This is a genomic window from Streptomyces sp. NPDC032745, from assembly GCF_055579465.1.
Genome location: NZ_JBVING010000016.1, coordinates 162221 through 217700 on the forward strand (window position 1 = coordinate 162221; position 55480 = coordinate 217700).

Here is a 55480-nt window from a genome sequence, read left to right on the forward strand (position 1 = left end):
AGGTACAGCGTCACGCCGAACTTGGAGACCTTGACCACGTTGTCGGCGACGCCGAAGGCGCCGGCGGCCGGGCTCGCCACGATGGTCGAATCCAGTCGGGACGGCCCGGTCAGCCGCTGCGTGAGGTCCATGGCGACGACGAGCACCCGGTTCAGCAGCCCGATGCCGCGGGTCTGCCGGAGGCGTCTCCAGGACGTGACCCGGAAGGTGAACAGCCCCTGCCAGTCGCCGGCCCCCACGTCGAAGTAGTAGACGTGACTGGGGGCGTCTGAGCGGGACGGGGAACCGTCCACATGGTTCGTCACGTTGTGTAGCGTACCGGCTGATATGTGCACGGAGTGTGAGCGGAGGGTGTGTGTCTCCCGGCTCGCCGTCCTAGAAGGCGGAGTGGGCGAACCAGTGGGTGAGCAGGTCCGGGTCGCCGAGCAGGTGGAAGGCGTCGCTCCGGCGGTCCAGGCGGCCGTAGAGGAGCATGAGCAGGTCCGCAGCCGGACCCTGCACCGTGGCGTCCGCCGTATGGGGCTCGGCGTGGTCCGCCACGAGCGCGAAGCCGTCGGGGCGCAAGCCGATCAGCCAGTCGCCTTCGCCGTCCGTGCAGCTGAAGCGAATGGTCCGGTCAGGGGCGCGCAGTTGGCTGGTCAGCGGCGCGAAGGAGGATGCGAACGGCAGGTTGGTGAGGAACTCGTCGATGCCGTCGACGGCCAGTACGCGCTCGACGTGCGGGGAGATGCCGAGTGCGAGCTCCGCGTCGACTCGGTGGACGAGGGTCTCGAAGAGCATGCGCCGGACCCAGAACCGGGCATGCTGGTCGACTCCCCAGGCCCACATCGGGGCATCCAGCTCGGTGGCGGCGAACACCTCTGCAGCCTCCGCGGCGCTCGCGGCCAGCCAGTCCGGGAGGCCCTCGGGGTCCGCCGGCAGGCGCAGGTCCACCTCACGGCTGGTCGGCGGCTGCTGGATGCGTCGGCGAAGCAGCTCGGTGAACCAGCGGTGCACGCTGCCGACGTGCTGGGTGAGGTCGGCGAGAGCCCAGCCGGGGCAGGTCGGCACCGGGGTGGAGAGGTCGGCCGCCTTGACCGTGGCGACGAATCGGGCGGTCTCGGCTGCGACGGCCGCTCCGTGCTGGGCGGGGTTCATGTCTGTGGCCTTCCTCTGATGATGCTGCCCCGGGTGGCGGGGATGCTTAAGGAAATATATGATTGACATCCTTAAGTAATGGCGACGGTAATTCGCAGGCGCCGAGGATGTCAACTTGCCGTGAGTGGAGGTCCGCGAAGATCGACACGGATAATGGCACCGCCCCGGGCTGCCCCCACGCGAACAGCCCGCACCGATCCGAGAGACGAAGAATCGATGACGCTGAAAGAAGGCCAGCGGGTGAAGCTGGCCGCGGACACCAGGCTGACGGATTGGGTTGCGATGACGGGGGAGTCCTCGGCGTCGCCGGAGGCCGTCGCCGGGTCCGTGTATCTGGCAGCAGGCACCGAGGGCACCGTCGAGCGGGTGGTCGAACATCAGCATCAGAGCCACGGGGCGCGCGAGTACGAGCGGCTCAAATCGCTTCTCGACGCCTTCGGCCGTGAGATGCCCACGGAGAGCAGGCGGCAGCTCGAAGAGCAGGTCGGCTCCCTGGAACCCGATTGGATCGCTTACGAGGAGCAGAGGCACCGCGTGACCGTCCGCGTCCGCCTCGACCTCGGGTTCATCCTCGACGACACCCGCGAAGACGTCTTCACGCCCGCCTGACCGACCCCGCCCGCATCCGCACCGCCGTCGGCCTCGAGCCCGTGTCGTGACGGCCTGCGGACAGGTCAGGCCATCCGGTCGCCGAGAGCCGTCACGGCGGCGACCATACGGTCCCAGAACAGGCCGCTTTCCAGGGTGATCGCAACCTGCGCGTTCAGCGGCCGGTCCATGTACCGGTGCAGATCCACGACGGTGGCGCCCCGTGTGTACCGGCCCTGCAGCTCGACGACGACGTTCGCATCCACGCAGTGCACGATGCCCGGGTCGATCACCCGGGCGACCGCGACCGGATCGTGCAGCGGCGGGTCCTGGAACCCCCACAGCGTGCGATAGGCCGACGCGAAGAAGGTCAGCAGCTCGGCGCACACATAGCCCAGGTCGGTGCCCAGACCCTCGAAGCGGGCGACGATCCCGGGCGTCGCGAGCGCTTGGTGCGTGACGTTCAGGCCGCACATGGTGAGCGGAACGCCGCTGCGGAAGACGATGTCCGCGGCTTCCGGATCCGCTTGGATGTTGAACTCGGCGGCCGGGGTCCGGTTGCCCCGTTCCGTGGAGCCGCCCATGAGGACGATCTCCCTGATGCGGGGGGCGGCATCGGGATGGCGGGTCAGCAGCAGGGCGATGTTGGTCAACGGCGCCGTCGGGACGAGGGTGACCGGCTCCGGGTGTCGGGTCAGGATCCGGTGCATGAGGTCCACCGCGTGCTCGGCGACCACGTCCACGGTGGGTTCGGGGAATCGTGGCCCGTCGAGACCGGAGGCGCCGTGCACGTCGTCCGCCACTTTCAGCGCCTGGACCAGCGGCCGGGCGCAGCCGGCAGCGATGGGCACATCGGTGATGCCCGCGACCGTGCAGACCCGTCGTGCGTTGAGTGTGGTCTTCGCGAGCGTCTGATTGCCCGCGACCGTGGTGATGGCCAGCAGGTCGACTGCGGGGTCACCCGCCGCAAGCATGATCGCGAGGGCGTCGTCGTGCCCGGGATCGCAGTCGATGATGATCGGTACGGGCACGCACTCTCCTGCCGGGCGGCGCTGACGCGGCCCATTGTGCCGCTCCGGCACCCCCGTGGCCAGGAGGCTTTCGGACCGGCTGCGGGGAATTCCCGGCCGGCGCATCAGGTGACCCGCTCCCCGTGCCGTCCCCACGAGGCGAATTCGCGGCGGGGCGGCGGTGGTGCATGATCGGGGGATGTCTGATCGCATCATTGCCGCCTGCGACGGCGCGGCCAAGGGGAACCCCGGACCGGCCGGCTGGGCGTGGGTCGTCGCCGACACACAGGGCCGACCGGAGCGCTGGGAGGCCGGCCCGCTGGGCCGGGCCACCAACAACGTGGGTGAGCTCACCGCCCTTCAGCGGCTGCTGGAGTCCCTGGCCCCGGGGACCGCCGTCGAGGTCCGTATGGACTCCCAGTACGCCATGAAGGCGGTCACCCAATGGCTCCCGGCCTGGAAGCGCAACGGGTGGAAGACCGCGGCGGGCAAACCCGTGGCCAACCGGGAGCTCGTCGAGCAGATCGACGCGCTGCTGGCAGAGCGGGACGTGGAATTCCGCTATGTTCCGGCCCACCGCGAGGACGGCGACCACTTGAATGCGATCGCCGACCAGGCCGCCAGTGACGCCGCCGTCACCCAGCAGGCGGCCGGCACGGCACTCGGCAGCGCATCGATGCCCGTGCCCGCTCCCGCCCGCGCTTCCGCGTCGCGCTCAAAGCCCGCAGCCGCAGCCGGAGCCGGAGCCAAGAAGTCCACCCGCAGCCGGGGCTCCATCAAGGCGAAGTTCCCCGGCAGCTGCCCCTGCGGAACGTCGTACGCGGTCGGCGACATGATCACCAAGCTCGACAGCCGCTGGGGGCACCCGGGCTGCGCCAGTGCCGTACAAGCGTAAAAAATTGCCCAAAACGCGCCTCCGCGTGTGCTAAGCAGGCAGCCGCCCCCGTGTCTGTACTGCAGGAATGCAAAGCAGAAACGGCGGGTGCGCAAAGCCATCGGCGGGTCGATCGGGAGTGTGGATATCTCCCAGGAGCGGACATACCGCTCACTTCGTCGCCCGTGACGGAAGTCATCGCCATTGCTTGGCGCGAGCAAGTTTGCACATAGTTGCCGACGCTATGTCCCTGTCGGCCGTCTCCGGAGTTGCTCCGGTACGGCAGGCGGGGAGGCGCGTCGATCAACGAGTGAAACGGACTTGGCATGGCTCTCCCGCGCGCCCTTCCCGGCCCCTCGACTGCCGCCGGCCCCGGCGCGGGGCGGCGCAGATGAGGACCGCGCCCGAGCGGCTGCGCGCCGGCCTGGCCGCCGGGGCGGCCGCCGTCACCCTGCTGTGGGCCGTGCAGGTGCATCCGTCCGCCCGCCCCGACGAACTCATCGGAGCGGCCGCACACCTCACCGGGCTCCTCGCGGGCTACGGGATCCTCGTCATGCTCTTCCTGATGGCTCGCGTGCCGGCGGTCGAACACGGAGTGGGCGCCGACCGCCTCGCCCGCTGGCACGCCTTCGGCGGCCGGTGGGTTCTGCTCCTGTGCGGCGCCCACGGGCTGTTCGCCCTCGTCGTGTACGCCCTGCGCACCGGGACCGACCTGCTGACCGCCACCGGGGCCCTGTTCCGGTACCCGGCCGTCACCGCCGCGTTCGCGGGAGCCGCCCTGCTGGCCGCCGTGGGGCTGTGCTCTGCCCGGGCCGTCCGCCGCCGGGTCCCGCACGAGGCATGGCGCGGCATCCACCTCCTCACCTACCTCGCCGCCGCGCTCGGGTTCGTCCACCAGCTCGCCGGCCCCGACGTCGCCGTCACCGCCCTCACCGCCTGGTTCTGGGCCCTGCTGCACACCGTCGTCGGTGTACTGCTCGCCTGGTACCGCGGGATCGTCCCGGTCCGTCAGGCCCTGCGGCACGGGCTGCGCGTCGCGGCCGTCGAACGGGAAGGCCCGGGCGTGGTCTCCGTCACGGTCCAAGGCGGCCGGCTCCGCGAACTGCGGGCCGAGCCGGGTCAGTTCTTCCGCTGGCGATTCCTGACCGGTGGCCTGTGGCACACCGCCCTGCCGTTCTCGCTCTCCGCGCCCGCCCGCGACGACCGCCTCCGCATCACCGTGAAGGCACTCGGCGGGCACTCGCGGCGCGTGCGCGGGCTCCGGCCCGGCACCAGGGTCCTCGCGACCGGCCCGTTCGGTGCCCTCACCGAACGGCGGCGCACCCGCCCCAGGGTATTGCTGATCGCCGGTGGCATCGGGATCACTCCGATGCGCGCCCTCTTCGAGTCCCTGCCCGCGGGCCCCGGCGACCTGACCCTGCTCTACCGGGCGGGCGACGCCGGCCAACTGGTCCTGCGTGACGAGCTGGAGGCCATCGCCGCCGACCGCCAGGCCGCACTGCACTACCTGGTGGGACGCTCCGACGCCGCGTACGACCCGCTCGCTCCCCAGGCCCTGCGTGCGCTCGTCCCCGACCTGTCCGACCGTGACGTCTACCTCTGCGGACCGCCCGGCATGGCAGACGCCACCACTGCGGCACTGATCAGGGCGGGCGTCCCCGCCGCGCGCATCCACACGGAGTGCTTCACCTACTGAGCCCACTGCACCCGCCGAACCCACCGAGGACCCCGATCTGCGATGAACCGGTACCCCGCACCCCAGGAACCCCTCCATCAGGGCGACACCGCCCCGCGCCCCGGGTCGCACCCGCGGGCCCGCCGGGCGGCCGCCCGGCACCGCAAGCGCTCGCGCTCGGGATGGCTCGTCGCTGGGCTCACCCTGGCCAGCGTGCTGACCGCCACGGTCATCACGGCGACCGTCGACCCGGCCGCGCCGGCCCCGGGCGGGAGCCCGAACCTGCAGTTCGAGCACTGACCGGCTGCTCGAGCCTGACCGGCTGCCCGATCACCGGCACTCAGGGGCTCCCGTTGAGCTCCGCCACGATCGAGGCGGGTGTGTGACCGCTGCCGTCCGACAGCCGGTGGAAGTCGACGGAGACGTAGTTCGGGTTGCGGCCCCCGGTCGCGGGCCGGCACTGCTCGGCGATGCGGTTGCGCAGCTTGGTGCCGTTGTCCAGGGCCGCCGTGAGGACGGTGGGCACGTTGCGGTGGTGGCTCATCGTGAACAGGCGCCGGAACCCCGGCTCCTGGCGGTCCAGGGGCACATCGGGCCAGCGGGTGACGCATGCGAGGTCGCTGCCCATGTCCCCGAGGCTCCAGTAGTTGCTCACCGTCCAGGACTTGTCGTACATGACGCCCAGGTGCTCGCGGTCGGACCGGTCGGAGAAGATCAGCAGGCGCTTGCCGGCGGTGACGAGGTCGGCCACCTTCGGCCATCCGTTCTGCCGTACGCCCCAGTCGTCGGGCCGGAACAGCAGCTCGGGCAGTCCCCTGACCCGGCCGAGGGACTGCCCCAGCTGTTCGGCGCCGACGTAGTCCTCGAGGAAGACGGTCACGACCTCCTGGGGATGGGAGGCGAGGAAGTCCACGACGGTCTGCATCGTGCCCTGGAAGGACTGCCGCGGCAGGGCGTACGTGGCCCCGGCGAAGGTCTTGCAGTCGCCGTGGCACAGGTAGACGTCGCTGGGGTAGCAGTCGCTCCCGAAGCTGATGACGCACAGCCAGGTGCTGCGCTCGTACCAGTGCGTGTCCAGGCTCAGGCCGCGGACGCCGTTGTCGAGCTGGGCGCGCACCGACTCGGCCTGGTTCACCGAACTCCAGCGGGCGTCGTCGTAGTTGGTGAAGGCGTTGTGGGTGGTCAGGAAGGCGGCCTCGTCGAGGCGGCGGTCGCCCCAGCGGGCGGCCGCCGCCTCGGCCGCACGCGTACCGGGGGAGACCGAGACGGCGGAGGTGGTTCCGGCCGGGGCCGAGGCGGACGCTGCGGTCGCCGCGCCCAGGAGGGCCAGCAGGAGGAGGCAGACGAAGGTGCGCCGGCCGGTCCTTCTCACGAGCGCGGCGGGGGCGGCCCGCGGGCCGGGCGCCGGTGCGTTGCGAAGGCGCCCACGGGACCACATTCGGAGCGTGTCCATGTCAACCATGCGCAGGAGGGTAGCGCGCGGGCCGTCGATCCGCTGCCCCGCGGACGGCCTCGGCTCCACCGGGCTGCCCGACCCGCGGGGCTGCTCCTCCGGTGGCAGATCCGGGCCGACTGCTAGAATGATCGCGTTGGCCTTCGGTGCCGCGCCCGACGGGTGTGTGTCCGGAGGCTTTTTTCATGCCTTCCGACCTTTCCGAGTCCGCTGCCCCTCCGACCACCGGCTACCTCGCTCTCCTCCGCAACAGAGAGTTCGCCGGCCTGTATGCAAGCTTCATCCTGACCGTCGCGGCGAACACCCTGTCCGGCTTCGCGCTCGGCACGCTGGTCCACCACCGCACCGGATCCCCGTTCCTGACGGCCGTGAGCATGTACGGCGCCACGTTCGCGACGGTGCTCGGCGCCCTGACGCTCATGTCGGCCGCCGACGGGAGCCGACCTCGCCGGACCCTCGTCATGCTCCAGTGCGCCGCGCTGATGGGCGTTGCCGCCCAGGCGGTGCCAGGGCTGCCGCTGGCCGCCCGGTTCGGCCTTCTCCTGGTCCTGGGGTTCTTCCAATCCCTGGGGACCGGAACGCGGATGGGACTGCTCTGCGAAGTCGTGCCGACCTCCACGTATGCGCTGGCACGTTCGCTGATGAACATCACCTCCGGCGGCATGGCCGTCCTCGGCTACGCCATCGGGGCCGTACTGCTCCACCACCTCAGCCCGCAGCAGGTCTTCGTCATCGCCGCCGTCCTGACCGGACTCGGCCTGGGCGTCGTGGCCACGACCGTCAGGGAACGCTCGATCCGGCTGACCCGCCGACCCGGACTGCGCCAGACCTGGACGACGAACATCGCCCTCTTCTCGGACACGGGCCGGCGAGCACTCCTGCTGAACCTGTGGGTCCCGAACGGCCTGATCGTCGGCTGCGAGGCCCTGTTCATCTCGTACGCACCGGATCACGCGGGTGTGTTCCTGGCCGCCGGAGCAGCCGGCATGCTCCTCGGAGACCTGGCCGTCGGGCGAGTGCTGACCGCCGACCGGCGAAGCCGCCACGCGTACGCGCTGAGACTGCTGCTCGCCGCTCCGTACCTGCTGTTCGCCGTCCACCCGCCCGTGCCGGTGTTGATCGCCGCGGTGTTCGTCTCCAGTGCAGGGTTCGCCGCCACCCTGCCGCTCCAGGAGCAGCTCCTCGCCTTGACCCCGGACGCGGTCCGCGGCCAGGTCCAGGGCGTCGAGTCCGCCGGCCGGATGACGTGGCAGGGCATCGGAGCCGCCATCGCCGGCGGGCTCGCCCAGCACCTCACCCCCGGTACGGTGATCGCTGCTCTGGCTGCGGTCTCCGTTGCCGTCACCGTCTCCTCCCGGCCCTTCCCGGCCCGCGCCCGAGCCGTCCACGCCGACCTGGCAGAGCGATCGGCTCCGCCGTCCCGTTAGGGCTGCGCCTTCCCGGGTACGCGCGCAGGGACCGGCGCGCACCGCCCGGTCGAGGCCGATCGGGAAGGAACAACGGCATGCGGCACGCACTGGACATCATCGCCGAACTGACCGTCGACCACCGCGAGGTGGACGGGCTGTTCGACAGGATCGAGCACACGACTCCGGCCGGCGAGCGGCAGAAGGCGGCCGAACTGCTGACCATCGAACTGGTCCGGCACCAGGTGGCGGAGGAGGAACACCTCTACCCGGCGGTCCGGGAGCATTTCCCGGACGGCGACCTCATCGCGGACAAGGAACTGGCCGACCATGCCCGCGTCGAGAAGCTCCTGAAGGACCTCGAGGAACTGGATGCGGCGGGACCGGAGTTCGACCGGGTGCTCGCCGCGTTGAAGGCGGAGGTCGTCGCCCATGTGCACGACGAGGAGGACAACCTGTTTCCCCGGCTCCGCCAGGCATGCTCCCCGGAAGCCCTGCACAGGCTGGGCGACAACGTGCGGCGGGCCAAGAGGTTCGCGCCGACCCGGCCCCACCCCGGCGTCCTCGCCTCCAGGCAGCGCAACCGGCTGCTGTCCGCCGGCACCGGACTGGTCGACCGGGCACGGGACTTCGCCACGGGGCGCGGCGAGTAGCTCCCGGACCGCAACCGCCGGCTGCCGTCGGCCGCGCCCGGTCTGCCCAGGGCGCGGCCGACGGCACCCGGCCAGCCGTTGAGGTCCAGGGACGGAGACTTCTGGGTCTTCAGATCCCGGCGACCTTGGCGCTCGCCGACAGCTCGTAGACCAGGGTGACCGTGCGGCGGCCGCCGGGTGGGAGTGCGAGGTCCCACCGGACGATGCCTTCGGCGTCGACCACGTCGGGCGCCGGCGAGCAGGCTTCCTTGCGCAGGCGTACCTCCACCGCCGAGACCTCGGAAACCGGGATCCGCTCCCGGAGGGCGACCACCCGTTCGCCCTGTTCCCCGGGGGCGGAGAACCGCGACAGGTACAGCCGAACCGTGCGCGTGACCACGGTCCGCTGCGTGATTCCGGCGGTGGCGCGGGTCTCCTCGGCCAGCCGGACCACCCTGTGGTCGTCGCAGCTGCCGAAGGCGAGCTCGACCGGGGCGCCGGGAGCGGTGAAGTCCAGTGTGCCGCGGCCGCTGAACCCGCTGCTGCGGACCAGGTCCACCGGACCGGCGAGCAGCGCATGGCCGGACGAGTTGGCGAACCGCGCCACCTGGGTCACCAGCGGGGACAGCTCGGGTGAGCAGGCGTACTCGCTGCTCGCGGCCGCGGTGAAGACGGACACCGGCACCCGGTGCGCGCGGCCGTCCCCGGGGACGGAGACCGGTGCGGGGACGCTCAGCACCCGCGCCTCGCCGCCGTCGTCCACCCCCGGCAGGCCGAGCACCGGCGCCGGGCCGAGATCCCCGATCTCCTCCTCGCGCAGTTCGACGTCGACCGTGCGGCGCTCCGCGGCAGAGCGGTCCTTGAGCGCCAGCCGGTCCTCGCCCAGCCGCGGTGGATCGGTGGCCGACGCCGACCGGGCCGTCGACAACGTCAGCCGTACGTCCGACCAGTCCTCGCCGGTGCGCTGCCAGACCATCGCGTCGGTCTCCAGCGTCAGGGCGTCCCCTTCGAGGACGGCCCGGTAGGCGGGCCGCCACAGCGCACACGGAGTGAGGTGGCTCAGGCGCAGACCGACCGGCCCGGCGGCCGCGGTCTCCACGGTCAGCTCGACATGGCCGACCAGCTCGGCGGGCTCCTCCTCGGAGAGGGCCATGGCCCGCTGTACCGCCCCGAGTTCGGCAGCGAGCGTGGCCAGCCGAGCCTCCGCGGCCCGGAGTTGCTCGCCGTACGTGTCGCGCTCGGCGTCCACCCGGTCCAGTTCGCCGGCCCAGCGCGGTCCTTCGCTCTCCCCGGAGCCGGCGCCTTCGCCGATCTCCCGCAGGAGATCGGCGGCGAGGCGGCCGAGCACGTCGAGGCGGGCATGCAGCCGATCGCGGCGCTGCTCCAGGACGAGCCGCTCCTCCTCGAGGGTGTGCACGCTCTGGCTCAGGGCGGAGTCGTCGGTGGACGGCAGCGGCCCGCGCGGTGTCCAGGTGCGGACGATCCGTACGTCGAGCACGGTCGCGGGGTGATCGGCGGTCAGCTCGGCGTGGAGGGTGCGGTCGACTGCCAGCGCACTCACCGGCCCGAGACGGAGCCGCTGGACTCCGGCTCGAAGGTCGAGCACGATGGACCGCTCGATGTGCGCGCGGTCCTCCAGGCAGGTGACGGCTGTGACGGGAAGGGCGATCGGCTTCGGGGCCGTGGACATGGTGTGTCAGCTCCTGCGGTTGCCGTCGACCAAGGCCTTGCCGGCCGGTATGCGGATCTCGTAGCCGCCGTCGAGGGCGGCGGTGGCGCCGGCGGGCAGGTCCACCCGCCAGACGCGGGTGCCCGGGGCGTGGTGCTCCGGCCCCGTGCCGGCCTCGGGTGCCGTCCAGTCGGCCCGTTCCTCGATGCGGACGTCCGGTTCGGTGGTGACGGGCACCCGCTCGCGGACCTCGACGGTGACGGGCCGCGCGAGCCGGTTGGCCAGCTCCACGTGGACGCGGTGGTCGAGCACGGTGGTGTTGCTGCGCAGGCCCGACGTCGACTCGTGCAGGTTCGTACGACGGGTGACCCGGATGCCCTCGGCGGGCCCGAGCCCCACCCGGCGGACACCACCGGGGGCGAGCGTGAACAGTGTGGCGGTCAGAAGGAATTCCCCGTCGACGGTGACCTCCACCGGGCCGGCCAGCAGGGCCCGGTCGGTGGCGTTGGAGAGCAGCAACGTCGCGTACACGATCGGCTCGACGGACGGTACGCAGAGGTATTCGGTATGCAGACCGACCGGGATCTCACCGACGGTGACGGTGTGCCAGGCGCCGTCCGACGGGATGTCGGCGCGGGCGGCGGCATCGAAACGGTGGTCGAAGGAACCCGCCGATGTGCGGGGACGCACGGCGTGCCCGGGCAGCGGCAGCCCGGCCACCGCTTCGGCGCGGCGGCGGTACTCGGACGCCTCCGGATCGAAGGGAGCGCCGGGGAACAGCCTGCCCCGGCGACGGCCCTGATCGTCGGGGCCGCACAGGACGAGGGCGGCGTAGTCGAGTTCGGCACCGCTCGGCCGCGGCGGACCGGCCGGCGGCGGCGGAGGCTGCGGCGGCGCCCCTCCGGGAGCCGCGGGAGCCGCGGGAGCCATGGCGGCGGGGGCCGCGCCGAAGCCGCCGCCACCACCCGGCCTGCCGGCCGCTCGGGACCGGCCCGGCTGCGCGGGGGCGGGCATGGAGGCGCCGAAGACCGCCGGAGTGGCGCCGTCCACACCGCCAGGGACCGGGAGCACGCCGGGCGCCGCACCGTAGCCCTGCGGCGGCTTCGGCTTCGGCACCGACGGCGCTGGGGGTGGTGGCGGTAGGGGACCGGATGCGGAACCCACCCGGACAGCCGCGGGTGCCGCGCGCGGGGCCGGCGGGGCCGGGCGGGGGCCGGCTGCCTCGTACCCGGCGAACAGGTCGGCGAGCCCCGCCGGAGGCTCGCGCCAGCCGGAAGGCGCCGGGGCGGGCTGACGGCGTCCGATCCGGACCGAGCGGAGCCTCGGCAGGTCGGTGCGGCGCTGCAGGTCGGCGGTGGCCAGGGCGATGCGCACACCGGTCCAGTCCTCGCCGGTGCGCTGGGCGACCGAGGCGCGCAGCACCAGACGTCCGGTGCCGTCACCCTGACGGTGGGCGAGACGGTAGGCGGGCACCCAGACGGCGCCGGGCACGGCGTATTCGAGCTCCAGCTCCAGCTCCAGCTCCGCGTCCGGCTCCGACTCCGCGGCGCCGGTGGCGTCGAGGGTCAGGACCGCCGAGACCGTGGTCTCCACGTGCGCTGCCGGTGCGTCGGTGGAGGCGCGGGCGAGCCTGTCCGCGGCGACGGCGAGCTCGTGCTCGGCGCGGCGCAGTGCCTCCTCCAGCTCGACGAGGCGGGCGTGCAGCCGTGTCAGCCGCTCCTCGACGAAGTCGGCGAGCCCCAGCCACGCGTCGACGGGGGTGCGGCGGTGCGGGTCATCGCGCCTGCGGGGCGGCGGCACCGGATGCAGCCCCCTGACCTCCTCGATCAGGCCCAGTTGCCGGTCCCGGCGGCCCTGCGCGGCCGCGCGGTCGTCGCGCAACCGCACGACCTCGCGCCGCAACGTGTCAGGTGCACCGGTGCCGAGCGGCCCGGCCTCGACCTCCACCCGGGCCTCGGTGACGCGTACCCCGGGGGCGCCCAGGACACGGACGCGCAGTGAACCCGGGTCCAGCGAGCGGGGCAGTCCCGTCACCCTCAGCCGGCCGTTCGCGGGCACGCTGCCCCGGACCAGTCGGTGGCATACCGCGCCCTGCGCGTACACCACGACCGAATCGAGGGTCGACGTCCACGTGTGTGGTGTCTCAGCCGTCATGTACTCCGCCCCCTTGCTGCGCCCGTGTTGAGCGAAGCCTACGCCCGCACGGTCCGCCCATCGTGTCGAGGCCCGATGGGCGGGTGCGTGGCAGCCGGGTGTGGTGGACCGCACCCAGACGAGTTCCACGGGCAGTCCCGGGCCACGGGCTGTGGTGGCGTGGGTGCTGTTGTGTCTCCGCCTCGATGGCATGAGCCGTCGGCCTTCGAACGGTGCGCGGATGCCGGGCGGCAACGGCACCGGCACGCCATCGGGTTGGAGAGGGTCCAGCCAACTCCGGCAGCCCCTCACCGTCGTTGTGTCCACCGTGCACGCACGCACCACGCTCCCCGCACGAGCGATCACCCGAACTGACCTGCGGGAACCGGACGCTCGTCAAGCGCGCCGGGGGATGGGAACCTGCCTCTCCTGACGCCCTGCTCTACCGCGCCTCGTCCCCAACAGGCGAGTATCCGGTATCGCTCAAACCCACACACCTCACAGGTGACCTGGGTAGAGTCCGCAGGCAACACCATCTATCGAGGAGCCCCCATGACCGCACAGGAGCCCACTCTCAAGTCCCAGTACGTCGAAAAGGTCACCGCCGACCTGGCACTGAACACCGCCGAGCAGGAGCGGATCCGCAAGGAGATCGCCTCCCTGCAGGAGAACCTGACCGGTCTGGAGCAGGACCACGAACTCCTCATCGGGATGAGGGCGGCCATCGGCGACACCACGACTGCGGTGCCCGCCCCGCGCACCGGCAGGAAGACCGCGGCGTCGTCGAGGAAGCCGGCGGCGACGAAGGCCGCAACCACCGCCGACGCGAAGAAGGCCACCACCAAGAGCGCCACCGCCAAGAGCGCCACCGCCAGGAAGGCCACCACCACCAAGAAGGCAACGGCCGTGAAGGCTGCGGCGAAGAAGCCCGCGGCGGAGAAGGCGGCTGTGTCCAAGGAGAAGCAGGTCCCGCTGACGGAGCTGATCCACCAGCACCTGAGCGGCCAGACGGAGCCGAAGACGGCCCGCGAGATCGCCCAGGCCCTGACCACCGCGCACCCGGACCGCAACCTCAGCGACAACCTCGTGCGCACCACCACCGAGCGTCTGGTGGCCCGCAGCCTGGCGGAGCGCGCCAAGCAGGGCTCCACCGTCTACTACACGGCGATCCAGCACAACACCCCGGCCGTCGATGCCCCGGCAGCCGTACCGGCCCAGACCGAGAACGAGCCGGTGACGACCACCGCCTGACCGGTCCCTACGTGGCCCGTCCTGCACACCGCCACCACCAGGGCGACAGCATGCGTCAGTGTTGCGCCTGGCCGTTCGTGTCCACCCGGTGGCGACCCCGTATGCCGTGGCGCCGGCCGCCACCGTGAGGTGACGACCGGCGCGGGGTCTGTGGTGTGTCCGGCGTCGCCGCCCTGGGGCGGCTGCGGCCGGTCAAGCCACCGTCTTGCCGTCCTGTCGGCGCACCAGCTCGGTGATCCAGACGGGTGCGAACGGAGACGTGCAGCCCGGGGAGGTCGGGTAGTCCTTGAGCACCTCCAGGCGCTCGCCGATGTCGATCGCCCGGGCGCGGTGCTCGGCGTGGTCGATCCCGATCTGAGCCAGGCAGTGGTTCATCGCCCACTGCAGGCGATCCGGGGCGTCCTTCATCTCCTCCTCGATGACGTCGAGCAGTCCCGCGAGATCGAGGCCCTCGGGCTTCTTCGCCACGCGTTCGGTGGTCAGCGCCCAGCCGGCACTCGCGACGACCGGATCCGGATCGGCGAACCAGGCCACGCGCAGCTCTTCGGAGTGCGGGTTCTTCTTCACCACGTAGTTCACGAGCCAGTCGTGCACCTTGGGTGTGCGCGCCTGGCGCAACATGACGTCCAGCTCGTCGCGCTCGAACGCCTTCGGGCGGCAGATCAGGATCGCCAGCAGTCTTGCCGCGGTGTCATCCGTCGCCCAGAGCCGGCACGCGAGTTCCTGCTGCGTCTTCAGCCGCTTCGCGAGCGCGCGCAGCTTGCCGAGGTTCACACCGTGATCGTCACCGTGTTTCTCGTTCACCTCGCGTGCCCTCGGGTCCTCGAGCGCGGCCAGCTCGGCCATCACCTCGGCCACCGTCGTCTCGGCCACCCCAGCGCCTCCTGTCCATCACGTGCGGGATTCAGCCTACGACGCAAGTCGGGCTCCCGTCGTACGGGCCGGTTCGGTCTGATCCGCATACGCCACGTGGGGGAAGGTAATGGAGCGAGGCTCTCGCAGCCGTACGACGGGGTTCCTCGATGCGGTGCGGGTGGCCGTCATTGCGGCCAACGTCTGTGCCGAATACGTCAGTTCGAGCCTCTATGGCATTGATCGAACCCGTAGCGTGCGTGGCTGACGCCGCCCGGGCCCCGAAGGTGCCGCCCTGTCCGGGGGCCATTCCACGACAGGAGACCCATGCGTAGCGCACTGCTCAAGCACGGGGTGCGAGCGACGGCCGCAGCCGCGCTCGTCCTCGCCACCTCCCTCGGCGGTCCGGCCGTTGCCGACACTGCAGACCACGGCGACGCCCAGGACCAGGCCGGTCTCGGCCTGCGTGCGCCGAGGCCGGTCGACGTGCGGATCACGGCGTCGGGTATCGAGGCGCCGGAGTCCGCACAGGCGGGCCTGGTCTCCTTCCGCGTCAGGACCGACGACCCGAACGGGCACTTCCTGCAGGCCTTCCGGCCGCACCCCGGTGTGACGGTGGACCAGGTACTGGCCGACCTCGCCAAGGCCGTCAGCCACCAGCCCGTTCCCACAGTCGAGGGCATATCCGCGGTGCGCGACGAGGCGGAGCTGTTCGGCGGGGCACAGGTCACCCCGTCGGTCTCGGAGACCTTCACCGCTCCGATCACCGCAGGCGAGCTCGTCCTGCTGGACTTCGGCGCCTTCCTCGCAGATCCGGCCCACCCGGTCACTCGCACGCTTCAGCTCCAGGGTCACAAGAAGTCCGGGGACCCGACGGACTTCGCCGACGGCCTGGTGATCGAACGGGACACCGCGGACGGCCCCCGCTTCGACGTCCACGGGCTGGACCGGGCCGCGGACCGCATCCTGGTGCACAACGCCTCGAGCGAACTGCACGAGATGGCGGTGCAGCCGGTCGCACCCGGCACCACGGACGCCCAGATCCAGGCCGTCTTCGACCGCACCGCGCCGGGTCCGCTGCCCTACACCGGGCGGCCCGTCGGCGTCGGCGTCCTCTCACCGGGCCGCTCCGCGCTGCTGGAGACCCGGAACCTGCCCCCGGGCACGTACGTACTCCTCTGCTTCGTCCCGGACGACAAGACCGGCCTCCCGCATGCGATCAAGGGCATGCACAAAGTCGTGGTCCTGACCTGACGCCCGACGCCCGCCCACCCCGCCGGCCCGCCGCCACCCGGACGGCGGCGCTGGCGAGGAAGGCTGCGCCCACGCCCCCTTGCGAGGGGCCGGCTACCGGTCCTGGGAGAGCCGCACGAGCTCGGCGAAGGAGCCCTCCAGCCGCACCAGTTCCTCGTACGTCCCCTGTTCCGCGATCCTGCCGGCGTCGAGCACGATGATGCGGTCGGCGAGACGGCAGTTTTCCATCCGGTGCGTGACGATCACCGTGATCCGGTCGTCCTTCATGTCCCGGAGCCCGGAGAAGACCATGTGCTCCCCGCGCGGGTCCATCGCCGAGGTGGGCTCGTCCATGACGAGGAGTGCCGGCCGCCGGTGGAAGGCCCTGCCGCACGCGAGGCGCTGCCACTGGCCGCCCGAGGGCTCGTGGCCACCCCACAGGGACCGCGCCAGCAGTGTGTCCAGGCCGTGGGGGAACTCCTGGACGGCCTCCTTCATGCCGACGGCGGCCAGGGCTTCCCAGACCGCGTCTTCACCGCGGGCGTCGGGCTGGCCGAGGGTGATGTTCTCGCGGGTCGAGAAGGGCCAGTTCCCGTACGACTGGGTGACGAGCCCGACGTGGGTCCACGCCGAACGCTGGTCGGCATCCGAGGTCGGCACACCGTCCCAGGACACGCTGCCGGCCGTCGGGGTCGTCAGCCCCGTCAGGAGCCGGATGAACGTGGACTTGCCGGCGCCGTTCTCCCCGATGAGGGCGACGACCTCGCCGCGGTTCAGGGTGAGGTCTACCGGCCCGAGCGCCGGGGTGTCCTTGCCCGGATACGTGTACGAGGCCCCCTCCATCCGGATCTTCTGCGGGGCGTCCAGCACCTGGGCCCCGCGCGGTACGGACTGCTCGGCCGAGTGCGTGATGAAGGCGGCGTAGTCTCCGAGGTAGAGGGCGTGCTGGAACATCGCCGCGCCGTACACGACGAGTTGGGACAGTGCCGCGGTGGACGTCCGCATGGCGACGATGGCGGTGCCGGCCGCGCCAACGGCCATGTAGCCGCCGATCACCAGGGCGCCGAGGGACACCCAGGTCAGGACGATGAACAGACCGGACACGGTGGCCGCGGTCAGGTACACGGCCAGGTAGCGCGGCGCGGAGCCGACCATTTTGGAGTCGATGCGCGCACAGACGGCCGCGTACCAGTGGTGCGCGTACGTCCGCATGCTGTTGCCGCGGAGCTCGTCGGCAAGCTTGGGGGTCGTGAGGTGCCAGCGCATCATGTTGCGGATGTTGCGGGAGGCGACCGTCTCGTTGTGGAGTCGGTAGTCGAGGCGTGCGGCGAAGACCGAGCCGAGGCCCCGGGGGATCACCGACAGCAGCAGGAGCGGCAGGAGCAGCGGGTGCACCAGGGACAGCACCGACGCCACGGCGAGCATGTCGATCAGCCCACCGGTGAAGCCGAGCGCGTCCTGCAGCAGCATGGAGGAGCGGGCCGATCCCGTTTCCGCCGCCTCGGAGCGCTCGGTGAAGTCGGGGGCGTCGTAGGCGGCCAGCTCGACGTCCATGTGCGCGTCGACCATGGCCAGGTCGGCGATCGTGGACATGCCGGGGTTCAGACGCCGGGCGGCGCTCCCGGAGGCGATGGAAGCCAGCGCCCCCACGGCGGTCATGGCCGCTGCGGCGACCAGGGGCCACGTGGCGGCTGCGATGCGCTGCTCGGCGGCACCGCCGGCGAGCAGAGGACCCATCGCCCTCGAGACCGCGGCGAGGGAGGCGGCCGTGCACACCCCGCCGAGCAGCTGGGCGCACACGAGCCAGAGGAACGCGGTGCGGTTGACCGCCCAGGCCAGCTTTGCGGTCTGCGCGAGGGCGGAGGGCACGCGGCGGGCCATCTGGGCGAGCGACAGCCGTTCCATCGTCTCGTTGTGCTGGCCCCGGTTGAACGTGAACTCCGGCGGTGCGGGCAGCGCGGTGTCCTCCGGCTTCCCGGCCTTCTGCTGCGTCATTCTGCGGCTCCTCCAACTCGGCTGTGAGGGAACCCGGTTCACCCGGAGCAAGGCATGGCGGCGCCGCCCGCCGCCCGAGGTCGGGGGAGGCGCCGCTGAGCTGTCCGGCGAACTGGAGGGAGTGAGTACACAGCAGCGCGAAGGCCGGAGCAGCCGGATCTGGCCGACCTGCCGACGCAGTCGGCTCCGCCCTGTTGGCTGATCGTTTCGGGCGCTGGCCGGGTTCCCGGGCTTCCTGGAGGGGAGGTTTGGCTGGAACCGGCGGGTTGGAGCGGGAGGCGGAAGAAAATCGCTTGCCTGCCTCCCCATGCCTGTTCAGCGGCGGCTGCCGAGCCAGTCCTTGTAGTGGGTGGGGGCCAGGCGGGCGTCGGGGCCTGCGATGAGGACGTCGCCGGACACCGCCGCGAACATGCCCGCCTGCGCGTCGGTGACAACGGTGCGCTGCTCCTTGCGGGCGGACAGGGTGAGGCGGCCGAGTTCGTCCAACGTGAAGACGTCGGGGCCCGCGACGTCGAGCGTGCCGTTCAGTGGCTCGGCGGTGGCGACGTCGGCCAGCGCCGCGACCACGTCGGCCGTCGCGATGGGCTGGATGGGCGTGGCGGGCAGCCGGACGGTGTGGTCGTCGGCGGTCCAGGACATGACCGCGTCCATGAACTCGAAGAACTGGGTGACGCGCACGATCGAGTACGGGGTGGGCCCGCTGCGCAGCAGGTCCTCCTGGAGCGTCTTCGCACGGTAGTAGTCCAGCTGCGGCACCCGGTCGACTCCGACGATGGAGAGGACGACCTGATGGCGGACACCCGCGCGCTCGCCCGCCGTCAGCAGGTTCCCCATGGTGGTACGGAAGAACTCCGGGGAGGCTTCGTCGAACGTGGGGGAGTTCGTCACGTTGACGACCGTGTCCGTGCCTTCGAGCGCCTGATCGAGTCCCGCGCCGGTGAGCAGGTCGACCCCGCTCGACAGGGATGCGGCGACCACCTCGTGTCCGGCCTCGCGGAGCCTGGAGACGAGCTGGGAACCGATCAGTCCGGTGCCGCCGATGACCGTGATCTTCATGGCTGTGCCCCTTCCGTGAGCCGAGAGCCGCGGCCCGTGCCGCGAGTAAACTCGGATAAGTCTTGTCCGAGATGATACTCGGATATTCTGGGTCCGAGTCAAACGGGAGGGTGCATGAAGCTGTCCGGTGGCGTGGAGTGGGCGCTGCACTGCTGTGTGGTGCTGACCGCGGCAACCGAGCCGGTGCCGGCGGCCCGGCTGGCGCGGCTGCACGACGTCTCGCCCAGCTACCTGGCCAAGCAGATGCAGGCCCTGTCCCGGGCGGGCCTCGTGACGTCGGTCCAGGGCAAGACGGGCGGGTACGCCTTGACCAGGGCCGCCTCCGATATCACGGTGCTGGACGTGGTGCAGGCCGTCGACGGGGCGGGCCCGGCGTTCGTGTGCACCGAGATCCGCCAGCGGGGCCCGCTGGGGACGCCGCCCCAGGACTGTACGAAGCCGTGCGCCATAGCCCGCGTGATGACCGCAGCCGACGCCGCCTGGCGGGCGTCACTGCAGGGGGTCTCCATCGCCGACCTGGTGGGCTCGGTGGAGCGGGACAGCGGGCCCGAAGCGCTGCCGGGCATCGGGGCCTGGCTGAACCCGGCGAACTCCTCCGACGGCACCTGACACCGCATCGCTACTTGATGGGCAGGCCGACGCTTGCCACGATCTGAACACCGAACCCCTTGAGCGCATCGCGACCCGGTGGCTCAGGCCCGACACCCCGGAGAGCACCCATGAAGATCCACCGGACCAGTGTCTTCGTCGACGACCAGGAAAAGGCCCTGCGCTTCTACACGGAGGTGCTCGGCTTCGTGAAGAAGCACGACGTCCCGCTGGGTGAGGACCGTTGGCTGACCGTGGTCTCGCCGGAGGCTCCCGACGGGACCGAGCTGCTGTTGGAGCCCTCCGGTCATCCCGTGGTGAAGGCGTACAGGGACGGGCTGGCCAAGGAGGGCATCCCGCTCGCAGCCTTCGTCGTGGACGACGTACCCGCGGAGTTCGACCGGCTGCGCGAGCTCGGCGTGCAGTTCACCCAGGAGCCGCTCGAGATGGGCGCGGTCACCACCGCGGTTCTGGACGACACCTGCGGCAACCTGATCCAGATGCTGCACAGCAAGTAAGGCGCCCCGGCGCGATCTGACCTCCGTGTGCCGCCGGTCCCGCGCCGTATCGGCCGATCGGAGGAACAAGGCCCCCGAACGCGTGACCTACCCTGGATCGGCAACGTGAGATCCGGGGGCCGAGCGCAAAAGGAAGAGCGCGTCCATGGGCATCATCATCAGTTCCGTACGTCGTCGGCGGGCGGGATTCGCCGTGACGGGGGCCGTCCTCGGCCTTCTGGCAGCAGCCGGCACGCCGGCGCTCGCCGCTGCGGACGGCTCGGCGGGCCGGTCGTCGGCCGCCTTCGGGTCCGCCCGGGGCGCCACCCCGATCCCGGTGGGGATCTCCCGGCTGGCCCAGGGCCCGGGCCACAACGTCGCCATCACCATCGACGACGGCCCGGACCCCCGCTGGACTCCGCAGGTCCTCGAGGTGCTGCGGCAGAACCACGTCAAGGCCACCTTCTGCATGATCGGAACCCGCGCGCAGAAGTACCCCGCCCTGGTGCGCCAGGTCGCCGCAGACGGTCACCAGCTGTGCGACCACTCCGTCGACCACGACGTGACCATGGACCACAAGCCCGTCGCCTACCAGCGGCAGCAGATCCTGGACGGCAAGGCCATGATCGAGAAGGCCGTGCCGGGTGTCGCCGTGAACTACTACCGTGCGCCGGGCGGCGCCTTCACCCCCGACAGCCGTGCGATAGCCACCGCGAGCGGGATGCGGCCGCTGGGCTGGAGCGTGGATCCCAAGGACTGGAGCCGGCCGGGCCTGCCCGCGATCGTCGCCGCGCTGGAGGGCAAGCTGCCCCAGCAGCCGACCGTCCTGTTCCATGACGGCGGGGGCGACCGCAGCGAGACCGTCGCCGCGCTCAAGGAGTACCTGCCCTGGCTCAGGGCGCAGGGCTACACCTTCACCTTCCCGGTCCGTACCGCCCCTTAAGGCATCCCTCGGGCCCCGGCGCCCGGGAGCCCGTCCACGGCGGCGGGACCGCTACGCCTCCCGTACGTATGCCCCCGCACGCGCGGCGACCGCCGCGGCCGTCGCGCAACGGTCGGCGGCGGCCTCGTCGAGCGGGAGGGCGGTGGTCAGGAGGCGGTAGTAGAGCGGGGCGGACGCCGCGCGGATCACCTCGTGCGGGTCGGTGCCCTCGGGCACCTCACCACGGGCGGCGGCCTGTTCGACACACGGCGCCCATTCCTCGACGCGCGCCGTGTAGAAGCCGTACAGAGCCTCCGCCGCCTTCGGGTCGCAGGTGCCGGCCGCGATCACCGCCTTGAACAGGGCTCCCTGCCGGGGGTCGGCCAGCGTCCGCTGCACCAGCCGGGTGTTGGCCCTCAGGTCCCCGAGCAGTGAGCCCGTCTCCGTGCGCGGCACGGACTGCTGTGCCATGTCCAGCAGCAGGTCGGTCACGAGACCGGTGACTGTGCCCCAGCGGCGGTAGACGGTCGTCTTCCCGACCTCCGCGCGGCGCGCGATGTCGGTCAGGTCCAGATGGGCGAAGCCCTGCTCGGCCAGGACGTCCTCGGCGGCGCGCAGCACCGCGGCCCGCACCCGGGCCGTACGCCCTCCGGGCCGGGTGGTCCCCGGGTCGGACTCGGCTTCCGTGAACTCCATAACGGGACTCCTGTTCCATTAGGTGTCGGGCCTTGTTACGCTGATGACATCTTAACGGAACCACAGCCCCATTAACTGGGTGTGTGAGAGGTGTGTGAGAGGGGATTCGTCATGGAGTACAGGCGACTGGGTACGTCCGGGCTCCAGGTGCCCGCGCTCAGCTTCGGCGCCGGAACCTTCGGCGGACAGGGACCGCTCTTCGGCGCCTGGGGCAATACGGGTGTCGAAGAGGCGCGTCGCCTCGTGGACATCTGCATGGACGCGGGAATCACCATGTTCGACACCGCCGACGTCTACTCCGACGGCGCGTCGGAGGAGGTGCTCGGGGCCGCCCTCAAGGGGCGCCGGGACCAGGTGCTCATCTCCACCAAGGCCGGCCTGCCCACGGGCGACGGCCCCGGCGACGCAGGCACCTCGCGATCCCGCCTGATCGCCTCGGTCGACAACGCCCTGCGCCGCCTCGACACCGACCACATCGACCTCTTCCAGCTGCACGCCTATGACGCCGGCACCCCCGTGGAGGAGGTGCTGTCCACCCTGGACGACCTGGTCCGGGCCGGGAAGATCCGTTACCTCGGCGTCTCCAACTTCTCCGGCTGGCAGGCGATGAAATCCCTGGCCACCGCCGACCGCCGCGGCCGCGAGCGCTACGTCGCCCACCAGGTCCACTACTCCCTCGTCGGCCGCGACTACGAATGGGAGCTGATGCCGCTCGGGCTCGACCAGGGACTGGGCGCGATCGTCTGGAGCCCGCTCGGCTGGGGCCGGCTCACAGGCAAGATCCGCCGTGGCCGGCCGCTGCCCGCCGGCAGCAGGCTGCACGACACCGCCGACTACGGTCCGCCGGTGGAGGACGAGTACCTCTACGGTGTGGTCGACGCCCTGGACGAGATCTCGGAGGAAACGGGGAAGGCGATCCCGCAGATCGCCCTCCGGTGGCTGTTGCAGCGGCCGACCGTCTCCTCCGTCATCGTCGGTGCCCGCAACGAGGAACAGCTGCGCCAGAACCTCGGAGCCGTGGGCTGGACGCTCACCCCCGAGCAGATGGCCAGGCTCGATGCGGCGAGCAGCCGGACGGCCCCGTACCCCTACTTCCCGTACCACCGACAGGAGGGCTTCGCCCGGCTCAACCCGCCGGTGGTCTAAGGGCTGTCCCGTAATCCCCGGTGGATCAGCGCGCGGCGTCAGATGCGGTGCATCGCAAGGCGGAGGAGCGTCCTCATACCGGGCGTATCCGGGCGTTCCGACAACGCAGCGAGGTGCCGTAGCTGTCGTCGCGCGCCCGCCGGGGATTACGGGACAGCCCTTAGGCGCGTGCGCCCGGCGCAACCGGTCCATCATGGAAGAGGCAGGCCGGAGCGTTGTGCGGCCACTCCACGTGCGTGGACGCGCGCGTCAGGCGGGAGGTGATCCCATGGACACGAGCATGGATGAATCGCGCAGGGCTTGGCTCATGATCTTCGGCATCCTCGCCGTCATCCTCGCCAACCTCGCGGCGATCGTCCTGATGAACACCGTCGGGAAGTGAACCGCACCGGTTTCACGAGGTCAGGCGGGCTGCGGGGTAAGGCGCTTGTGCCCCTTGCGGTCGTAGTACGTGGTCATGGCGAAGCCGAAGAGCAGGGCGAGAACGGTACCGACCGCGATCATGATCCAGGAGCGGGTGAGCCCCGCATCGCCGCGGGCGTCGAAGTAGAGGATCGCGCGTACCCCGTCGCTGAGCTGCCGCATGGGCTCGAAGTGGGACAGGAAGCGGTAGAAGCCGGGGACGGCCTGGAGCGGCACGGTGGCGCCCGACGAGGGCAGGCCCAGGACGATGAACACGAACATCGACACCAGTTGGCCGATCCCGCCGAACGCTGCGTTGATCGCCTGGACGCCCAGGCCGACGGCGAGGGCGGCGCAGTACGAGTAGAACCACAGCAGGGGCAGGTGGGACGCGTCCATGCCGAGGATGCCGACACAGGCGACGAGGACCAGCGAGGCACTGACGAGCGTGATGCCCGCGGTCATCACCATCTTCAGCAGCAGCGTCTGGGTGCGGCTGATCGGCACGGTGGGGCGGCGGGTGTGCCACGGGCCGATCTCGGTGTCCGCGTAGCCGAGGGCGGTGTCGACGCCGTTGCTGATCACGTTGCCGCCCATGAACCCGGCCAGCACGAGCAACAGGGTGTAGTAGAACGCGGTCAGGCCGAGGCCGCTGTGAATGCCGATCGGGTGCCCGACCTGGGTGACGACGTTCACCGGGTCGGCGAGCAGCAGCTTCGCGGTGGGGCTCGCCTGCGTGCCGGCCGCTGCCGCGAGCTGTCTTCCGATGGTCTGCGACGCCTGGTGCGCGGCCTTGGTCGTGATCTGACTGGCGAGGGAGGAGCCGAGGCTGCCCTTGCCGGGGTTGGTGAGCACGGTGATCGTCGGCGCCCGGGTGGCTCCCGGCGTGGTGAGGGCGGTGACGTCGTCCGTGAAGCCGACCGGGACGATCAGGGCGCCGTAGACCTTGCCGGAGTCGAGCTGATCCTGGGCCTGGGCACGGGTGAGCTTGCGCCACTCGGCCTTGCCGCCCCCGGTGTCGGCTGCGATGGCGGTCGTGACCTGTGTGCCCAGGTTCTCCTTCTGCCCGGGTGGCGGCTTGCCGATGTCGTCGTTGACGAGGGCGATGGGCAGGTCGCGCAGGTCCCGGTTGGGGTTGACGATGCCGCCCATGTACAGGAGGGACAGCAGCAGGGCGAGCAGCCCGGTGAGGACCGTGGGCACCAGCCACAACTGCGGGCGGCGCAGCAGCGTCGCGGCAGTGGCCTGAGGGGCGGCGGGCTCGGCCATGGTTCTCCGTGGGTTCGGGCGGTGCGAAGGCCGCACAGCGGGTGAGATGGGCCGAACGGGTGATGCCGTGGCGACCGTACGAGAGGCCAGCATGCGGCCCACCCCCGCGCAGGCCGTCGCACGCCTCGCGTTCCTCCCTCCGTTGCAGTACGCGTACGGCAACGCGCCGGGAAGCGCTCGGCGTCGTCGTGGTCGCCCCCGCCGAGGGGGGCCTGCCCTCGGACGGCGGCGGCCGATATTCGGTGCCGTGCCGGTCGGTGGACGTGCAGACTTGCTCCATGGTGGACATATGGGCGTTCCGGGACGCACTGGGCCGCTGGACGGCCGGCGGGCCCGGCGGACCGGCGAGTGAACTGGCCGTGCAGCTGGGGCTGCGGACGGCGGTTCTGCTGGAAGGGCTGAGCGACCTTGCGGCCGTCGAGGCGCTGTCCGAACGGCGTGGCCGGGACCTCGCCGCGGAAGGGGTGTGCGTCGTGTCGATGGGCGGGGCGATGAACGTGGGGCGCTACGCCGGACTTCTCGGGCCGCGCGGTCTTGGCTTGCGCCTGACAGGACTGTGCGACGAGCGCGAACAGCGCTACTACGACCGCGCCCTGCAGCAGAACCAGGCGCCGGGCCCGGACTTCTTCGTGTGCGTGGCGGACCTGGAGGACGAGCTCATCCGCGCACTGGGTACGGCGAGGGCCGAGGAGATCGTCCTGGCCGAGGGCGACCTGCGTGCCTGGCAGACGTTCCTGCGCCAGCCCTCACACCACGGCCGGCCCCGGCAGCAGCAGTTGCGGCGCTTCCTCGGCACGAAGAAGGGCCGCAAGATCCGCTACGGCCGTCTCCTGGTGGAGGCCCTCGACCCGGGACAGGTGCCGGCCCCGCTCGACGACCTCTTCAGGAGCTTGTGACCGAGGCGCGACCCGGTGGGGACGCGAGCCCGCAGTTTCGCCGCGCCGGCCCGCCGGCCCGCCAGACGTACGGCCGATTCGTGGGCCGTACCCCCGGTCGTAGGGCGGAACCCCGTGCCGTACAGCAGTCTTCTCCGGGCGAGATCCTCACACTGGTCAACGCGTAACGGGACAAGGCCGGCTACTCGCCTGCGGCTGCGGCCGCGTACCTGCGTCGATCCGGTCCGGGCGCCACGCGTCCGTCCGACCCCCGGCCCGGCGTTGTCATGCCCTGGCTGTAGGTTGCTTCCCCACCCTCTGTGCAAGGAGCGCCCACACGCATGTCCATACCGCCGCAGCCACCGTCGTCCCCCGAGCCCTACCCCCAGTCGGGGCCGTACGGACAGCCGGGGCAGCCCGGACCGTACGGCGGCCAGCAGGGCTGGTACGCGCCGCCCCCGATGTCGCAGAAGACCAATACGCTGGCCATCGTTGCGTTCGTCATGTCGATCGTCTGCGGGGTCCCGCTGGTCCCGCTGATCCTCGGCATCATCGCCCTCTCCCAGATCCGCGACCGCGGCGAGAAGGGCAAGGGCTTCGCCATCGCGGCCATCGTCATCCACAGCCTGGCCATCGCGTTCTACGCGATCGTGCTGGTCCTCGGATTCTCTGGCGCACTGGGCGACGGCCCTTCGCCGAAGCGTGACACCAGCGGCCAGGTCACCACCCCGGGCTCCGTCCACGTGGAGGACATCCGCAAGGGGGACTGCTTCAACACGGGCGGCAAGCTGGCGGAGTACGACGAGGAGGAGGGCGGTGACGCCGGCTTCACGGTGAAGATCGTGCCGTGCAGCGAGCCTCACGAGGGGGAGGCCTACAGCGTCTTCGACCTTGACGGCGGGGCGTACCCGGGCAAGGACAAGGTCATCTCGATCGCCGAGGAGAAGTGCGCCGGCCCGGCGCTCACCGGCTACGTGGGCGCCGACGCGAAGCTCGCGGAGACGCTCGAGGTGTACTACTACTTCCCGCAGCCGACCACTTGGATCCGCGGCGACCGAGAGGTCACCTGCTTCCTGGGCCACACCAGCGGCTCCAGCACCGGCTCGCTCCGCGCCGCCGGTTCCTGAGCCGCAGTCGCCCGTCGGGGCTGAAGCCGCCGGTCGGCTGCGGCCCCGACCGGCGGACGGTGCTCAGGGCAAGGTGTCAGCGGAGGGCGGGGATCACATCGCGCGTCTCGTCGACCTCGATGCCGGTGGTGCGGCGGGCGGGCGCTTCCGGGGGCGTCTCGTCCGCACAGACGGTGCCCCGTGCAGGCAGCGCCTTGGTGGCGAGGTAGTCCGTGACCAGGGCGCTGACGCACGCGCTCCGGTTGTAGGCGGTGTGTCCTTCGGCGGCGAAGGTCAGCAGCCGTCCGTTGTCCAGCGTCCCGGCGAGGGCCACGGCGTCCTGGTACGGGGTGTCCGGGTCCCCGGTCGTACCGAGGACCAGGATCGGGGCGGAACCGGCCGCCCGGTAGGAGCCCTCGTAGCGGCTCGGGCGCTGGGCCTGCCACTGGGCGCAGGTGGGCGCGTGGTTGTGGTCGTACGTGGGCGGCCCGAGGCCGATGGGGGGTCCCAGCAGCGGAGCGGCGCCGGCTTGGGCGCTGACGAGCGTGCCCAGGAGCAGACGGCTGGCCGGGTAGACGCGGTCGGCGCACTCGACGGCCAAGTTGACGTTGAGGAAGTCGAAGGACCCGGGCGAGGGCGGCGACAGCAGGAACGAGCCCTGGTGTGCCTGGGCCGCCCGCATGGCCTGCCCCAGGTAGGGCCAGATCTCCTTGCCCGCGTTGATGTTGAACATCAGGCGGTAGGCGAGGGTGTAGCCGGTGGCCGGGCGTCCGCTCGCGGTGATGACGGGGTCGGCGTCCAGCGCCCGCTTGAGTTCGGCGAAGGCCTGCCGTGGCCGGCCTTCGCCGAACCCGCAGGCGGTGGCGTTCTGCGCGCACCAGTCCAGGAACCGGCCGACTGCCGCGTCCAGGGCGACGAACTGCCCCGCGTCGTAGGCGTACGGCACGTCTGCGTAGCGATGCGGATCGTAGGCCCCGTCCAGGACCATGGCGCGCACGCGCCGGGGGAACTGCGCGGCGTACACGGTACCGACGTAACTGCCGAAGGAACGCCCGTAGAACGAGAGCGTCTCTTCCCCGAGGGCCTGCCGCAGCAGGTCGATGTCCTTGGCGTTCGACCCGGTACCGACGAACGGCACGAGCTCTCCGTAGCGTTCCTGACAGGCGGTGGCGAAGTCCAGGCCCTGCCGGACGGCGGTTTGCAGGGCTCCCGGCCCGGGCACGCCGCGCGCGGTGTCGACGGCGGCGGAGTACTCCTTGTCGTTCCAGCACTCCACCTGTCCGCTGCGGGCCACGCCGCGCATGTCGTACCCGACGACGTCGAACGCGTCGCGGAGGGAGGCGGGGAGCGCGTCGTAGCTGTTGCGGGCGAAGTCCACGCCGGAGTTGCCGGGTCCTCCGGGGTGCAGCAGCAGGACACCGGTGCGGTGAGCCCGGTCGGCCGCGAGCCGCCGGGTGACCGCGAGCGGGATCGTACGCCCGGTGGGCCGGCGGTGGTCTAGGGGCACCAGGGCGGTCGCGCACTCGAAGCCGTCCCCCGGGTCCTCGCCGTCCGCTCCGTCGCAGGGGCCCCAGGACAGGACGGGGACGGGCGGGGCGGCAAGCGTTGTGGCCGTGGCGGCCCCGGGCGCGCCCCCGAGGAGCGCGGTGACCGCGATCAGGACGAGGGATATCCCCCACACCACTCGTCTGCGGGGGGCATCGGCCAAACGGCTCTGCATGCGGCGATCCTCCGTCATGGGTGTTGCGGGAACGGGGGCGACAACGTAGCCGCTGGCTGACGCCGGTGTCGGCCCACCAGGAGTTGATTCCTCCTTACCACCAGGAGGTGACCCCTACTCCCCCCAGGGGAAGCGTTCCGGCTGCGACCAGGGTCGTACGCAGCCGGAAAGGGCCTGGCCGATGCCCCGACTCGGGCCGGGCCGCGCTCCGTTCCCCACCGTCCGGCGACGTGGCCGGTCAGCGTGGCCGCAGGCCGTCGAAGACCACCTCGAAGATCCGCTCCCGGGCCGCCGGGTCCGCACCGAGCTGTTCCAGCATTGCGCCGGTGCCGACCAGCAGGGCCAGCAGCTCCGGCAGGCGCAGCTCCGGGCGGACCGCCCCGGCCTGCTGGGCCTCGGACAGCAGGCCGGCCAGCCGGGTCTGGATCTCCCTGGTCGGCTCGTGCAGCGATGCGTGCACGTCCACGCCGGCCGCGGCGAGCGCCTGGGCGAACTCGTTCTTGCCCGCCGACTGTTCCACCACCAGGCGGAAGCAGGCGAAGAAGGCCTCGGCCGGATCGGCCTGAGCCGCCAGCTCCGCCGTCGTGGCCGCGATCGCCTCCAGTCTGCGCACCATCACCGCCACCAGCAGGGCCTCCTTGGTGGGGAAGTGCCGGAAGAGCGTGCCGACCCCCACCCCGGCGGCCCGGGCGATCTCCTCGGTCGGCACGCCGACGCCGCGGGAGGTGAACACCTCGGTGGCGACATCGAGCACCCTGGCCCGGTTGCGGGCGGCGTCCGCCCGCAGCGGACGCTCCTGAGCGCCAGTCATCCCTTTTCTGCCTTCCTCTGCACGGCGGCGAAAGAACGCCTGGACAACCGGAGTCGCCAGTCCGTATCGTTGAAAACGGAGCCGCTAGTCCGATTCTAGTGGCTGATTCCGCCGGAGGTTGATCATGCCCAAAACGCTGTCACCGCGAGAGGTCTTCCACAAGCTGCTGGAGCGCATCGGCGAGGGGCGGTTCTCGGAGCTGGCCGAACTCTACGCAGAGGACGCCGTCGTGGAGACCGTCTTCGAGCCGGTCGGGCCGCGCCGGTTCGAGGGCCGGGCCGTGCTCGAAGCGCGGTTCGCGCAAGTCGCCGCGAGTTCGCCCGTGGAGCTGACCCCGGTGAACGTGGTCATCCGGGAGACCGACGATCCGGAGGTGGTCGTTGCCGAGTGGGACTACCGGGTGCACCACAGGGCGACCGGACGGAGCTTCGAAACCGCCAACATCCAGGTGTTGCGGGTGCGCGACGGGCTGATCGTCGGCAGCCGGGACTTCCACGACCACCTGGCCCTCGTGGTGGCCGGTGGCCACCTGCCCCAGCTGGTGACGGCGTTGGAGGGCAAGCAGCCCGAGTAGGGCCGCCGCTCAGCCGTCGGCGGCTGCGTCGGCTGCGACACCGCCTACGACGAGGCGTTCCGCCGGAACTGCCCGAACACGTGACGTGCGTTCGACCAACGCGGTGAGACGGCGGGCCCACGCCGGGAACCGGGCGACGCCGGAGGCTAAGGTCGGCGGGTGAGCCAAACCGAAGGGCGCTCCGGGGGAGCGGGACCATTCACGACCCGGCTGACGTGGCGCCCCAAGGAGGGGGGCACGGTGGTCTGGGAGTCCCGCCCGGCACGCAAGCGCGGCCTGATCACGGTAAGCGCTGCGGGCGGGCTCGAGTCGCTTCCCCGAATCGCCGACGGCGTGTCGGTCGCCCGCCTGCGCAGGCTGAACGCCGTCGCCGCGCTTGCGTTCACCGTCGGCGGGGCCCTCTTCGCCCTCGGAGCCTGGGTCGCCCAGTTCGGCTCGGGTGATGCAACAGGCGCCTGGATCTACTTCGCCGGCGGCCTGTTCTTCAACACCGGCGGCTACGCCTCACTGCTCCAGGCGATCAACGCCCCTCGCCCCGAGGCCGGAGGAGGCTCGCTGGCCGGACGAGCCTGGGCCTGGTGGCGCTACGAGCCCGACCGGATCGACTGGCTGAGTACCTTCGTACTGTTCGTCGGCACCCTTGTGTTCGGCATCAACCTGCTGAGTTCCCTGCTGCAGGGGCTCTCGCTCCAGCAGGTGAACAGGCTGATCTGGGCACCCGACATGGTCGGGTGCATCCTGTTCCTGATCTCGGGGCACCTGGCACTGCTCGAGGTCTGCCATGGCCGGCCGGGCGTGCGGACCCACGACCTCGGCTGGTGGATCGTCGCGATCAATCAGCTCGGCTCCGTCCTCTTCCTCATCTCGGCTCTGGCGGCCTTCACCCGCCCCGCGACCGGAAGTCTCGTGAACGAGGACATCGCCAACTGGGGCACTCTGACGGGGGCGCTCTGCTTCTCGGCCGGGGGGATCCTCCAGCTCTTCGAGCGCCCCTGAAAGGCTGGTGCAGAAGGCCCGGTTCGGGTGGTCCGTCCCGTGTGCGTTCGTATCCGGTGCCTTGTCAGAGCCCGGAGTTCCTGCGCCAGATACGACGGGATGCCGGGAGCGGGTCCTCGGCGAGCGTCGGTTCGACGTCCCAGAGGCGGGTCGCCGGGCGGTCGGCCGTGAAGGGGGGCCAGCCGGGGTCCCCCGATGTGGCGAACGCGATCCACGAGGAGCGGAGCTGTTCGGACAGCCGGGTGAAGTCCTGGCCGGGGGGTTTGCCGCCGAACAGGAAGCCGGAGAGGGGGCCTTTCGTGTGGCCGAAGGTCGCCGGGATGTCGACGGTGTGACAGGCCCCCAGGGCTCCGCCGAAAGCCGGGCTGCTCCAGGTGAAGTCGTAGAGCCAGGCCCGGCCGCCCGCGGACGCGTGTGCCTCGGCCAGCCACGTCGCGGGCATCCGGAACAGCGCGTCGGAGAACATCTCGACGTACAGCTGCGGGTCGGTGAGGCCCGGGTGGGCGGCGCGGTACTCGGCGGCCGCCCGACGACCGAGGCCCAGCCCCTCGCCCACGGCGTCGAGGTCGAGATGCCGGATTTTCGCCGAGGGCTGCGCCGGCGTGCGCGAGCCGCGCTCGCGGATTCCCTCGCGTACGGTCGCGAGCAGCATGGGCACCGCTTTGGCCATCGCGCCGAGTCCGACCCTGACGAGGCCGCGCTGCATGGCGAACAGGGTGAACTCGTCGTGCGTGTAGCCGCAGATCAGGTCGACGTCACGGGCGCATCCCGAACGGACGGCCAGCCACGGCTTGTCGACCACGGTGACGCCGTCGATGACGGGGGAGAAGGAGGTGATCGCCTCGGGGGTCGTCCAGCTCGCCGGATCGGCTCGCATCGCGGGCAGGGCCACGTCCTGTACCGACAGCAGCGCCTGCGGGGATATGGAAGCCAGCCCCTCGAGGCCCACGCCGACCGCTTGCCCGATCATCGCGGAGATGCGCCGGGCCTCGTCCTCGGGCAGGAACCGCCCGGCCATGCTCTGGGCGATGGCGCGACGGAACAGACCGCGCGCGGCGGGCGCGGACAGCAGGGCGGCGACGGACGCGCCTCCGCCGGACTCGCCGAAGACCGTCACGTTGTCCGGGTCGCCGCCGAAGGCCGCGACGTTCTCGTGTATCCAGGTGAGTGCGGCGGCCTGGTCGAGGAAGCCCCGGTTGGCGGGCGCCCCCGGCACGTATCCGAACCCCTCGAAACCGACGCGGTAGTTGAACGTCACCATGACCACGCCGCCCCGGGCGAGTACCTCGCCGTCGTAGCCGGGATCAGCGGAATGGCCCGTCTTCCACCCACCACCGTAGATCCACACCATGACCGGCAGCCGGTCGCCGGCGCCGCCCGGGGTCCACACGTTCACACTGAGGCAGTCCAGACCGTCCTCCGGCCGCCAGGCCGCGGGCATTCCCGGGACCAGTGGCAGCTGCGGGGGAGCGGCGCCGAAGGACGTCGCCGGACGGACGCCGTCCCAGGCCGGGACCGGGGCGGGCGCCTGGAACCGCAGAGGCCCTTCCGGCGGAAGGGCGTAGGGAATGCCCTTGAAGACCGACAGCCCGCTGCCGGCGGCCGTGCCTGCGATCTTGCCGCTCGAGGTCTCGATGACGACACCCATGGGTGGTTCCTTTCATACCGAGAGTCTGAGGACCGCGTCGAGCAGGCATTGCCCGCCGAACATCAGGTCGCTGATCCGGGCGTGCTCGTCCGGCGCGTGGATGAGCCGCATGATGTCGGCGTCGCTCGCCGAGGGAAAGAATCCGATCACCTTGGTGTCGGGGAAGGCGCGGGCGTCCGTGGCGGCCGGATTGATGTACGGCAGGACCCGCGCGCCCGGCTCGTGGGCGGCCACGGTGTCGCCCAGCACCCGCAGGACCTCCGGGTCGTCGTGGACCTGGCGGCTCACCCTGCCGTGCAGCAGCGATACCTCCACCTGGTCGCCGACGGCCCGCTGCACCTCCTCCGCCCACCGGTCGGGCAGCTCGCCGGGCAGCAGGCGCCCGTCCAGCACCGCGCTCGCCTCCACGGGCACCACGTTCTGCCGCTGTCCCGCGGAAAGCATGGTGGGGGTGGCGGTGTTGTGCAGCCCGGCGACGACGAAGTCCCGCAGGACGGGATCGATCGGCAGGCTGTTCGCCCGGGCCCAGCCCGGGTCCTTCAGCAGGCGCTCGATGGCCTCGGCGCCTGCGCCGGGGTACAGGTCGGCCAGCGTGCACAGCATCCGGCGCGCGGCCGGGTGCACCACCGTCTCGGGGGCGTACGTGCGCAGCCGCAGCAGCGCCTCGGCCAGGGTGAAGACCGCCGACTCCGGGCGCGGGAGGGAGGCGTGGCCGCCCGGCCCGCGGGCGGTGACCCGCATCCGGGCGTTGCCCTTCTCGGCCACCTGGACGGTGTAGACGGGGCCGCCGGGAGTGAGGAAGCGCTGGCCGCCGCCTTCGTTGAACGCGAACTCGGCCTCGACGAGGCGGCGGTGGTGCTCCCACAGCCAGTACGCTCCCAGCCGGCTGCCTGCCTCCTCGTCGGCGGTGATCACCAGCAGCACGTCGCGGCGCAGCGGTATCGGGTGCGCGGCCAGGAGTTGCATGATCAGGAGGCTCGCGGCGATCTGGCCCTTCATGTCGAGTGCCCCGCGGCCCCAGACGCGGCCCTCGGCCACCTCGCCCGAGAACGGCGGACGGCTCCAGGCCTCGGGCTGGGCGCCGACCACGTCGGCGTGGCCCAGCAGCATGAGCGGCGGTTCGCGTCCCGACCCGGGCAGCCGGGCGACGAGGTTGGCCCGTCCGGGTTCGGATTCCAGGACGGAGTGCGGGATGCCGGAGCGGGACAGCTCGCGGGAGACATACCGCGCGACGGCGATCTCCCGGCCCGGCGGGTTCGAGGTGTCCAGCCGGATCAGGGCCGAGAGGTGGCCGACGAGGTGGCGTTCCTGGTCGGCCCACGAGAACGGCAGGGCCACGGGCTGGGGTGAGGCGGACACGTGCACGCTCCGGAGTGCTGGGGATCGGCAGGGGGTGTCTTGTGGATCAGGCAGGATCAGGCATGATCCAGCCGGCAGGGCGCGGTGCCGGACGCCGCGAGCCCCGGCGTGATCCGCAAGACCCCCCATGGCCCGGCCCGTGACAGGGCCGGGCCGACCGGCTAGGACGCCGTCGGCTGGCGCAGGCGCCGCCAGTATCCGGCGAGGTCGTTCGTGGCGGTGGTGACCGTGTCCAGGCGCATCGTGGTGCGGGAGTCCCGTTCGTAGCGCTGCCAGTTCGGCATGGCCTGGTGGTTGGGATCGCCGTTGCGGATGAAGGAGATCCATGCCGCGTGCATGGTCGAGGCCAGACCTTCACGGATCCGGGGGTCGAGCCCCGCCAGGAAGGGCGCCCCCGACCACTTGTCGAAGTTGTCGAAGACGAAGGGCAGTTCCAGGCAGTGCGCCGCCGCCAGCCGGCCGCCGTGCGCTGGCGTCGGCAGGTCGAACTGGTACGCCCACACCGGACGCTTGCGGGCCGCCGCCCGCCGTTCGGCGAGTGCCAGGCCCGGCATGCGGAACAGGTCGTCGCTGATCAGATCCATGAGTACGTCCACCGGCCGGGCGCCCGGCCGGGCTTCCTCGTACGCAGCGTATGCCTCGGCAGCCCGGTTCCCGAAGGTGTCCCGTGCTCGGGCGAGCACCTGGTCCTTGGTCGCGGCGGCGTACGCCGGGTCGAGGGCGAAGGCGAAGTTGGCTTCCTCCCTGGTACAGCCGATCAGGATGTCGATGTCCGCCCCGGGGCCGCTCAGCAGCAGCTCGGAGGGGTGGCGGTCCAGCGTCACCTCGTCGAGCACCGGCAGGAACGGCGTCGACCAGTACCCCCACCGTCCGGTGCGCTTGAACATCTCGATGGTGGCGCCCATCAGCTGCTGCCAGGGCAGGGTCCGCAGCTCGGCGACGTCCTTGGCCCCGAGGATGTCGAGGAAGGCGGCGCTGCGCTGCAATGACTCCGTACGCGTGGGGATCTGCAGCCCGAGCGGCGGGCTCTGGAGGATGGCGCGCCGGAAGAGCGGGCGGCCCTGGGGCCGGGCGCCGGCCAGTGCCGCGACCGACAGGGCGCCGCCGGACTGGCCGGCGAGCGTGATGTTGTCCGGGTCCCCGCCGAACGCGGCGACGTTGTCCCGTACCCAGCGCAGTGCGGCGAGCTGGTCGGTGAGCCAGAAGTTCCCCCCGGCGCCGTCCTCGCCGAAGTAGAGGTATCCCAGCGGCCCGAGCCGGTAGTTGATGGTCACCACGACGAGGTCGCCGTCGCGCGCGAAGGTCTCACCGGAGTAGACGGGCAATGAGCCGGATCCGGAGATGAAGCCGCCGCCGTGGATCCAGACCATCACCGGCCGCTTGGCGCTGTCGGCCCGCGGGGTCCAGACGTTGAGGGTGAGGCAGTCCTCGTCGAAGGGGGGCGAGCCGTGCGTTCCGAGTACCTGGTCGCCCCCTTCCCGGTAGAGCTGCGGCGCGCTGGGGCCGAACGCGATGGCGTCGCGCGTTCCCGACCAGCCGGGATGGGGCTGGGCCGGCCGCCAGCGCAGGGCGCCGACCGGCGGCGCCGCGTAGGGCACGCCCTTGAAGACGGTGAGACCTCCCTCGACGACTCCGCGCAGCCGGCCGGCGGGCGCGTCCACGACGGGCGAGGGATCGTCCGCTCGAGGGGCGGCCTGCGCCGCGTGCCCGGCCGGAATCCCGGAGAGCAGCGCGGCACCGGCCAACACAGTGCTGTTCCTGAGGACTTTGCGTCGCGATGGATCGTCGGTCATGGTGCTTCACTCCCTGACTGATCACGGGCCCGCCGAACCGGTATGGCGGAGAATTGACGACCGCAAGTGTTACGGCATGTCCGCGAGTCGGGTCAAGGGGTAGGGGCGTCTTGCTGCTCGATATCTCGCGAACTATTGACGGCCGTCTCGATTGCGCGATAGACACGTGTCACCCTCCACGGCACCCCATCGGCAACACCCGGTCCACCAGGGCCGGCTCACCACGTACGGAGTCTCCATGGCAGGTCGGTTTCGTCCCGTTGGTCTGATCGCCGTCACGACGGGCCTCTTGCTGACCACCGCATGCGGTGGCGCCAGCCTCGGGACCGGCGACGGCGACAAGCAGGACGGGCCCGTGAAGATCGGGCTCCTCGTCCCGCAGTCCGGGACCTACAAGGCGCTCGGCGACGACATGAAGCAGGGGTTCGAGCTCTACGTCAAGCAGCACGGCGGCAAACTCGGCGGCCGAGAAGTTCAGATAGTGATCGCCGACGAGGGGGAAACGGCCGACTCCGGCAAGGCGGCGGCGGAGAAGCTCGTCAAGCAGGACCGGGTGCTGGCGGTGAGCGGCGTGGTCAGCTCGGCCACGATCAACGGGGTCAAGGACCTGTTCGAGACCAGCAAGATCCCGCTCGTCGGCTCCAACGCCTCGCCGACGACCCTGACCGGGACCAAGTACATCTGGCGCACGTCGTACGTCAACGACGAGCCGGGCAAGGCGCTGGGCAGGTACGTCGCTGAGAAGGCCGGCGGTCCGGTCTTCATGATCGCCGCGGGCTACCAGGCGGGCAAGGACGAGGTGGAGGGGTTCAAGTCCACCTTCCTCCCCGCCGGGGGCAAGCTCGCGGGGGAGGAGGTCTACACCCCGTTCCCGGGGACGAAGAACTTCCAGCCGTACCTCGCGCAGATCGAGAACTCCGGCGCGAAGGCGGTCTTCTGCTTCTACGCGGGCGGCGCGGCCGTCGACTTCGTCAAGCAGTACCGGGATTTCGGGCTGGCCGGCAAGATCCCGCTCTACGCGCCCGGCTTCCTCACCGAGGGTGGCGTGCTGAAGGGACAGGGAGAGGCGGCCGACGGCATCCTCACCGCGCTCAACTACAGCGCGGACCTGGACAACGCGGCCAACAAGCAGTTCGCGCCCGCCTACCGGTCCGCCTACGGGGCGCCCGCGACCACCTACGCGATGGCGTCATGGGACGCGGCGCAGGTGCTCGACAAAGCGATCAAGGCGGCCGGTGGCACCGTGACCCCGGAATCGGTCAACGCCGCCATCGCCAAGGTGGGGGACATCGACAGCCCGCGCGGCACCTGGCAGTTCAACAGCGGTGGTACGCCCGTCCAGCCGTGGTACCTGCGCGAGGTCAAGCAGGGGGCCAACACCGCCACCTCCGAGCTCGGCCGGCTGGGCGGCTGACATGACCGGATGGTTGGACGGCAACCTCGTCAGCGTCGTCGACGGGGTTGCCTTCGGTCTGCTGCTGTTCACGATCGCGGTCGGACTCTCCCTGGTCTTCGGCATGATGGACGTGCTGAACCTGGCCCACGGCACGCTCTACCTCGCCGGGGCGTACGTCGCCTACGCGCTGTCCGACGGGAGCCTGTGGGGTCTGGTCCTCGCGCTGGCGGCCGGCGCCCTGGTGGGCGGCATGGGCGGGGCCGCACTCACCTTCCTCACCCGGCCGCTGGCCCGGCGCGGGCACCTGGACCAGGCCGTGCTGACGCTCGGCATCACGTTCATCGTCGCCGACCTCCTTGCCGCGGCCTTCGGCGGCGAGGTGCTGCCCACGGACCCGCCGACGGCCCTGCGCGGGACGGTGGCCCTCGTCGGCCACGCGTATCCGGTCTACCGGCTGGTGTTCATCGGCGTCGCGGCAGCCCTCGCGCTCCTCGTCTACCTCGCCTTCGAACGCAGCTCGCTCGGAGCGCTCGTCCGCGCCGCCGTCGCGGACCGGGACATGGTGCGCGCGCTGGGGGTCGACGTCCGAAAGGTCCTGTACGGGGTCTTCGCCTCCGGCGCGGCCCTGGCAGTGGTCGGCGGTGTCCTCGGGGCACCGATCCTGGGCCCCGGTCCGGGCGTCGACGAGACCGTGCTCGTCCTCTCGCTCGTCGTCGTGGTCGTGGGGGGCCTCGGATCCGTGCGCGGTGCGCTCGCCGGAGCGCTCCTCATCGGGCAGGTGCAGACCCTCGGGGTGGCGCTGCTCCCCGAGTACGCTCCCTTCCTCCTCTTCGGCACCATGCTGCTCGTACTCGTCGTCCGCCCGAACGGCCTGGTCCCGGCGGCGGTGCGCACATGAGCCCGAACAGAGTTGCTCCGACGGGCGCGCGGCGGCTGTCCGTGACCGCGGTGGTCGTCGGACTCGCCCTGGCCCCCTTCGTCCTCGGCCCGTACGCCGTCGGCACCCTGTCGCGGATCCTGGTGTTCGGGCTTCTCGCCATCAGCGTGAACCTGCTCACCGGCCTGACCGGACTGCCGACCCTCGGCCAGTCGGCGTACTTCGGAGTCGGTGCCTACACGGCCGCCATCGTGGCGACGCGGCTGACCGACGTCGGAATCCTCCAACTCCTCATCGCCGCGGGCGTCTCCGCGCTGGTGGCGGTGCCGACCGGGTGGCTGGCGGTCAGAGCCCGGGGCGTGGTCTTCCTGATGCTGACACTGGCCATCGGCGAGATCGCGTACAGCGGCGCCGTCAACTGGAAGTCGCTGACGAACGGCACCGACGGAGTGTCGGGCGTCCCGCCCGTCGTACCGCTGCCCGGCATGCCCGGGCTGGCGCTGGACGGTCTCGTCTACTTCTATGTGCTGGCCGTGTTCCTGCTGCTCTTCGCAGCCGTCTCCCGCCTGGGTTCGACTCCGTTCGCCCTCGCCCTGCGCGGCATCCGCGACAACGAGCCGCGGATGAGGGCGATCGGATATCCGACGCAGCGCTACGCCCTGACCGTCTACTGCGGCGCCGGGGCGCTGGCCGGCGCCGCCGGAGCCCTGTGGGTCTCGGTACAGCGGTTCGTCTCGCCCGGCGACGCCGGGTTCGAGATCGCCGCCCTGGCGCTGCTGGCCGTCGTCATCGGCGGCTCCGGCTCGATGTGGGGAGCCTGCGCCGGTGCCGCACTCGTCTGGCTCACCCGTGACTACCTCGGAAACCTCGAAGCCGTCGCCGGGCGTGGCCCGTTGCTGCTCGGGGTGCTCTTCGTGGTCGCCGTCTACACGCTGCCCCGTGGGCTGGCCGGCGTACGGCTGCCGCTCAAGCTGACCCGGAAGAGGACGGCGTGACAGACCATCACCACGACCACTGCCTGCTGGAACTACGGCAGGTGTCCCGGCGCTTCGGGTCCTTCCGGGCCCTGGACGAGGTCTCCCTCACGGTAAGGCCGGGGGCGCGGCACGCGATCATCGGCCCGAACGGTGCGGGCAAGTCGACCCTGTTCGGCCTGATCTCCGGGACGCTGCCGGTCACCGCCGGATCCATCCTCGTCGACGGGAAGGACGTGACCCGGCTGCCCGTGCACCGCCGGGTCGGGCTCGGCGTCGCAGCGACGTTTCAGCACTCCAGTCTCTTCATGCGCGAGTCCGTGCTGGAGAACGTCCTGCTCGCCGTGTTGCGCCGCGCCGGGGGAGGCCTGGGGGGCTGGCGGAGGGTCGGCGCCCGGCCGAATGATCTCGCGCAGGCGCACGCGCTGCTCGAGCGGGTGGGCCTGCCCGCCCGGCACGAGGCCGCGGCGGCCGCGCTCTCGCACGGCGAGCGGCGGCAGCTGGAGGTCGCCGTCGCACTGGCCACCGACCCCCGGTTGCTGCTTCTGGACGAACCGGCCGCCGGCATGTCGCCCGCGGAGACCGCGCGGCTCACCGAGCTGATCGCCGCCCTGCCCGGCGAGGTGACCGTACTGCTCATCGAACACGACCTCGACATGGTCTTCGAGCTCGCCGACACGGTCACCGTCATGCACCTCGGCAGACACCTGATGACCGGCTCCCCGGACGCGGTACGGGCCTCCGCCGAAGTCCAGTCCGCCTACCTCGGCACCGTGGAGGTCTCCTCGTGAAGCCGTTCTTCAGCGTGCGTGAGCTGAGCTCCGGTTACGCCGGGGGCGTGGTCCTCGGCGGTGTCGACCTGGAGCTCGACGCGGGTGGGATCGTCGCCGTCCTCGGGCGCAACGGGGTCGGGAAGACCACCCTGATCTCGACCGTCATGGGGCTCGTCCGGCCGTACGGAGGCAGCGTCACCCTCGACGGCCGGGAGATCGCCGGAGCCCGCGTCGACGTGATCGCCCGAGCCGGGGTCGGCGTCGTCCCGCAGGGGCGCCGGGTGTTCGCGCCGCTGACCGTGGCCGAGCACCTGACGATCGCCTCGCGGCGTCCGGCGACGGGCCCGTGGACGAGGGCCCGCGTCCTCGACCTGCTGCCGCGGCTGGGGGAGCGGCTCGGGCACCGCGGGGACGAGCTCTCCGGCGGGGAACAGCAGATGCTCGCGATCGCCAGGGCACTGCTGGGCAATCCGCGCCTGCTACTGCTCGACGAGCCGTCCGACGGCCTGGCTCCCGCGATCGTCGCCCAGGTCGGTGAGGTGATCCGCGAGGTGGGCGCACAGGGCATGTCCGTCGTCCTCGTCGAGCAGAACCTGGGACTCGCCTTCTCCGTCGCCCAGGACGTCGCGGTCATGCAGAAGGGGCGCATCGTCCACCGAGCGGCCTGTGCGGAATTCGCATCCCGTCCCGATGACCGGCGGCGCCTGCTCGGCGTCGACTGAGCGGGACCGTCACCCCACCGGAGGTTCACTCATGGCTCCTGCTCCCGATCCGAAGTTGTTCTCCGAACTCGGCCGGATGGTGGTGCTCGTCGCGGATGCCGAGGTCGCCCTGGCCTTCTACCGCGAAGTGCTGGGCTTCGCGGTACTGCACGACGAGATGGTCGGCGACTTCCGTTACCTGCACGTCGGTCTGCCCGGTCAGGCACCGGTCGGCCTGTGGCTGATGCCGGCGACCACGGACCGGGAGCACGAGCTGATCGGCCGTCAGTACGGGGGCCGGCCCCTGCTCGTCCTGTTCACGCCCGATGTGCAGGAGGCCGGGCGGCGATTGCGCGTCCACGGCGTGCGGGTGTGGAACGAACGGGCGGAGGGCGACATCCGTTCGTTCCACTTCGCGGACCCCCATGGCAACGTCATCGTCGCGGCGCAACTGCCCGTCCTCTGACGGTGTCCGTCCTTTCGCCGGCGGCTCAGGTCAGGGGCAGTTGCATGAGGGTCAGGTCGAGCCACCGGCCGAACTTGGTGCCGACCTCCGGCACCGTGCCGACGTGGCGGAACCCGAACCTTTCGTGCAGCCGGATGGATGCGGTGTTCTCGGCTTCGATGCCGGCGACCACGACGTGGTGGCCGGCATCGCGCGCCGAGGCGATGAGGGCGGCCAGCAGCGCGGAGCCGATGCCGAGCCCGTGCATGCCTTCGCGGACGTAGACCGAGTTCTCCACGGTGTGGCGGTACCCGTCCTTCTCCCGCCACGGACCGTAGACCGCGAACCCGGCCGTCTCGCCCTCCACCTCGGCCACGAACGCCGAGCCGCGCGCCAGGTGGGCGGCCAGCCAGGCCGCCCCCTCGATCGGGGACTGCAGGGTGTCCGTCCACAGGGCCGTCGAATGCTCGATTGCATGGTTGCGGATCGCGCGGATGGCCTCTGCGTCGCCGGGGAGTGCCAGGCGTACCGTCACGGCTCGACGCCTCTCGTATATTGGATTCATGTCCAATATCGTAGATCCTCTGGTCGTGCGGATCGCGGCCCGCGTCCGCAGCGAACGGGAACGCCGCCGCTGGACCCTGGCTCAGCTCGCGGACGCCTCCGGGGTCTCCCAGGCCATGATCAGCCGGATCGAGCGCGGCGAGAGCAGCCCCACTGCCGTGGTCCTGGGCAAGCTGTCCGCCGCCTTCCGGCTCAGCATCGCCTCCTTGCTCGCCCTCGCCGAAGGCGCGCAGGACGACGACGCGGCAGGAGCGGCAGGAACCGCGGGAGTGCACCGCGAGGCCGACGCGGCCGAGTGGCGCGACCCCGCCACCGGCTACCGGCGCCGCCAGATCACCGGCCCGCAGTTCCCCGCGGAGATCGCCGAGATCCACCTGCCCCCGAGAGCCCGCGTGCCCTATCCGGCCGCAGCCTTCGCCTTCGTCCGACAGGTCGTCTGGGTCCTCGACGGCCACCTGACCTTCCACGACGGGGACACGGTCCACGAACTCGACGAGGGCGACGTCTTCGAACTCGGCGAGCCCACCCCCCGCGTCTTCGCCAACACCACCGACACGGAGTGCCGCTACGCCGTCATCCTCGCCCGCGGCACACGCCCATGACCCGCCCGCTTCCCCGCCCGTGGCGGACTCCGGCCGGGAGGGCGGTAGGGGACCCGGAAGGGCCGGCGGTCCGGGAGCCGGGCCGGGGCCGCGCTGCGTGGCCTCGCCTGCCGGGCAACATGCCGCGTACGGCGTAATCGACGCTCCGACCCCAGTCCCTCCTCACGCTGTGACGGTCGGTCACGCTCGAGCAAGGAGGCCCGTGTGCACAGGTCCCGTGGGTGGGTGGCGCCTCCGACGGCGCCCGGGGGCGTGCGGTGAGGCGCACGCGTACGGAGGTGCCCCTCGCGGTCGCCATGGAGGACGGCTTCCGGCCGGCCGCGCCGCCTGCGTGGATGCGGTGGTTGCCGTTCGCCTACGTGGCCTTCGTCCTGTTCCTGGAGATCACCCTCCAGGAGGAGTGGGCGGTGAGCTTCTTCCTCATCGCCCTGCCCGCCATCGCCGCGTACGCCTTCGGCCCGGTCTTCGTGGCCGCGCTCACCGTGTTCGCGATCCTCCTGGAGGGCGCCCTCGCGGCCGTCTCCCACCACTTGGGGGAGAACCACCACGTCACCGCCGACATCGCCACCGCCGTCGTCGGCATCCTCTCGACCGCGCTCGCCGCGCACCGCATCCGCCAGGAACGCCACCTCGTCCACGCCAACTCGGTCGCCGAGGCCCTGATGCGGGCCCTGCTGCGCCCGGTGCCGCACCAGGTCGGGCACGTGCTGGCGGCCAGCCTGTACCGGCCGAGCGAGGCCGGGACCATGGTGGGCGGCGACCTCTTCGACATCCGTGCCACCCGGGCCGGGGAGCGTGCCATCGTCGGCGACGTACGCGGCAAGGGCCTCCCGGCCGTCCGTACGGTCGCGGCGATCCTGGGCAGCTTCCGTGAGGCCGCGTACGAGGCGGAGGACCTGCCGGCCGTCGCAGCCCGGCTGGAGCGGCGGCTGGCCCGGGAGGCCGAGGAGATCCCGGACGAGGAACTGTTCGCCACCGCCGTGCTCATCGAGTACGACAGCCTGGCGCAGCGGGTGACGGTGACCAACCACGGGCACGTCGAGCCGGTACTGATCTCCCGCGGCGAGGTGCACATGCTGGAGGTCCCGCCGGCGCTGCCGCTCGGCCTGGGCGGCCTGGCCGCGGCGGACGGGACGGTGGCGTGGAGCCACCGGCTCACCCGGGGCGACGTCCTGCTCCTGGTCACGGACGGGCTGGTGGAGGCCCGTGACACCAGCGGCGACTTCTACCCGCTCGTGGACCGGCTCCGCCACCGGTTCGAGGGCCGTGCGGCACCCGGACCCGCCGATGTCGTCAACTTCCTCAACACCGACCTTCCCCGGCACACCCGCAACCTTCACGACGACATCGCGATGCTCGCGATCGCCCCGCACCGCCACGTCTGAGAGGTCCTTCCGACCGCTGAGGCGGCCGGGCGAGGGCGGGCGGATGACCTGTCAGAGATCGTGCGCTCTGGGATGCTGATGCTTGATCAGGCAGTGGTGCGGGTCCGAGGCGCACCGGCCCATCAGGGGGCTCGGCCGGCGCCGGGCGCTCGTCGCCGCGGGAGGGGGAGGGATATGCAGGTGGCCGGAAGCGCAGTCACGGCCGGCCGGGGAGTCGTGATGACCCGGGTGGGCGGCCGGTGGCGGGTGACCCGCCCGTGGCCTGCCCAGCTGCGCCCGTTCGTGCACAGCTATGCCGGGTATTGGGAGGCGGCGGGCGCCGTGCCCTATCGGGTGCGGTTGGTTCCCACGGGCCGGGCGGTCGTGGTGATCAGCCTGGGGGAGCCGTTCGCCCAGGTCCGCCGGCTGGGGGACCCGAGTCCGGACAGCCAGGTGACCGGCTCGCTGGTTGCGGGGCTTGAGGACGGACCCCGGGTGTGTGACCACCCTGGTGGCCAGGAGGCGATTCGGCTCGAGTTGACCCCACTGGGCGCCTACCGGCTGTTCGCCGTGCCGATGGGCGAGTTGACCAACAGGGTGATCGGGCTTTGTGACGTCCTCGGCACCGAGGCCGGAATGCTGGCGGAGCAACTGGCAGACACCGGCGACTGGGGAGCCCGGTTCGACCTGCTGGACGTCGCGCTGGCGGCGCGGATCGAGCGTGGCCCGCATCCCGCGCCCGAGGTGAGCCATGCCTGGCGGCTGCTGTCCCAGGCCGGCGGGGCGATCCAGGTGGGCCGGATCGCGGCCGAAGTGGGCTGGAGCCAGGGCCACCTGGTCCGCCGGTTCACCGAACAGGTAGGCCTGACGCCCAAGATGTCCGCCCGCGTGCTGCGCTTCCACCGGGCCGTGAGGCTGCTCTCCCGCGAGGGTGCGAACCTCACCGAAGTGACAGCTGTCTGCGGCTTCTACGACCAGGCCCACCTCAACCGCGAGTTCCGCGCCCTGGCCGGGACCACTCCCGGCCAGGTGGCTGCCGCCCGAGTGGCGGAGGGAGCCCTCGCCCTGTGAGAGACGAGGTCAAATTTGTCCAAGCCAGGACGTCTGCACGCCGATAGTGTCCCCGTTCGTAGTTGATCAGGCACCCAAGCACATGAGAAGCGCCCCCCGCCATGAGACGAAGAAGTCTTCAACCGGCGGCGCAGGGTGCACCGGGCAACGGTGAACCTGACCCAGAAGGGGGAGCAACCCATGGAAGACCTGCTGCGCATCCTCGTGTCCGGCGCGCTCACAGGCGGCTTGATCGGTTTGGCGGGAGCCCTCGGCCGACGCCGCCGCAGGCGTCGGGAGGGGGGTGGAGAGGACGGCCGCTGACGGCGGGCGGGACGCCGTGCGCGTCGACGAGGCGACAGCGCCGGTGTACGGGGGTCACCGGTACTGAAAGCCCACCGGCACGGTGATGCCGTGCTTGTCGGCGGCCACGTCGAAGTCGTACGAGTCCAGCACCGTGTGCCGGCGCTCGCCACAGCGTTGATCCGTCCGCCGCCCAGCACTCCACCGCCACGTGGGCGCGGGTGGCGAGCACCGGGCAACCCTGCGGCGACCGGCCCGCCCAGCGCTCCCTCCTTAGGCAACGTCGCGATCGGCCGCGTGCACGGGAAACTGAGTTGCCGTCGCATGGCGGCTCGGTGAGGCTGCCCGGGTAGCTGCTGCGCCGAGCCATGGGGGATGCCGATGCTGACCGACGCCGAGATCGAGTCCTTTGTAGCGGATGGTTTCGTCCGGGTCCCCGGGGCTGTCCCCAGCGCCACGGTGGAGGAGTGCCGCGCGCAGTTGTGGGAGGCGAGCGGGTGCTCTCCCGATGACTCCGGGAGCTGGACCGAGCCCGTCGTGCGGATCGGCGGCATGGCCACCCCGGCGTTCCGTGAGGCGGCCAACGCCGCGGCGCTGCAGGAGGCGTACGACCAGTTGGTGGGGGCGGGGCGCTGGCGTGCTCCGCTCGGGCTGGGCACCTTCCCGCTCCGTTTCCCGAGCGCGAAGGCTCCCGGTGACGACGGCTGGCATCTCGACGCGGGCTGGACCGCGGAGACGGGGGAGTACCGGGTGAACCTGCGCTCGCGCGGGCGCGCGCTGCTGATGCTCTTCCTGTTCTCCGACGTCGGCCCTGACGACGCTCCCACCCGGATCCGGGTCGGCTCGCACCTGGATCTGCCCCCGCTGCTCGCCGGTGCGGGGGAGGAGGGAAGTGCGTGGTTCCCGTTGTGCGCGGGGGCGGTCCCGGCCTCGGCGGGCCGTCCGGAGGTGGCCGCCACCGGGGAGGCCGGGGACGTGTTCCTGTGCCATCCGTTCCTGGTCCACGCTGCCCAGAGGCATGCGGGACGCACACCGCGGTTCCTCGCCCAGCCGCCGTTGGAGCCGGTGGGTCTGCTTGATCTGGACGGCCCGGCGCCGTCCCCCGTCGAACGAGCGGTCCTGGCCGGGCTGCGACGCCCTGACCCGGGGCGCACAACGCGATCGTGAAGCGCGTCGCCCTCCGGCACGCGGCCACCGATCGACTCGCGGGTTGCCTACGTACACTGACGGGCATGGCATGCCGCATCAGTGAGCTGGTCATCGACGCCGCCGACCCCGAGCGGCTCGCCGCGTTCTGGAGCGAGGTCCTCGGCTACGTCGAACTCGGCCGGGAGGACGACGGAAGCATCGAGATCGGGCCGCCCGACACCGGGTTCGGCGGCCCGCAGCCCACCCTCGTCATCAGCCCCAGCAGCGACCCGCGGCCCGGGAAGCTCCGACTGCACATCGACGTCAGCGCCACCGACCGTGACCAGGACGCCGAGCTGGAGCGGCTGCTCGCTCTCGGCGCCGGGCCCGCCGACGTCGGCCAGACCGGCACCGAGAGCTGGCACGTCCTGGCCGACCCGGAAGGCAATGAATTCTGTCTCCTGCGCACGCGGCTCCAGCCCCTCTGACCACGTGCGTCCTGGCGCCGGCCCGCTCAGCCGTGAGTGAGGCCGGGGCGGCGCATCGTCATGGTCGCGACAGGGGTTGACCTTGACCTTGGGTCAGGGTGCACGCTCGTCGCATGGCCCCTCGACAGCCCAACGGTAGCCACCAGAGCTGCCGTTGTGCTCTCGAGCTGTGCCGAACACCAACCGTCGCGAGCTAAGGAATGACCATGGGCGAGTCCCTCCACACCATCAAGGACACCGCTGCCGGGCCGGAGCGCCCGGAGCTGCAGAACGCCATCCAGGAGATCGTCGATTCCGGATTCGCCGGCGTGCAGCTGTGCGTCCACGATGAGCGGGGCCAATGGGTCGGCAACGCGGGGGTGCGCAAGCTGGGCGAGGCCGACAAGCCGCCGACCAACGGGCACTTCCGGGTCGGCAGCATCACCAAGACCTTCACCGCGACCCTGGTGCTGCAACTGGTGGCCGAGGGCAGGATCGGGCTGGACACCCCGGCGGACGACTACCTGTCCGAGTTCGGCCTCGACCGACGGATCACGGTGCGGATGCTGCTCCAGCACACCAGCGGGTTGTTCAGCTTCACCGGCGAGATCTACGACGACGGGACGGTCGTGGCCGGTGGAGTCCCCGGGATGGGCGCGGAGTGGATGGACAATCAGTACCGCACCTACCGGCCGGAGGAGCTGGTGGGGATGGCGCTGTCCAAGCCGGCCCGGTTCGAGCCGGGGACGGACTGGAGCTACTCCAACACCAACTACGTGCTGGCCAGGCTGCTGATCGAGAAGGCCACCGGCCGCTCCTACGCCGAGGAGATGCAGCGGCTGATCCTGGGTCCTCTCGGGCTCACCGGCACCGTGGTGCCGGGCGCCTCGCCGGAGATCCCCGAGCCGCACGCCCACGGCTACTACACGTACGAGGACGCCGGCCAGTGGCAGGTGGCCGACACCACCCGCTTCAACCCCTCCTGGATCTCGGCCGCCGGTGACATGATCTCGACCAGCCAGGATCTCCACACGTTCGTCTCCGCGCTGATGAGCGGCAAGCTCCTGCCGGCTCCGCTGCTCGCCGAGATGCGCACCCCGCACCCCAAGATGGGCTACGGCCTGGGGGTGTTCGTGGAGGAGCTGGACGGCGGTGGCACCATCCTCCAGCACAACGGCGGCTTCTGGGGCTGGGCGGCGCTGATGTACAGCACCCCCGACGGCAGCAGGACCCTGACCGGCTCGCTGACCATGGGGGACGCCGAGCTCGACTTGGCCGCCATAGCCGGGGTGTTCGAGAACGTGAAGCAGAGGCTCGTCAAGGAGGTGTTCGGCGGCGGGCAGACCGAGTAGGGCGGGCGGGTGTACGACAGGCCGCTGCCGTGCCCCGCCCCCACATCGTGACGGACGACCCCGGTCCTCGAGCGGAGATCGCCAAGCAGTAGGGTGGTGCTGCAACACGACGCGAAGGGGAGTTTCAATGGCGCGGGTTGCAGTGATCGGTGGGGGTATCGGCGGGCTGGGGACGGCGCTCATGCTCGGCCGACGGGGCCACACGGTCACGTTGTTCGAGCAGGACGCGCGGCAGGCCGGAGCGGACCTGGACCGGGACTTCTTCCACTGGGACAGGCCCCGGATACCGCAGGCAGTCCAACCCCACTCACTCCTCGCGCCCGTGCGCACCGTGTTGCGCACCGAGGCCCCTGACGTCTATGCGGACCTGCTGGCCCGCGGAGCCCGGGAGTACCACGAGTTCGACTGGTTCGGTGAGCATCCGCCGCATCGGGCCGGCGATGAGGACCTGGTGACCCTGCGCACCCGCCGCATCGTGCTGGAGGCCGCCCTGACCGCGGCCGTGCGGCGGGAACGCACCGTTGACGTACGGCTGGGCTGCCGCGTACGCGCCCTCACCGTCGAGGAAGGCAGCCCTGCCCGGGTCACCGGTGTGCAGGTGGACGCGGACACGTACGAGGCGGACCTCGTCGTGGATGCGGCAGGCCGTCGCTCGCCGGTGCCCGCCTGGCTGATCGCGGCCGGCTGCCGCCCGCCCGTGGTCGACAGCCACCGCGCCGGGATCGCCTATCTGTGCCGCTGGTACCGCCTGCGTGCCGACGGCCCGCGTGACCCCGGACGGGTGAAGACCGGCTCGGCGGCACCGTTCGCGATCGCCGGCGTCTTCCCCTCCGACAACGACACCTTCGCGGTGAACCTGGTGCTCTCCACGGGTGATCCGACCCGCGGCGCACTCACCGACCCCGCCGTGTTCGAGGCCGCCGCCCGCCGCTTCCCCGCCACCGCCGCCTGGCTCGACCTGGCCCCCGAACCACAGTCGGACGTCCTGCCGATGGCCGGCCTGGACAACCGCTGGACCTCCCTCGCCGACGACGACGGACCCGTCGTCACCGGCCTGGTCAACGCCGGGGACAGCCTCATCCACACCAACCCCACCTCGGGCCATGGCGTATCCCTCGGCCTGCGCGTCGCCCAGCACATCGCCACCCATGTCGACCGGATCGCCGCAGACCCCGTCAGCTACCACACCTGGACGGCGCAGGCCCTCCGCCCTTGGTTCGACGCACAGGTGACGGCCGACCGCAGCACCGAACAACGCCTCGCCGAGAGCTCACCACCGTCAGACCGGCGGGCTGCCGCACTGGGTGCCTGCGCCTTTGACGACCCCGTCGTCATGAGAGCCCGAGCGCAGGTACGCCATCTCGTGCGACCGGCCGACGAGGCCTACGGCACCGACGAAGTGGACCGCCACGTCACCGCCTGGCTGGCTGCCCACCCGGACTTCTCGCCCGAGCACGACGGCCCGACTCGGGACCAGTGGGATGCACTCATCCCGGGCTGAGCGCTTGCTCCACGCGCTGGACCGCGCCTTGGTCGCCTTCTCCGGCGACCCCGGAAGGTCCCGGTGGGGCCTCAGGCAGGTGCAGCGCCACTTCGGCGCGCGGTGACCAGGAGGTACTCCCACTCCATGGCCCCGCCCCGGAGCGCGCCGCCCGCCAGTTCGTCGAGGGCCCGGTCCAGGGCTGCGGTCTTCGCCGGGTCGTCGGCGATGTTCCGGTAGACCGCGATCGTCGGTCCGTAGGTGGCCTTGAAGAACTGACGGAAGCTCTCGGGCTTCTCGAAGAGGTCCACGCGGATGGCCTGCCGGCGGGCCTCGAACCCGGTGACGCGGTCGCCGAGGAGCGTACGGACGTGCTCCTCCTGCCCCCACAGCGGCGGCGGCTGCGCCCCCGGCGGCGGAGGCGGCGCGTACGGCTTCATGGTGGTGAACATCTGCCCGATGAACCCCTCCGGGGTCCAGTTGATCAGCCCGATCGTGCCGCCCGGCCGGCAGACCCGGACCAGTTCGTCGGCACTGTCCTGGTGGTGCGGGGCGAACATGACCCCGACGCAGGACATGACCGTGTCGAACGCGCCGTCGGCGAAGGGCAGCGCCTCGGCGTCCGCCTCCTGCCAGTGCAGCTCGGCGCCGCGCGCCGCGGCCTCCCGCCGCCCTACGTCCATCAGCTCGGGTGTCAGGTCGGACGCGACCACATCGCCGCCCGCCAGCGCAGCCGGAATGGCGGCGTTCCCCGATCCGGCGGCGATGTCGAGTACGCGGTCGCCGCGTTTCACCCCGCAGGCCTCCACCAGTACGGGTCCGAGCGCCGAGACGACCCGTGTGGCGACGGCGGGGTAATCGCCGAGCGCCCACATCGTCCGGTGCTTCGCCTTGAGCGCACGGTCGGCCTCGCGCGCGTCCGCCGAATCGGTCATGCCGTCCGCCTCCATCACCTGACGCTGTGTCACGGCCTTTCTAGCAGAGGAATCCGACCGGACCCGGCCTATGAGTGCCGGACGGGTGAGTCGCGCCCGGGAAGGTGGTGCGCACGGCAGAGCCCCGAGCATCCTGCCGAGTTCGCAGGGGTGGGCCGATGGGGCTGGTCGCCCAGGAGCGCGGGGAGCGGAACGGCCCGGAGGCCGGGCCAGGGACGGGCGGCGGCAGCGGGCCGTGGCCGGTGGCGATGCTCCGGCTACGGTGTGGAGGTACCAGGTGGGGTCGATCTTCGGGGGACGAGTGAGCCGCAGCAGCATGCCGGTGGAGAACCGGGGCGACATCGACCTCTGCCTGTTCGTCGAACCGCTCTGTGACGACTACTGGATGAAGCCGGGGGAGGCTCTGACGATCCGTTCCGAGGCGGAGGGGATCGATGTCTGGTTCGACGTGTCCGTCTCGGAGGGCTGCGTCACGGTGTGGCTCTACGAGGACGGTGACGGACGAAAGCTCGTGCTCGACTACGCAGTCTTCGATGCGGGTGGCACCCGGTTGGATTCCGGACATCAAAGGCCCCGTGACCAGCGTTGGTCGGCAGCCGGCCCGATCATCGACTGATGTACTCAGGTGCCACGGTGGTTGCCCCCTCTTGACCTTGACACGATGACAAGGTCTTCACTGCGGTCGAGGAGGTGGTTGCGATGACCACGGCGGAACAGGACACGAATACGGCGAGGGACCTCCAGGGAGACCTCCGGGGGCTGGAAGACAGCCGCTCGTCAGTGCGACTGCGGGCGGCGCTGGCGATCGGCACGATCCCGGACGTGCGGTCCGTCGACAAGCTCATCGAGCGGTGCGCGATCGAGCCCGAGTTCTACGTGCGCGAAATGCTTACTTGGGCGCTCACCCGTCACGCGGCATCCACGACGGTCCCACGGCTCGTCGCCGAGCTCCGTTCCGAGCGGGCGCAGGCACGAAGCCAGGCATTGCACACGTTGTCCAAGATCGGGGAACGGCAGGCGTGGCCGGCGATCACACCGGCGCTCCTGTCCGACGGCGACGAGGAGGTGGCGCGGAGTGCCTGGCGGGCAGCGGCTGTGCTCGTGCCCGAAGGTGAGGAGGCCGAGCTGGCCGGAGCGCTGGCGGCACAGCTGGGGCGAGGCGGGCGTGAGACGCAGTTGAGCCTCAGCCGGGCGCTGATCGCCCTCGGTGAGTCCGCTCTGCCGACCCTGCATGCTGCAATGACGGATCTCGACCCTCGCGTGCGTCACCATGCGGTCGCCACGGAACGGCTGCTGCGCGACCCGGACGCCGGATTCGAGTCCGCGATCGATGAGGCGAAGCGCGTTGCGGCCCTGCAGGACCAGCCAGGAGGAGCATAGGCAGTGTTGATCGGTGATGTGGCCAGGCGGTCCGGGGTCAGCGCCCGCATGCTCAGGCACTACGACTCGCTCGGCCTGGTGCGGCCGACGGGACGAACCGTGTCCGGGTACCGGGAGTACTCCAGCGAGGACATCCGGCGGATCTTCCATGTCGAGAGCCTGCGGTCACTGGGGCTGTCGCTGCGTGAAGTCGCGCGCGCCCTGGACGACCCCGGCTTCAGGCCCTCGGAACTCGTCGAGGACCTCATCCACCAGACGCACGAGCGCATCTCCGTGGAGACAGCCCTGCTCACTCGACTCCGCCGGATCGGTGCTGCGGAACCCGCCGACTGGGAGGACGTTCTTCAGACCGTCGCACTCCTGCATGCGCTGGGCTCGGAGAGCGCCGGGAGACGCCAGCGCGCGGCGTTGTCCTCGGTCGAAGAGGTGCCGGTGCCGGTGGAGGCGCTTGTGGAGGCGGTACTGAGCGAGACGGATGCGAACGTTGCCGGAGCCCTTCGATGGGCTGTGGCGCAATCAGGGGCCGGCGCATTGGAACTGTTGGCGCAGGGCCTGGCCTCGCCGGCAGCCGAGGTACGGGAACGGGCCGTCCAGTCCATTGCCGAGATTCCGGACGAGCAGGCGATCGCCCTGCTGCAGGGCGCCCTCACGAGCTCCGACACCGCGGTCCGCAGGCACGCAGCTCTGGCGCTCGGAGCACGTGGAGCGGCCGACGCGGTCCCGACGCTCATCGACATGGTCGTCGAGGGGACGAACGACGTCGGTGCGGCCGATGCACTGAGCGCGTTGGCGAGCCGTCCCGCGTTGGCCGATCAGATCGCCACCGCGCTCGTCGGCCGCCTCCCTCACGGCCCCGCTGAATCGGCCGCACGGCGACGACTGGCGCAGGCATTCGCGGACATCCCGGGAATCACAGCCTCACGTGCGCTCACGGATCTGTCGCGTGATGAAGATCCTGGCGTTGCGCTCACCGCGGCGTACATCCTCAGGCTGCGCAACGCACGATGACGGATCTTCCGGATGGTCCGCTGATCTACGACTCGGGCGACGAATCAAGACGGCCGGATTCCTGGATCCGGGCGGACCGTGCACGAGGCCCTGACCAGTCGACATTCCGGCCCGTTCGGAAGCCGCCGGGCTCGGGCCCGCCGGCCGCGGGCGCGGAGTGGCTCAGAGGCGTCGTGTCCGGCGGCGTTCGGCTGCGCTAGCGTCGCCCTCCCGAACACCGATGGGGAGGTCTCGTGCGTGCTCTCGTGTATCTGGGTCCCGGCTCCGCCGAACTGCAGGACCGGCCCGCCGCGCAACTCGTGAACGGTGATGACGTCGTGGTGGAGATCGTCGGTACCGGGGTCTGCGGAACGGACCGCAAGATCCTGCTCGGGCGGTTCCCGGCCCAGCCGGGCGTGGTGCTCGGGCACGAGTCGGTAGGTGTGGTGCGGGAGACCGGGCCGCAGGTGAGTTCGGTCGCAGTGGGGGACCGGGTGGTGGTCAACCCCACGCTGTACTGCGGGTGGTGCGTTCCGTGCCGCCGGGGCGCGACCAACTTCTGCCGTCACAAGGCCGGGACCGAGGTCGGCGTCGACCGGGACGGCACGTACGCGGAGGCCGTGACCCTGCCGGAACGTTTCGTCGAACGGATCCCCGCCGGCCTGCCCTTCCGCAGCGCGGTCCTGATCGAGCCGCTCGCCTGCGTCCTGAACAACGTCGAGGCCGCTTCCGTCACCTTCGACGACACCGTGGCGGTTCTCGGCGCGGGCCCGATCGGGATACTGACCGCACTGGTCGCCGCCCGCCAGGCGCGCCGGGTCACCGTCGCCGAACCGGACGGCTACCGGCTGGAGCAGGCCCGCGAACGGTTCACGCACGTGGTGGACGTGGCCGGAACGGATCCGGCCGAAGCCGTGGTGAAGGCCTCGGGGGGCGAGCGTCCCTCCGTCGTCTTCGACACCACCGGCACCGGCCTCGACTCGGCGCTACGGCTGATCGACGACGGCGGCCGGGTCGTGGTGATGGGCTTCGACGACACCTACACCGTGCCGCTGCGCCCGCTCCGGCTCACCAACCGGGGGATCCGGCTGATCGGCGCCGGGGACTACCGGGCCGACACCTTTCCGGTCGCCGTGGATCTGGCCGCCGAGCTGGGCGGCCCACAACAACGACCCGGCGCCGGCACCGTACCGGTCCTGGACCGGCTGGTGACGCACGAGTTCCCGCTCGAACGATATGCAGAGGCCTTCGCCGCGCTCGGCGGTCTCACCCGGGGCGACGGGGACGGCGGCACCGGACGGCCACCGCGCTACGACGCGCTCAAGGTCGTCATCCGCTCGCACGCCGGCCCGGTCGGCGCCGACGGCTGGCCGGTGGAAGCATGAGCGCGCCGCGGCTCGGGTCGATCGAGTCCGGTGGGACGAAATTCGTCTGCCTGGTCGGCTCGGCCCCCGACCGGATCGAGGCCGAGATCCGGTTCCCGACCGGCGAACCGGGCCCCACCCTGGCCCGGGCCATCGCCTTCTTCCAGGAGACGGCCGCCGCGACCGGACCGCTGGAGGCGATCGGCATCGCGTCCTTCGGGCCCCTCGAACTACGCCCGGACCATGCCAAGTTCGGCCATCTCGCCGCCACCCCCAAACCCGGCTGGTCCGGGGTGGACGTCGCCGGTCCGGTCGCCGCCGCGCTCGGCGTGCCGGTGGGCATCGACACCGACGTCAACGGCGCGGCCCTCGGCGAGGGCCGCTGGGGCGCGGCGCGCGGCCTGGACACCTACGTCTACCTGACCGTCGGCACCGGCATCGGCGGCGGCGCGGTGATCGGCGGCAAGGTGGTCAGCGGCCTGGTCCACACCGAGATGGGCCACCTCGCGGTGCCCCGGATCCCGGGCGACGCCTTTCCCGGCTCCTGCCCCTTCCACGGCGACTGCTGGGAGGGGCTGGCGAGCGGCGAGGCGATGGGCGCCCGCTGGGGGACCCCGGCCGAAGAACTGACCGGCGAAACCCTGCGCGAGGCGCTGCGACTGGAGGCGGCCTACCTCGCCGCGGGGCTGCGCAACATCGTCTACACGACCGCGCCCCAGCGGATCGTGATCGGAGGCGGCGTCGCGGAACTCGCCGGGCTGTTCCCGCTGCTCCGCGCCGAACTGGCCGCGGCACTGGCCGGATACCCCGGGCTGCCCGAGCACGCGGCCGAGGAATTCGTGGTCCCGGCACGGCTCGGCCGCCTCGCCGGACCGGCGGGCGGACTGGTCCTGGCGGCCGGGGCGGCCGCCGCCGCGCGGCAGCGGCCGTGGTCCGGCGCTGAGCCATCGGAGGGAACGGAGGCATGAGGGTGACCCCGGGCCGGGCAGGCTGGCCGATGTGACGCGCCCCGATCCGGTGGGCCTCCTCGACCCGGCCACCCGCGCCTGGCTGACCCGGCACGCACTGCCCGGCGCCCGGCTGCACGAGGTGGACCCGCTGCCCGGCGGGTTCACCAACGACATGGCCCTGCTCACGGCCCAGCCCGCCGACGCACGGGGCGTGGAGCGCTACGTGCTGCGCCGCTACCGGCCCAGCGGCAGTCGGGTCCCGCGCAACACCTGTGCGGTGGAGGTCGCCGTCCTCGGCCGGGCGGCGGCCAGTACCGTCCCGGTGACCGCGGTGGTCGCGGCCGATCCGCACGGCCGGGCCACCGGCCGCCCCACCCTGCTCTACCGGTTCGTGGACGGGACCCCGCTCAGCCAGGTGCTCGCGGACGGCCCGGTGAGCGGCGAAGCGCGGGCCCTGGGCCGGGCCGTCGGCTCGGTGCTGGCGCGGATCGGCCGGGTCAGGCTGCCCCGCCCGGGCGTCTTCGGAGACTCCTCGCTGGTCCCGGCCACGGACGGCGCGCTCCCGCTGGGCGACCTGCCCGGTTTCGTCGACCGCTGTCTTGCGACCTCCGGCGCGGACGGGCCGCTGAGCGGGACGGATGCGGCCGTGCTGCGTGCCCTGGCCCGTCGGGGGCCCCGGGCACTCGCCGCCGTGGCGGGTGAACGCAGCCTGGTGCACTGCGACTTCAACCCGAAGAACGTCCTGGTCCGACGGAGCGCCGGACAGTGGGCGGTGGCCGCCGTGCTCGACTGGGAGCTCGCCTTCAGCGGCTCCCCGCTCTTCGACGTCGGGAACATGCTGCGCTTCGCCCACGAGTACCCGCCGGCCTTCACCGCGGGCTTCCTCGATGGCTTCCGGGGCGGGAACGGCCGGCTGCCCGTGGACTGGCTGCGGCTCAGCCGGACGCTGGACCTCTTCGCGCTCGCCGACATCCTCACCGCACCACCCGACCCGGCCTACTTCGCCCGCGCCCGCGCGGTGC

At 71.5% G+C, this 55480-nt stretch carries 53 protein-coding genes and 1 pseudogene (2 of these 54 cut by a window edge); 36 read left to right on the forward strand and 18 right to left on the reverse strand.

The annotated features are described in order from the left end of the window. Together ACZ5WG_RS32855 and ACZ5WG_RS32860 are read right to left on the reverse strand one after the other, a co-directional pair. Positions 1 to 305, reverse strand: partial view of a hypothetical protein gene (locus ACZ5WG_RS32855; protein WP_468727986.1) — the 5' portion only. 271 nt of this gene lie to the left of the window's left edge; 305 of the gene's 576 nt are visible here — the first part of the coding sequence; the start codon lies at positions 303 to 305; its stop codon lies off the left edge, out of view. Positions 306 to 375: 70 nt separating this feature from the next. Beyond that, a complete protein-coding gene (locus ACZ5WG_RS32860) occupies positions 376 to 1137 on the reverse strand; it encodes a maleylpyruvate isomerase family mycothiol-dependent enzyme (protein ID WP_468727988.1) in 762 nt (253 codons plus the stop codon). Between the two features lie 216 nt (positions 1138 to 1353). On the opposite strand from ACZ5WG_RS32860, the gene ACZ5WG_RS32865 reads away from it, so the two are divergent. Further along, on the forward strand, positions 1354 to 1746 hold the full coding sequence (locus tag ACZ5WG_RS32865) for a hypothetical protein (RefSeq protein WP_468727990.1): 393 nt from the start codon (positions 1354 to 1356) through the stop codon (positions 1744 to 1746). Positions 1747 to 1811: 65 nt separating this feature from the next. Here ACZ5WG_RS32865 and ACZ5WG_RS32870 read toward each other — a convergent pair whose 3' ends face one another. Beyond that, positions 1812 to 2756 carry a nucleoside hydrolase gene (locus ACZ5WG_RS32870; protein ID WP_468727992.1) on the reverse strand — a complete coding sequence of 315 codons (945 nt, stop codon included), beginning with the start codon at positions 2754 to 2756 and terminating at the stop codon, positions 1812 to 1814. 178 nt (positions 2757 to 2934) lie between these two features. Between ACZ5WG_RS32870 and ACZ5WG_RS32875 the strand changes: the two genes are divergently transcribed. The 3 genes from ACZ5WG_RS32875 (at position 2935) to ACZ5WG_RS32885 (ending at position 5584) form a co-directional block, all read left to right on the forward strand. Then, the gene (locus ACZ5WG_RS32875) at positions 2935 to 3630 is read left to right on the forward strand and encodes a ribonuclease H family protein (RefSeq protein WP_468727994.1); all 696 of its coding nucleotides are present in this window, start codon (positions 2935 to 2937) and stop codon (positions 3628 to 3630) included. A gap of 370 nt (positions 3631 to 4000) precedes the next feature. Then, the gene (locus tag ACZ5WG_RS32880) at positions 4001 to 5305 is read left to right on the forward strand and encodes a ferredoxin reductase family protein (protein ID WP_468727996.1); all 1305 of its coding nucleotides are present in this window, start codon (positions 4001 to 4003) and stop codon (positions 5303 to 5305) included. 42 nt (positions 5306 to 5347) lie between these two features. Next, positions 5348 to 5584 carry a hypothetical protein gene (locus tag ACZ5WG_RS32885; RefSeq protein WP_468727997.1) on the forward strand — a complete coding sequence of 79 codons (237 nt, stop codon included), beginning with the start codon at positions 5348 to 5350 and terminating at the stop codon, positions 5582 to 5584. Positions 5585 to 5624: 40 nt separating this feature from the next. Here ACZ5WG_RS32885 and ACZ5WG_RS32890 read toward each other — a convergent pair whose 3' ends face one another. Beyond that, positions 5625 to 6746 (reverse strand): PI-PLC domain-containing protein, encoded by a 1122-nt coding sequence (locus ACZ5WG_RS32890; RefSeq protein WP_468727999.1) that lies wholly within the window; start codon positions 6744 to 6746, stop codon positions 5625 to 5627. 176 nt (positions 6747 to 6922) lie between these two features. On the opposite strand from ACZ5WG_RS32890, the gene ACZ5WG_RS32895 reads away from it, so the two are divergent. Beyond that, positions 6923 to 8164, forward strand: a complete 1242-nt coding sequence (locus ACZ5WG_RS32895; protein WP_468728000.1) for an MFS transporter — start codon at positions 6923 to 6925, stop codon at positions 8162 to 8164. 77 nt (positions 8165 to 8241) lie between these two features. Further along, positions 8242 to 8796 (forward strand): hemerythrin domain-containing protein, encoded by a 555-nt coding sequence (locus ACZ5WG_RS32900; RefSeq protein ID WP_468728001.1) that lies wholly within the window; start codon positions 8242 to 8244, stop codon positions 8794 to 8796. A gap of 109 nt (positions 8797 to 8905) precedes the next feature. On the opposite strand, the gene ACZ5WG_RS32905 is transcribed toward ACZ5WG_RS32900, so the two are convergent. Both ACZ5WG_RS32905 and ACZ5WG_RS32910 read right to left on the reverse strand, forming a co-directional pair. Then, on the reverse strand, positions 8906 to 10465 hold the full coding sequence (locus tag ACZ5WG_RS32905; protein ID WP_468728002.1) for a mucoidy inhibitor MuiA family protein: 1560 nt from the start codon (positions 10463 to 10465) through the stop codon (positions 8906 to 8908). 6 nt (positions 10466 to 10471) lie between these two features. After that, positions 10472 to 12598, reverse strand: a complete 2127-nt coding sequence (locus tag ACZ5WG_RS32910; RefSeq protein WP_468728003.1) for a DUF4139 domain-containing protein — start codon at positions 12596 to 12598, stop codon at positions 10472 to 10474. Positions 12599 to 13129: 531 nt separating this feature from the next. Between ACZ5WG_RS32910 and ACZ5WG_RS32915 the strand changes: the two genes are divergently transcribed. After that, on the forward strand, positions 13130 to 13828 hold the full coding sequence (locus tag ACZ5WG_RS32915; protein WP_468728004.1) for a hypothetical protein: 699 nt from the start codon (positions 13130 to 13132) through the stop codon (positions 13826 to 13828). A 192-nt stretch (positions 13829 to 14020) separates the two neighbouring features. On the opposite strand, the gene ACZ5WG_RS32920 is transcribed toward ACZ5WG_RS32915, so the two are convergent. Beyond that, entirely contained in the window at positions 14021 to 14701 is a 681-nt protein-coding gene (locus tag ACZ5WG_RS32920) for a DNA alkylation repair protein (protein ID WP_468728005.1), read from the reverse strand. Positions 14702 to 15007: 306 nt separating this feature from the next. Between ACZ5WG_RS32920 and ACZ5WG_RS32925 the strand changes: the two genes are divergently transcribed. Then, complete coding sequence (locus ACZ5WG_RS32925; protein ID WP_468728007.1) at positions 15008 to 15934, forward strand: hypothetical protein; 927 nt, start codon at positions 15008 to 15010, stop codon at positions 15932 to 15934. Positions 15935 to 16027: 93 nt separating this feature from the next. Here ACZ5WG_RS32925 and ACZ5WG_RS32930 read toward each other — a convergent pair whose 3' ends face one another. Together ACZ5WG_RS32930 and ACZ5WG_RS32935 are read right to left on the reverse strand one after the other, a co-directional pair. Continuing rightward, positions 16028 to 17908 (reverse strand): ATP-binding cassette domain-containing protein, encoded by a 1881-nt coding sequence (locus ACZ5WG_RS32930; RefSeq protein WP_468728008.1) that lies wholly within the window; start codon positions 17906 to 17908, stop codon positions 16028 to 16030. A 315-nt stretch (positions 17909 to 18223) separates the two neighbouring features. Further along, positions 18224 to 18964: an SDR family oxidoreductase gene (locus ACZ5WG_RS32935; protein ID WP_468728009.1), complete on the reverse strand. Its 741-nt coding sequence runs from the start codon at positions 18962 to 18964 to the stop codon at positions 18224 to 18226. Positions 18965 to 19078: 114 nt separating this feature from the next. On the opposite strand from ACZ5WG_RS32935, the gene ACZ5WG_RS32940 reads away from it, so the two are divergent. The 4 genes and pseudogenes from ACZ5WG_RS32940 (at position 19079) to ACZ5WG_RS32955 (ending at position 20992) form a co-directional block, all read left to right on the forward strand. Further along, positions 19079 to 19573: an RrF2 family transcriptional regulator gene (locus tag ACZ5WG_RS32940; RefSeq protein WP_468728011.1), complete on the forward strand. Its 495-nt coding sequence runs from the start codon at positions 19079 to 19081 to the stop codon at positions 19571 to 19573. Between the two features lie 37 nt (positions 19574 to 19610). After that, positions 19611 to 19682: pseudogene (locus ACZ5WG_RS32945) on the forward strand (transcriptional regulator); the annotation flags it as partial. Between the two features lies 1 nt (position 19683). Further along, the gene (locus tag ACZ5WG_RS32950) at positions 19684 to 20070 is read left to right on the forward strand and encodes a VOC family protein (RefSeq protein ID WP_468728012.1); all 387 of its coding nucleotides are present in this window, start codon (positions 19684 to 19686) and stop codon (positions 20068 to 20070) included. 145 nt (positions 20071 to 20215) lie between these two features. Further along, on the forward strand, positions 20216 to 20992 hold the full coding sequence (locus tag ACZ5WG_RS32955; RefSeq protein WP_468728013.1) for a polysaccharide deacetylase family protein: 777 nt from the start codon (positions 20216 to 20218) through the stop codon (positions 20990 to 20992). 51 nt (positions 20993 to 21043) lie between these two features. On the opposite strand, the gene ACZ5WG_RS32960 is transcribed toward ACZ5WG_RS32955, so the two are convergent. Continuing rightward, positions 21044 to 21667 (reverse strand): TetR/AcrR family transcriptional regulator, encoded by a 624-nt coding sequence (locus ACZ5WG_RS32960; RefSeq protein ID WP_468728014.1) that lies wholly within the window; start codon positions 21665 to 21667, stop codon positions 21044 to 21046. A gap of 111 nt (positions 21668 to 21778) precedes the next feature. Here ACZ5WG_RS32960 and ACZ5WG_RS32965 point away from each other — a divergent pair, with 111 nt between their 5' ends. Further along, entirely contained in the window at positions 21779 to 22813 is a 1035-nt protein-coding gene (locus tag ACZ5WG_RS32965; RefSeq protein ID WP_468728015.1) for an aldo/keto reductase, read from the forward strand. A gap of 402 nt (positions 22814 to 23215) precedes the next feature. On the opposite strand, the gene ACZ5WG_RS32970 is transcribed toward ACZ5WG_RS32965, so the two are convergent. Then, the gene (locus ACZ5WG_RS32970; RefSeq protein WP_468728016.1) at positions 23216 to 24484 is read right to left on the reverse strand and encodes a YhgE/Pip domain-containing protein; all 1269 of its coding nucleotides are present in this window, start codon (positions 24482 to 24484) and stop codon (positions 23216 to 23218) included. Positions 24485 to 24762: 278 nt separating this feature from the next. Here ACZ5WG_RS32970 and ACZ5WG_RS32975 point away from each other — a divergent pair, with 278 nt between their 5' ends. Both ACZ5WG_RS32975 and ACZ5WG_RS32980 read left to right on the forward strand, forming a co-directional pair. Next, positions 24763 to 25380, forward strand: a complete 618-nt coding sequence (locus ACZ5WG_RS32975) for a TOPRIM nucleotidyl transferase/hydrolase domain-containing protein (RefSeq protein ID WP_468728017.1) — start codon at positions 24763 to 24765, stop codon at positions 25378 to 25380. A 320-nt stretch (positions 25381 to 25700) separates the two neighbouring features. Continuing rightward, positions 25701 to 26486, forward strand: coding sequence for a DUF4190 domain-containing protein (locus ACZ5WG_RS32980; protein ID WP_468728018.1), 786 nt, complete (start codon positions 25701 to 25703; stop codon positions 26484 to 26486). A 76-nt stretch (positions 26487 to 26562) separates the two neighbouring features. Here the strand turns inward: ACZ5WG_RS32980 and ACZ5WG_RS32985 are convergent, their stop codons facing one another. After that, the gene (locus ACZ5WG_RS32985) at positions 26563 to 28185 is read right to left on the reverse strand and encodes an alpha/beta hydrolase (RefSeq protein ID WP_468728020.1); all 1623 of its coding nucleotides are present in this window, start codon (positions 28183 to 28185) and stop codon (positions 26563 to 26565) included. 238 nt (positions 28186 to 28423) lie between these two features. Next, positions 28424 to 28996 (reverse strand): TetR/AcrR family transcriptional regulator, encoded by a 573-nt coding sequence (locus ACZ5WG_RS32990; protein ID WP_468728021.1) that lies wholly within the window; start codon positions 28994 to 28996, stop codon positions 28424 to 28426. Between the two features lie 124 nt (positions 28997 to 29120). On the opposite strand from ACZ5WG_RS32990, the gene ACZ5WG_RS32995 reads away from it, so the two are divergent. Both ACZ5WG_RS32995 and ACZ5WG_RS33000 read left to right on the forward strand, forming a co-directional pair. Next, complete coding sequence (locus ACZ5WG_RS32995; protein WP_468728022.1) at positions 29121 to 29570, forward strand: nuclear transport factor 2 family protein; 450 nt, start codon at positions 29121 to 29123, stop codon at positions 29568 to 29570. Positions 29571 to 29729: 159 nt separating this feature from the next. Further along, on the forward strand, positions 29730 to 30566 hold the full coding sequence (locus ACZ5WG_RS33000) for a hypothetical protein (RefSeq protein WP_468728023.1): 837 nt from the start codon (positions 29730 to 29732) through the stop codon (positions 30564 to 30566). A gap of 64 nt (positions 30567 to 30630) precedes the next feature. Here the strand turns inward: ACZ5WG_RS33000 and ACZ5WG_RS33005 are convergent, their stop codons facing one another. The 3 genes from ACZ5WG_RS33005 to ACZ5WG_RS33015 form a co-directional block, all read right to left on the reverse strand. Further along, entirely contained in the window at positions 30631 to 32214 is a 1584-nt protein-coding gene (locus tag ACZ5WG_RS33005) for a carboxylesterase/lipase family protein (RefSeq protein ID WP_468728024.1), read from the reverse strand. A gap of 12 nt (positions 32215 to 32226) precedes the next feature. Then, a complete protein-coding gene (locus ACZ5WG_RS33010; protein ID WP_468728025.1) occupies positions 32227 to 33573 on the reverse strand; it encodes a M20/M25/M40 family metallo-hydrolase in 1347 nt (448 codons plus the stop codon). A 161-nt stretch (positions 33574 to 33734) separates the two neighbouring features. Beyond that, on the reverse strand, positions 33735 to 35366 hold the full coding sequence (locus ACZ5WG_RS33015) for a carboxylesterase/lipase family protein (RefSeq protein WP_468728027.1): 1632 nt from the start codon (positions 35364 to 35366) through the stop codon (positions 33735 to 33737). Between the two features lie 289 nt (positions 35367 to 35655). Between ACZ5WG_RS33015 and ACZ5WG_RS33020 the strand changes: the two genes are divergently transcribed. The 6 genes from ACZ5WG_RS33020 to ACZ5WG_RS33045 are packed head-to-tail and all read left to right on the forward strand — an operon-like array spanning position 35656 to position 40553. Then, positions 35656 to 36780, forward strand: coding sequence for an ABC transporter substrate-binding protein (locus ACZ5WG_RS33020; protein WP_468728028.1), 1125 nt, complete (start codon positions 35656 to 35658; stop codon positions 36778 to 36780). Between the two features lies 1 nt (position 36781). Next, positions 36782 to 37660, forward strand: coding sequence for a branched-chain amino acid ABC transporter permease (locus tag ACZ5WG_RS33025; RefSeq protein ID WP_468728029.1), 879 nt, complete (start codon positions 36782 to 36784; stop codon positions 37658 to 37660). After that, positions 37657 to 38634 (forward strand): branched-chain amino acid ABC transporter permease, encoded by a 978-nt coding sequence (locus ACZ5WG_RS33030; RefSeq protein WP_468728031.1) that lies wholly within the window; start codon positions 37657 to 37659, stop codon positions 38632 to 38634. The genes ACZ5WG_RS33025 and ACZ5WG_RS33030 overlap by 4 nt, the downstream gene beginning before the upstream one ends. Next, positions 38631 to 39404, forward strand: coding sequence for an ABC transporter ATP-binding protein (locus ACZ5WG_RS33035; RefSeq protein ID WP_468728032.1), 774 nt, complete (start codon positions 38631 to 38633; stop codon positions 39402 to 39404). The genes ACZ5WG_RS33030 and ACZ5WG_RS33035 overlap by 4 nt, the downstream gene beginning before the upstream one ends. Then, positions 39401 to 40108: an ABC transporter ATP-binding protein gene (locus ACZ5WG_RS33040; protein WP_468728033.1), complete on the forward strand. Its 708-nt coding sequence runs from the start codon at positions 39401 to 39403 to the stop codon at positions 40106 to 40108. Before ACZ5WG_RS33035 ends, ACZ5WG_RS33040 begins: the two co-directional genes overlap by 4 nt. A 31-nt stretch (positions 40109 to 40139) precedes the next feature. Further along, positions 40140 to 40553: a VOC family protein gene (locus tag ACZ5WG_RS33045; protein WP_468728035.1), complete on the forward strand. Its 414-nt coding sequence runs from the start codon at positions 40140 to 40142 to the stop codon at positions 40551 to 40553. A 25-nt stretch (positions 40554 to 40578) separates the two neighbouring features. On the opposite strand, the gene ACZ5WG_RS33050 is transcribed toward ACZ5WG_RS33045, so the two are convergent. After that, on the reverse strand, positions 40579 to 41097 hold the full coding sequence (locus ACZ5WG_RS33050) for a GNAT family N-acetyltransferase (protein ID WP_468728037.1): 519 nt from the start codon (positions 41095 to 41097) through the stop codon (positions 40579 to 40581). On the opposite strand from ACZ5WG_RS33050, the gene ACZ5WG_RS33055 reads away from it, so the two are divergent. The 7 genes from ACZ5WG_RS33055 (at position 41096) to ACZ5WG_RS33085 (ending at position 48863) form a co-directional block, all read left to right on the forward strand. Continuing rightward, positions 41096 to 41698 (forward strand): helix-turn-helix domain-containing protein, encoded by a 603-nt coding sequence (locus ACZ5WG_RS33055; RefSeq protein WP_468728039.1) that lies wholly within the window; start codon positions 41096 to 41098, stop codon positions 41696 to 41698. The genes ACZ5WG_RS33050 and ACZ5WG_RS33055 overlap by 2 nt on opposite strands. A 257-nt stretch (positions 41699 to 41955) precedes the next feature. Then, complete coding sequence (locus tag ACZ5WG_RS33060; protein WP_468728040.1) at positions 41956 to 43083, forward strand: PP2C family protein-serine/threonine phosphatase; 1128 nt, start codon at positions 41956 to 41958, stop codon at positions 43081 to 43083. 174 nt (positions 43084 to 43257) lie between these two features. Further along, positions 43258 to 44133 (forward strand): helix-turn-helix domain-containing protein, encoded by an 876-nt coding sequence (locus tag ACZ5WG_RS33065; RefSeq protein WP_468728041.1) that lies wholly within the window; start codon positions 43258 to 43260, stop codon positions 44131 to 44133. Between the two features lie 663 nt (positions 44134 to 44796). After that, positions 44797 to 45582, forward strand: a complete 786-nt coding sequence (locus ACZ5WG_RS33070; protein WP_468728042.1) for a phytanoyl-CoA dioxygenase family protein — start codon at positions 44797 to 44799, stop codon at positions 45580 to 45582. Positions 45583 to 45647: 65 nt separating this feature from the next. Continuing rightward, on the forward strand, positions 45648 to 46031 hold the full coding sequence (locus tag ACZ5WG_RS33075) for a VOC family protein (RefSeq protein WP_468728044.1): 384 nt from the start codon (positions 45648 to 45650) through the stop codon (positions 46029 to 46031). 206 nt (positions 46032 to 46237) lie between these two features. Further along, positions 46238 to 47362 carry a serine hydrolase domain-containing protein gene (locus ACZ5WG_RS33080; RefSeq protein WP_468728046.1) on the forward strand — a complete coding sequence of 375 codons (1125 nt, stop codon included), beginning with the start codon at positions 46238 to 46240 and terminating at the stop codon, positions 47360 to 47362. A 127-nt stretch (positions 47363 to 47489) separates the two neighbouring features. Continuing rightward, entirely contained in the window at positions 47490 to 48863 is a 1374-nt protein-coding gene (locus ACZ5WG_RS33085) for an NAD(P)/FAD-dependent oxidoreductase (RefSeq protein WP_468728047.1), read from the forward strand. A gap of 71 nt (positions 48864 to 48934) precedes the next feature. Here ACZ5WG_RS33085 and ACZ5WG_RS33090 read toward each other — a convergent pair whose 3' ends face one another. Beyond that, entirely contained in the window at positions 48935 to 49777 is an 843-nt protein-coding gene (locus ACZ5WG_RS33090; RefSeq protein ID WP_468728048.1) for a class I SAM-dependent methyltransferase, read from the reverse strand. A gap of 301 nt (positions 49778 to 50078) precedes the next feature. Here ACZ5WG_RS33090 and ACZ5WG_RS33095 point away from each other — a divergent pair, with 301 nt between their 5' ends. The 6 genes from ACZ5WG_RS33095 to ACZ5WG_RS33120 form a co-directional block, all read left to right on the forward strand. Then, the gene (locus tag ACZ5WG_RS33095) at positions 50079 to 50393 is read left to right on the forward strand and encodes a hypothetical protein (protein ID WP_468728049.1); all 315 of its coding nucleotides are present in this window, start codon (positions 50079 to 50081) and stop codon (positions 50391 to 50393) included. 83 nt (positions 50394 to 50476) lie between these two features. After that, the gene (locus ACZ5WG_RS33100) at positions 50477 to 51157 is read left to right on the forward strand and encodes a HEAT repeat domain-containing protein (RefSeq protein ID WP_468728050.1); all 681 of its coding nucleotides are present in this window, start codon (positions 50477 to 50479) and stop codon (positions 51155 to 51157) included. Positions 51158 to 51160: 3 nt separating this feature from the next. Beyond that, the gene (locus tag ACZ5WG_RS33105; protein WP_468728051.1) at positions 51161 to 52165 is read left to right on the forward strand and encodes a HEAT repeat domain-containing protein; all 1005 of its coding nucleotides are present in this window, start codon (positions 51161 to 51163) and stop codon (positions 52163 to 52165) included. 233 nt (positions 52166 to 52398) lie between these two features. Further along, positions 52399 to 53529, forward strand: coding sequence for a zinc-dependent alcohol dehydrogenase (locus tag ACZ5WG_RS33110; protein WP_468728052.1), 1131 nt, complete (start codon positions 52399 to 52401; stop codon positions 53527 to 53529). After that, a complete protein-coding gene (locus tag ACZ5WG_RS33115; protein ID WP_468728053.1) occupies positions 53526 to 54476 on the forward strand; it encodes an ROK family protein in 951 nt (316 codons plus the stop codon). The genes ACZ5WG_RS33110 and ACZ5WG_RS33115 overlap by 4 nt, the downstream gene beginning before the upstream one ends. 31 nt (positions 54477 to 54507) lie before the next feature. Further along, on the forward strand, positions 54508 to 55480 hold the 5' portion of the coding sequence (locus ACZ5WG_RS33120) for a phosphotransferase family protein (protein WP_468728055.1). The gene runs 29 nt beyond the window's last position; 973 of the gene's 1002 nt are visible here — the first part of the coding sequence; the start codon lies at positions 54508 to 54510; the stop codon falls past the right edge of the window.

Coding starts and splice junctions, on each gene's coding strand:
- ACZ5WG_RS32860 (WP_468727988.1), bottom strand. CDS start 1,137: ATGAACCCCGCCCAGCACGGAGCGGCCGTCGCAGCCGAGACCGCCCGA.
- ACZ5WG_RS32865 (WP_468727990.1), top strand. CDS start 1,354: ATGACGCTGAAAGAAGGCCAGCGGGTGAAGCTGGCCGCGGACACCAGG.
- ACZ5WG_RS32875 (WP_468727994.1), top strand. CDS start 2,935: ATGTCTGATCGCATCATTGCCGCCTGCGACGGCGCGGCCAAGGGGAAC.
- ACZ5WG_RS32880 (WP_468727996.1), top strand. CDS start 4,001: ATGAGGACCGCGCCCGAGCGGCTGCGCGCCGGCCTGGCCGCCGGGGCG.
- ACZ5WG_RS32885 (WP_468727997.1), top strand. CDS start 5,348: ATGAACCGGTACCCCGCACCCCAGGAACCCCTCCATCAGGGCGACACC.
- ACZ5WG_RS32890 (WP_468727999.1), bottom strand. CDS start 6,746: ATGGTTGACATGGACACGCTCCGAATGTGGTCCCGTGGGCGCCTTCGC.
- ACZ5WG_RS32895 (WP_468728000.1), top strand. CDS start 6,923: ATGCCTTCCGACCTTTCCGAGTCCGCTGCCCCTCCGACCACCGGCTAC.
- ACZ5WG_RS32900 (WP_468728001.1), top strand. CDS start 8,242: ATGCGGCACGCACTGGACATCATCGCCGAACTGACCGTCGACCACCGC.
- ACZ5WG_RS32905 (WP_468728002.1), bottom strand. CDS start 10,465: ATGTCCACGGCCCCGAAGCCGATCGCCCTTCCCGTCACAGCCGTCACC.
- ACZ5WG_RS32910 (WP_468728003.1), bottom strand. CDS start 12,598: ATGACGGCTGAGACACCACACACGTGGACGTCGACCCTCGATTCGGTC.
- ACZ5WG_RS32915 (WP_468728004.1), top strand. CDS start 13,130: ATGACCGCACAGGAGCCCACTCTCAAGTCCCAGTACGTCGAAAAGGTC.
- ACZ5WG_RS32925 (WP_468728007.1), top strand. CDS start 15,008: ATGCGTAGCGCACTGCTCAAGCACGGGGTGCGAGCGACGGCCGCAGCC.
- ACZ5WG_RS32930 (WP_468728008.1), bottom strand. CDS start 17,908: ATGACGCAGCAGAAGGCCGGGAAGCCGGAGGACACCGCGCTGCCCGCA.
- ACZ5WG_RS32935 (WP_468728009.1), bottom strand. CDS start 18,964: ATGAAGATCACGGTCATCGGCGGCACCGGACTGATCGGTTCCCAGCTC.
- ACZ5WG_RS32940 (WP_468728011.1), top strand. CDS start 19,079: ATGAAGCTGTCCGGTGGCGTGGAGTGGGCGCTGCACTGCTGTGTGGTG.
- ACZ5WG_RS32950 (WP_468728012.1), top strand. CDS start 19,684: ATGAAGATCCACCGGACCAGTGTCTTCGTCGACGACCAGGAAAAGGCC.
- ACZ5WG_RS32955 (WP_468728013.1), top strand. CDS start 20,216: ATGGGCATCATCATCAGTTCCGTACGTCGTCGGCGGGCGGGATTCGCC.
- ACZ5WG_RS32960 (WP_468728014.1), bottom strand. CDS start 21,667: ATGGAGTTCACGGAAGCCGAGTCCGACCCGGGGACCACCCGGCCCGGA.
- ACZ5WG_RS32965 (WP_468728015.1), top strand. CDS start 21,779: ATGGAGTACAGGCGACTGGGTACGTCCGGGCTCCAGGTGCCCGCGCTC.
- ACZ5WG_RS32970 (WP_468728016.1), bottom strand. CDS start 24,484: ATGGCCGAGCCCGCCGCCCCTCAGGCCACTGCCGCGACGCTGCTGCGC.
- ACZ5WG_RS32975 (WP_468728017.1), top strand. CDS start 24,763: ATGGTGGACATATGGGCGTTCCGGGACGCACTGGGCCGCTGGACGGCC.
- ACZ5WG_RS32980 (WP_468728018.1), top strand. CDS start 25,701: ATGTCCATACCGCCGCAGCCACCGTCGTCCCCCGAGCCCTACCCCCAG.
- ACZ5WG_RS32985 (WP_468728020.1), bottom strand. CDS start 28,185: ATGCAGAGCCGTTTGGCCGATGCCCCCCGCAGACGAGTGGTGTGGGGG.
- ACZ5WG_RS32990 (WP_468728021.1), bottom strand. CDS start 28,996: ATGACTGGCGCTCAGGAGCGTCCGCTGCGGGCGGACGCCGCCCGCAAC.
- ACZ5WG_RS32995 (WP_468728022.1), top strand. CDS start 29,121: ATGCCCAAAACGCTGTCACCGCGAGAGGTCTTCCACAAGCTGCTGGAG.
- ACZ5WG_RS33005 (WP_468728024.1), bottom strand. CDS start 32,214: ATGGGTGTCGTCATCGAGACCTCGAGCGGCAAGATCGCAGGCACGGCC.
- ACZ5WG_RS33015 (WP_468728027.1), bottom strand. CDS start 35,366: ATGACCGACGATCCATCGCGACGCAAAGTCCTCAGGAACAGCACTGTG.
- ACZ5WG_RS33025 (WP_468728029.1), top strand. CDS start 36,782: ATGACCGGATGGTTGGACGGCAACCTCGTCAGCGTCGTCGACGGGGTT.
- ACZ5WG_RS33030 (WP_468728031.1), top strand. CDS start 37,657: ATGAGCCCGAACAGAGTTGCTCCGACGGGCGCGCGGCGGCTGTCCGTG.
- ACZ5WG_RS33045 (WP_468728035.1), top strand. CDS start 40,140: ATGGCTCCTGCTCCCGATCCGAAGTTGTTCTCCGAACTCGGCCGGATG.
- ACZ5WG_RS33055 (WP_468728039.1), top strand. CDS start 41,096: ATGTCCAATATCGTAGATCCTCTGGTCGTGCGGATCGCGGCCCGCGTC.
- ACZ5WG_RS33050 (WP_468728037.1), bottom strand. CDS start 41,097: ATGAATCCAATATACGAGAGGCGTCGAGCCGTGACGGTACGCCTGGCA.
- ACZ5WG_RS33065 (WP_468728041.1), top strand. CDS start 43,258: ATGCAGGTGGCCGGAAGCGCAGTCACGGCCGGCCGGGGAGTCGTGATG.
- ACZ5WG_RS33070 (WP_468728042.1), top strand. CDS start 44,797: ATGCTGACCGACGCCGAGATCGAGTCCTTTGTAGCGGATGGTTTCGTC.
- ACZ5WG_RS33075 (WP_468728044.1), top strand. CDS start 45,648: ATGGCATGCCGCATCAGTGAGCTGGTCATCGACGCCGCCGACCCCGAG.
- ACZ5WG_RS33080 (WP_468728046.1), top strand. CDS start 46,238: ATGGGCGAGTCCCTCCACACCATCAAGGACACCGCTGCCGGGCCGGAG.
- ACZ5WG_RS33085 (WP_468728047.1), top strand. CDS start 47,490: ATGGCGCGGGTTGCAGTGATCGGTGGGGGTATCGGCGGGCTGGGGACG.
- ACZ5WG_RS33090 (WP_468728048.1), bottom strand. CDS start 49,777: ATGACCGATTCGGCGGACGCGCGCGAGGCCGACCGTGCGCTCAAGGCG.
- ACZ5WG_RS33100 (WP_468728050.1), top strand. CDS start 50,477: ATGACCACGGCGGAACAGGACACGAATACGGCGAGGGACCTCCAGGGA.
- ACZ5WG_RS33115 (WP_468728053.1), top strand. CDS start 53,526: ATGAGCGCGCCGCGGCTCGGGTCGATCGAGTCCGGTGGGACGAAATTC.